Raw genomic sequence first — 55,002 nt, forward strand, 5'->3', positions numbered from 1 at the left:
ACTTGGTGAGGGCGCGGTTCGCGCCGCGCGGCTACCTGTACATGCTTGATTTGGCTTCGGCGTGGACGCATGTGTGGGCTGAACCATTTTGACCGTCCCCTGGAGCGCCGTAATGCCGAAGATCGAGATCTACTCCACTGCCGTCTGCCCTTACTGCGTGGGCGCCAAGAACCTGCTCAAGTCGAAAGGGCTGGAGTGGCAGGAAGTGCGCATCGACACCGACCCGGTGCAGCGCGACGCGATGCTCCAGCGCAGCGGCGGGCGCCGTACCGTGCCGCAGATTTTCATCAACGACCAGCACGTGGGCGGCTTCGACGACCTTGTCGCCGCCGACCGCAGCGGCAAGCTGGCGCAACTGCTCGGTGACGCCGCGTGAGCGACGATCGACTGGCCGAATTCACCGCCTTCCGCCAGCGCATGAACGAGCGCATCCTGGCCGAGGACAACCAGGTCGTGCGGCGCTTCTTCGCGCTGGACACGCAAACCTACAAGGCCGGCGCGCTGGACGTGAAGACCAAGGAGATGCTGGGCCTGGTCGCGTCGCTGGTACTGCGTTGCGATGACTGCATCAGCTACCACGTGGCCCAGTGCAAGGAAGCCGGCGTGGAGCGCGATGCGTTTTTCGAGGTGTTCAGCGTGGGCCTCGTGGTGGGCGGGTCGATCGTGATCCCGCACCTGCGCCGGGCCGTGGATCTGCTCGACCAGCTGGAGCAGGGCAGCGCCGACACGGGCGCCGCGGGTTGCCCCGACCACGCCTGACCCTGCGGGATCATGCAACGCTGCGTGCGAGTATTTTCAAGGCGCTGCGCCTGCTTCGCGCTGGTGGCGGCCACTCCTATCAGCGATAATTGATGGGTTTCGCGCGACGTCCGGTCCGGATGTCGCGTATCCCCATTCGAAGGAGTTTCCCCCATGAGCAACACAATCGCGGTGATCCCGGGCGACGGCATCGGCCCCGAGATCATGACCGCCACCTTGCGCGTGCTCGACGCGCTGGACTGCGGCCTGAAGTACGACTTCGTCGACGCCGGCATGGTGGCGCTGGACAAGCACGGTGACCTGCTGCCCAAGGCCACGCTGGACAAGATCGCCGAGCACAAGGTCGCGTTGAAAGGCCCGCTGACCACGCCGATCGGCGGTGGCTTCACCTCGGTCAACGTGACCCTGCGCCGCCATTTCGACCTGTACGCGAACGTGCGCCCGGCGGTGAGCTTCCCCGGCACCAAGTCGCGCTACGAGAACATCGACATCATCACCGTGCGCGAGAACACCGAGGGCGCGTACCGCTCCGAAGGGCAGACGCTGTCCGAAGATGGCGAAATCGCCGAGTCGGTGGCGCGCAACACCCGCAAGGGCAGCAGCCGCATCGTGCGCTACGCGTTCGAGCTGGCGGTGAAGAAGGGTCGCAAGAAAGTCACCGCGGTGCACAAGGCGAACATCCTGAAGACCAGCTCGGGCCTGTTCCTCAACGTGGCGCGCGAGATTGCCAGGGAATACCCGCAGATCGAGTTCAACGAGATGATCGTGGACAACACCTGCATGCAGCTGGTGATGCGTCCCGAGCAGTTCGACGTGATCGTCACCACCAACCTGTTCGGCGACATCCTGTCCGACCTGTGTGCCGGCCTGGTCGGCGGTTTGGGTTTGGCCCCGGGCGACAACATCGGCGAGCACGCGGCGATCTTCGAAGCCGTGCACGGCTCGGCGCCGGACATCGCCGGCAAGGGCATCGCCAACCCCTGCGCGCTGCTGCTGGCCGCCGCCGACATGCTCGATTACCTGGACATGGTGGCCAAGGGCGACCAGCTGCGCCAGGCGATCCGCGACACCATGACCAACGACCGCGACAGCGTGACGCCGGATATCGGCGGCAAGGGCAGCACCGACAGCTTCGCCGATGCCCTGGTGAAGCGCATCAAGGGCTGAGGATTTTCTGGAAATCCCGTTCTTGCTTCCCCCGCGCAGCGGGGGAAGCTGCCCGAAGGGCTGATGGGGGCGCTTTTTTTGGCGGCCTGGAAAGCCAGCGCGGCTTTGTCGCGCTCCCCCTTCCGCCCTCCGGGCACCTTGAACGAATGCCTTCCATGGCATCCGATCTTCGGGCAGCTTCGCTGCTCAAGATGGCAGTCCTGCCATCTTGTCCCCGTAAACGGGGGAAAGGAACTGCCTGGGCTTTTTTCGTGGTTGGGGCTCAGTGCTTGGGCGGCTGGTACGAGCCCGGCATGCTCTGGAACGGGATCGCGATGCGGTTCCAGGCGTTGATCAGGATCACCGCCATGTTCAGGTCGCCCAGTTCCTTCTCGCTGAACTGCGCGCGAGCCTGCTCGTAGACCTCGTCGGGTACGCCGTGGATCGGGTCGAGCCGGGTCACCGCCTCGCACCAGGCCAGTGCGGCGCGCTCGCGGTCGCTGTAGAACGGCGCTTCGCGCCACGCCTGCAACACGTACAGGCGCTGCTCGGTTTCGCCGGCGGCGCGGGCATCCTTGCTGTGCATGTCCAGGCAGTAGGCGCAGCCGTTGAGCTGCGAGGCGCGCATCAGTACCAGTTCGATCAGGGGGCGTTCGATGCTGCCGGTTTGCAGGTATTTGACCAGGGCGAGCAGCGGCTTGATGGCGTCGCCGGTGGGGGCGGAGGATTGACGCGATGACATGGGGAACTCCTTGGTGGTGGATGCGGCCGAGGTGGCCGTTCAATACAAGGACGCAGAGCCTTTCGATTTTGTGACAGCTGCCAGCCGGGCCAGTTTTCCGGGGTGGCGCAAGGCGTGGATGGCGCTGATGCCGGTGCCGTCGTCGTCGATCCAGCTGGCGCTGATCAGGTTGCCGTCGTGCCAGCTGAGCAAGGCGGGCGCACCGTTGAGCGTATGGATTTCATGACACACGCCATCGGCCTGCTGATGCAGTGCGATCTGCAGATACAGGCGAGCCAGCCGTTCGGCCCCGTGCAGCGGACGCAGCGTGGCGGTGACCAGGCCGCCGCCATCGGAGATGTGCACGGCGTCCTCGGCGAACAGCGCGCGCAAGGTGTCGATGTCCGGTGTGCGCAGGGCCTCGGCGAAACGCTCCAGCAAACGATGCTGGCGATGGTGGTCGGGTGCGCCCTGGCGCGGACGTTCATCGCGCAGGCGTTGCTTCGCCCGATGCACACGCTGGCGGCAGGCGTCCTCGCTGATGTCCAGCATGGCCGCGGTTTCGGCGTGGCTGTAATCGAAGATCTCGCGCAACAGGAACGCGGCGCGCTCGTCGGCGCTGAGCCGCTCCAGCAGCACCAGGAAGCTCAGGGTGAGGCTTTCGGCGCGCTCCAGCCGCGCCTCGGGCTGGTCGGCGTCGGCCAGCAGCGGTTCGGGCAGCCACGGGCCGGGGTAGTGCGCGCGCTCGGTCTTGGCCCGACGCAGGCGATCCAGCGCCAACCGGGTCGTCACGGTCACCAGCCAGGCTTCGGGGTCATTCAGCGCATCGATGTCCTGCGCATCCCAGCGCAGCCAGGCATCGTGCAGCACGTCCTCGGCATCGGCCGGCGTGCCGAGCATGCGGTAGGCCAGCCCGAACAGGCGGGATCGATGTTGCTGGAACAGCGCGGTTTGCGTGTCCAAAGGTTTTCTCCGTCAAAACATCGAGGACGCGCGACGGCCGCGTCGTGTGACGGGATCAGTGAAACAGCGGCCACGGCGCCAGGAAGATCAGCCACATCAGGAACAGGATGCCGACGTACTTGGCGGCCTTGTACAGTTTCCGGTGGCGGCGTTTGAACTCCGTCTTCCAGCGGTGGGTGGCGCCCTTGCGCTGGCTGAGCGCATACAGGCGGTTCACGAAGCCGGTTTTCTCGGCGCCCGTGTCGCTGTTGGGTGAGGCGGTGATCTTGCCCATGAACGCTCCGACGCGATGGTTGATTGCGCTCATCCAGCGCGTGCGCAGCGGGCGCTCGACATCGGCAAACAGGATGACGCGGGTCTGGTCGGTCTTATTTTCCACCCAGTGCACGAAGGTCTCGTCGAACACCACGTCCTTGCCGTCGCCCCAGGCGTGCTCCTCGCCGTCGACGAAGATGCGGCAGTCGCGCGAGTTGGGCGTGATCAGGCCCAGGTGATAGCGCAGCGAGCCGGCGAACGGATCGCGGTGCGGGTTGAGTTTGCTGTTGGGCGCCAGCGTGGCGAACATCGCCGCCTTGATGCCGGGGATGGCGTTGAGCAGTTCCACCGTCTTGGGGCACAGCGCCTGCGCCGACGCCAGCGGCTCGCCGTACCACTTCAGGTAGAAACGCTTCCAGCCCTGCTTGATGAAGCTGTTGAAGCTGGCGTCGTTGTTGGCCGTGGTGCCGCGGATATGGCCGGCGTCGGTCAGATGCAGCGCCTCGTCACGGATGGTCTGCCAGTTGGCCTGCAGCAGATCCAGCTCCGGAAAGCCGCGGCGATCCAGGATGGGTTTCGCCGGCACCGCGGAGAACGCGTACATCAGCAGGTTGTATGGCGCGAACACCGCCGAATGGTCCACCAGCTGACGATCGAAGCGTAGCCGCACGCGCCCGCGCAGGTGCACCAGCAGCACGCACAGCGCAAAGAAAACGAAGATGGCGAGCAGAATGAGACGGGGCGTAAGGATCATGGCAACGCGAGCAGCCGTGGCAGGGATTTCGGAGCCTGCCATTCTACGCGTTTGCCGGGCCCCGGCTCGACGCCACCCGATTCCCCATGCGGTGTTCAGCCGCGCGAGTCAACCGCAGGATTCAGGGACGAAGCGTGGCTTTCATGCGCCGCGCAGCGAGCAGATCGTCCGGCTAAACTCCGACCACCCGAATGCGGAGCAGGCCGATGGCGACACCGAAAGAATCCAAAAGCTCTCCGATCGACCCGGCATCCACCTCGGAAAGCCGGTCGAGCTCACACCCGCAGCTTCTCTGCCTGACGCCCTTTCTCGAGCGCTGGATCAACTCGGGCGAGTCTTCGGCGGGCGTCCCGTCGTCTTCGAGAATCGAACCTCCGAGGTCTTCGACTTCCAAGGCGTAACGCTCCGCGACGGGACGCTCACGCTCAGCGCGGAATCCGATGCACTGCTGATGGCGATTGCTGCCCATGGGACCTTGCACCAGGTGCGCAAGATCCGCCCCGATCTTTACCGGGACCTGGCGGGTGAAGTGCGCCAGCAGGGGCGCCTGCCTACACGGCCACCCTGAAAGAGTGCGTCAAGGCTAATGGCGAAGAGGCGCTGACTGCCGACTCCATGGGCGACGCGATCGCCGACCCGGACTTCCTTTTCCGGATCCCCGATCCCCAATCCCGGCTTACAGCGTCTCCGCCGCGAAATCCGCCAACCGCGAACGCTCGCCACGCCGCAAGGTGATGTGTGCCGAATGCTCCCATTGCTTGAAGCGGTCCACCGCGTACGTGAGGCCGGAGGTGGTTTCGGTGAGGTAGGGCGTGTCGATCTGCTCGACGTTGCCCAGGCAGACGATCTTGGTGCCGGGGCCGGCGCGGGTGATCAGGGTTTTCATCTGCTTCGGGGTGAGGTTTTGTGCCTCGTCGATGATCAGGTAGCGCGACAGGAAGGTGCGACCGCGCATGAAGTTGAGCGAGCGGATCTTGATGCGCGAGGCGAGCAGGTCGTTGGTGGCCTGACGACCCCAACTGCCGCCGTCCTCCGGGTTGGCCAGCACTTCCAGGTTGTCGGTGAGCGCGCCCATCCAGGGCGTCATCTTTTCCTCTTCGGTGCCGGGCAGGAAGCCGATGTCCTCGCCCACCGAGACGGTGGCGCGGGTCATGATGATCTCGCGGTAGCGCTGCTGGTCCATCACCTGGGCCAGGCCGGCGGCCAGCGCCAGCAAGGTCTTGCCGGTGCCGGCGTTGCCCAGCAGGGTGACGAAATCGATGTCCGGGTCCATCAGCGCGTTGAGCGCGAAGTTCTGCTCGCGGTTGCGCGCGCCAATGCCCCATACGTGGTGGTTGGCATGCGAGTGGTCATCCAGCAACACCAGCGTGGCGGTATCTTCGCCGACTTCCAGTACGCGTAGCTCGATGCCGCCTTCGCCCGGCATGTACAGGCATTCGTTGGGGTACCACTCCTCGCTTTCGTGGCGGTCGAGGCGGTAGTAGGTGCGTCCGCGCTCGGTCCACGATTCCACTTCCGGATGCTGCTCCCAGAAGTATTCCGGCAACGCCTCCACACCGTTGTAGAGCAGCGAGAAATCGTCCAGCGCGCGATCGTTCTCGTAATCCTCCGCGGTGATGCCCTGGATGCTGGCCTTGATCCGCAGGTTGATGTCCTTGGTCACCAGGATCACGGTGCGGTCGGGGTGCTGCTCGTGCAGCTCGATCACCGCGGCCAGGATCTGGTTGTCGGCCTTGCCGTGGCCGTTGCTGACGCGCTGCTGGAAATACAGCCGGCCCACCGCCGATCCGCGCTTGAGCTTGATGCCGGCAGGGTTGGTCAGTTCCAGCCCATCTGACAGGTCATGCTGCTTGCCGCGCTCGATCAGCTCATTGAGGAAACGGCTGACCTGGCGGCCGTTGCGCGACACTTCCGACGCGCCCTTCTTCTTCTCGTCCAGTTCCTCCAGCACGGTCATCGGGATGAAGACGTCGTGTTCCTCGAAATGGAACAGCGAGGTCGGGTCATGCAGCAGAACGTTGGTGTCCAGAGCGTAGATGCGCTTGCTTCCGGTCATGCGGAAGAATCCTCGCGGGTGGTGGGGGAGGGATCGCGATGCTGCGGTCGCGGGCGGAGAGGCGTGGCGTGCCACGCCCGAAAAAGCGATGCGGGGTGCGCGCTCACGCGGCCGGGATGGCGTCGAGCACTTCCTGCGCGTGGCCGGCGACTTTCACCTTGCGCCATTCCCGTGACAGTTTGCCGTCGGGGTCGATCAGGAACGTGCTGCGTACCACGCCCATGTGGCGCTTGCCGTACAGCACCTTCTCGTGGATCACGTCGAACGCCTTGCACCAGGTTTCGTCGGGGTCGGATACCAGCGGGAACGGCAGCGCCTGCTTTTCCGCAAACCGGGCGTGCGAGGCGACGGCATCACGCGACACGCCGACGATCTGCGCGCCGCGCTGGCGGAATTGCGGGTGGAGGTCGCGGAAATCCTGCGCCTCGGTGGTACAGCCGGGGGTGCTGTCCTTGGGGTAGAAGTAGAGGACGACCCACTGGCCCTTGAGGCTGGCCAGTTTCAGTGGCTCGCCGGTGCCGGTAGGCCCGGTGAGCGGTGGGACTTTCTTGCCGATTTCGGGCATGGACGCTCCATCGCGGCGGAGGCCGCATGGCCCAAGACTAGCGCTTGCCGTACGGCGGATGACAGACCTTGCCAGCGTGGATGGTTCGCGCGATGCTCGGCGCTTGTCCGGCCATCGGGCAACCGCTCCTGCGTTGCCTCAACTCGGGCATAGGGCAACTGCTCCATGCATTGCCTCAACTCGGGCATCCATGCCCTCGCCATGCCCTCGCCATGGCCGGGCTGAGAGGTTGAAAAATCACAACCTCTCAGAATTTCACCGGGTCCATGATCGCGTCCAGGTTCAGCCCGTCGCACAGTTCGAGAAAGTCGTCGCGCAGCGCGGCGATGTGGATTTCCGAAGGGATGCCGATGGTGAACTGGGCCTGGAACATTTCCGCGCCGGTTTGCATGGCCTGGTAGTGGGTGGAGTTCAGCTGCTCCACGCTGATCTCATGCTGGCTGAAAAATTCCACGATGCGCGCCACGATGCCGGGGCGGTCGGCCGCCACCACTTCGACCAGATACGGCAGCAGATGCGAGCTGTTTTCGCGAGGTCGGGTGCGGTAGTGCACCAGCCGCAGGCTTTCGTCACGTGCCAGCTTGGTCAGCGCCGATTCCAGCTTGGCCAGCGCATCCCAGGCGCCGGTGGCAAGCAGCATCAGCGAGATTTCCGTGCCGATCGTGGCGACCCGCGCCTCGGCCAGGTTGCAGCCGGCATCGGCGATGCGTCGTGCCAGCGTCAGCAGCGGCGATTGCAGTGCCGGCGTCAGTACCTGGATCAGCAGTTGCTCGTCGGCGCCCGCGCGGACGGAAGAAGCGGAAGAAGATTTCAAGAGGTTTGCCCGTGGGAAGTCCGCATGGTGCGGAATGACTCCGTTCGAGCTTACTTGCCCGTCTGGCGAGCCCGCAAGTAACATAGACGGCTGATTGCCGGGCGGGACGTGTCTTGAACATTCGTGGAAGCATCTGTGCGTTGGTCACCCCGTTTACTGCTGATGGCGGGCTCGATCTGCCGGCGTTCGGCCGCCTGCTCGACTATCAACTCGAGGGTGGCACGCGGGGCGTGGTGGTGGCCGGTTCCACCGGCGAAGCGCACATGCTGGAGCCCGAAGAGTTCGACCGCCTGCTGACGTTCGCCGTTCGTCATGTGAACGGCCGGGTGCCGGTGATCGCCGGCACCGGTGAGGCGGGCACGGCCAAGACGGTGGAAGCAACCCGACGCGCGCAGGCACTTGGCGCCGATGCGGCGCTGGTGGTGGTGCCTTACTACGTGCGTCCAACCCAGGAAGGCATGCGCCGCCATTTCCTGGAAGTGGCCGACCACGGCGGCCTGCCGCTGCTGCTGTACAACGTGTCCATCCGCACGGCCTGCGACATGTTGCCGGAAACCGTTGCCCGTCTGCGCGACCATCCGTCCATCATCGGTATCAAGGAAGCCCGCGGCGATGCGGAGCGCATTCGCGCGCTTGCGGAACTTGCGGGCGAGAATTTCGTCTACCTGTCCGGTGACGACGCTACCGCCACCGACGCCATGCTCGCCGGGGCAAACGGTACCGTCTCGGTGGTGGCCAACCTGGTGCCCAAGGCGTTCCGTGCACTTTGCGACGCGGCGGTCGGCGGCGACAGGGAGGCGACGGCGCGTTGCTTTGCCGTGTTGGAGCCGTTGTTGAAGGCGCTCAATTGCGCGCCGAATCCGATCGCGGTGAAGGCGGGGTTGCCCGAGCTGGGGCTTGGTCTGGCGTTGCCGCGGTTGCCGCTTGTTGAATTGAATGAAGGCCCGGAACGTGTCCGACTGCGCCAAGCACTGTCCAGTCTGGCATCCTTGGCCACTGCTGCCTGAAGCGCTGCGGCGTTGCGGCGGCCCGATCCTTCCACGGAATCCCATTACATGAAGAAAACCTCGCTCCTCGTCACCGTGCCCGCGCTTGCCCTCTGCGGTTTGCTGCTTGCCGGTTGCGGCATGTTCCGCTCGCACAAGGCATGGGAGACCGCCGTGCAGGAATCGCCGCTGGAGATTCCGCCGAACCTGGACACGCCATCGGCTACCGCGGCGCTGAACATTCCGCCGCCCGGTGCCAACCAGCCGACCGCCAATGGCGCCAGGGCCTCCGTCGGACCCACCGCCGGCGAGATTTCCGACGGCTTCATCACGTCCGGCCCGATCGATACGGTCTATCAACGGGTCGGGCAGGCACTGCAGGACGGCAAGGTGGGCAAGGTGCTCAGCCACGATGATGCCGCGCACAGCTACACGGTTGCCGTTGCCGGTGCCGCGAAGAAGCGGGGCTTCTTCGGCCGCATGTTCCACCGCGAAAAGCGCAGCGATGCCACCGCATCGGGCGGCGCGGCGCAGCAGGTCGTGGTCACCGTGGGTGACAGCGGTACCTATGGCAGCGAGGTTCGCGCCAAGGGTGGCGTCAACGCCGTGGGCAAGGTCATCGATTCGCTGAAAGCGAAGCTGACGGACTAAACCCGGCCAGGCACCACAAAAAAAGCCGCCCTCGGGCGGCTTTTTTCATGGATGAGGTTTGCTCAGCGCTGCAGCAGCGGGAGCTTGCCCGGCTTGCCGTCCCACTCGCTGGCGTCGGCGGGGGCGTCCTTGCGCTCGGTGATCACTGGCCAGTCGCGGGCCAGTTCGGCGTTGAGCGCCACGAACGCTTCCTGGCCGGCGGGCACGTCGTCTTCGGGATAGATCGCGTTGGCCGGGCACTCGGGTTCGCACAACGTGCAGTCGATGCAGTCGTCGGGATCGATGGCGAGAAAATTGGGGCCTTCGCGGAAGGCATCGACCGGGCAGACTTCAACGCAATCGGTGTACTTGCACTTGATGCAGTTGTCGACGACGACGAAAGTCATGAACGCGGGTCTGCTTTGAATGGAACGGCGCTCGAACGAGTGTGTCGATCGAGCGCTCTTGTGAAGAGTGCGGTCATGGATGACCGCTTCTGGTCCAGCCAACGTCACGTTGGTCCAGTTGTCGGAATCCTCTCCAGACAACAGCAATCACGGAGGATTGCAAAAGCGAAGTGGTGCTCCCTACGAGGTTCGAACTCGTGTTCCCGCCTTGAGAGGGCAGTGTCCTGGGCCACTAGACGAAGGGAGCGTTCTCTTGCGAGGCGCGCTAGTATAGCGAAATTGTTTCGGGCGGCAATGCCTCGCAACCGGTCATTCGTCCACGCCGCCGCAAACTCGCTGGTTGCCGTGGGCAATCGGGCGTCCAATGCATCGGCGGCGCATCGGCGGTATCGAGCGCCCTGATTGTTATAGTCATGGGTGCCATGCACCTGGAAGGATTCTGACCGCTTGAACCTCGACTCAAGAACCAACGCCCCATCCGCGCTGAAGATCATCCCGCGCGATCAGCACATCATCTCGCGCAAGAACATCAGCAAGGCGGCGCTGCGCGTGCTGTATCGCCTGAATGAAGCCGGCTACACCGCCTACCTGGTCGGCGGTGCCGTGCGCGATCTGCTGCTGGGCCTGGCGCCGAAGGACTTCGACGTGGCCACCAGCGCCACCCCGGACGAGGTGAAGCACCTGTTCCGCAACTGCCGCCTGATCGGCCGTCGCTTCCGCCTGGCGCATGTGGTGTTCGGCCCGGAAATCATCGAGGTTGCGACTTTTCGGGGCCTGGGCGAGGAGGGTTGCGAAGGCGACCGCAGCATCGTCGACGGGCGCATCGTGCGCGACAACATCTGGGGCACGATCGAGGAGGACGCGATCCGACGCGACTTCCGCGTCAACGCGATGTATTACGACATCAGCGATTTCTCCGTCCGCGATTACGTGGGTGGCATGCAGGACCTGCACGACCGCGTGCTGCGCCTGATCGGCGATCCGGAAACACGCTATCGCGAAGACCCGGTACGCATGCTGCGCGCGGCACGACTGGCGGCCAAGCTGGACATGCACATCGACGCGGCAGCGATGGCGCCGTTCGAGGCACTGGGGCCGCTGCTGGGCGATGCCGCGCCAGCGCGCCTGTTCGATGAATCGCTGAAGATGTTCCTGAGCGGAAACGGGCTGAAGAGTTTCCACATGCTGGAACAGTGCGGCCTGCTGAAGTTCCTGTTTCCCGCCACCGCGCGCGCGCTCAAGCGCGGCGATGCCGCATTGCGCGCGCTGGTCGAGCACGGCCTGGCCAACACCGATGCGCGGGTGCGCGAAGGCAAATCGGTAACGCCCGCGTTCCTGTTTGCGGTGCTGTTGTGGGGCGAGGTGCGCGACGTGGCGCAGCAACTGATCGGCCGCGGCATCGAGCGCACCGATGCCTGGGCGCGCGCGGCGGCACAGGTAGTTGGCGAGCAGTGCCAGCGCGTGGCCATCCCGCGCCGGTTCACCTTCACGATGGAGGAGATCTGGTCGCTGCAGCCGCGGTTCGAACAGGTGCAGCGCAAGCGCGTGTTCCGCCTGATGGCGCACCCGCGCTTCCGTGCCGCGTTCGATTTCCTGCTGCTGCGCGCGGACGAATCGCCGGCGACGCTGCAACTGGGCCAGTGGTGGGCGCACGCCCAGCAGTTGCCGCCCGATGTGCTCTCCGCGGCCTTGCCGGTCGGCGGTGGCAATGCGGCCAGCGACCCGGTCGCCGCTCCCGCCGGCAAACCACCGCGTCCGCGGCGGCGTCGGCGCAAATCGGGTAACGCGGGATCGGCGTGACCCGCGCCTTCATTGCCCTGGGCAGCAACCTGGGCGATCCGCGCCAGCAGGTGCTCGATGCGATGGATGCGCTGCAGCGGCTGCCGGACAGCCGGGTGCTGCAGCGCTCGCGGCTGTATCGCACGCCGCCGTGGGGTGTTCTCGACCAGCCGGATTTCATCAACGCCGTAGTTGCCATCGATACCGGCTTGTCGCCCCATGTCTTGCTCGATGCCCTGCATGCGATCGAACAGCAGGCCGGCCGCGTTCGACTTGAGCGCAACGGCCCGCGCACGCTGGACCTCGATCTGCTGTACATGGATGGCGTCCGCATCAACGACGCACAGCTGACCGTGCCCCATCCACGCATCGCCGAACGCGCCTTCGTGCTGCTGCCATTGGCCGACGTGGCGCCCGAGCTGCAACTGCCAGCCGGGACGGTGGCGGAGCTGTTGGCGCGGATCGATATTCACGGTTGCGTAGCGCTGGCTTGAGGCAAGATCGCGATCCGCCGGATAATTGCCGTTTGACCGCCGCAGGAAGTGCCGTGTACGTACAGAATGCCGAAGCCCCGCCGCGCAAGCCGGTCACCGTGCCGGGTCTGCATGCCATGAAGGCGGCTGGCCAGCGCATCGTGATGCTTACCGCCTACGACACCAGTTTCGCCTGGCACCTGGAAAACGCCGGCGTCGATATCGCGCTGGTGGGCGATTCGCTGGGCATGGTGGTGCAAGGCCACAGCAGCACCTTGCCGGTAACGCTGGACCAGATGGTCTACCACACGAGCGCCGTGGCGCGCGGGCTGTCCGCCACCATGCTGGTGGCCGACCTGCCGTTCATGGCCGACCGCGACACTGTGCACGCCATGGAGGCCGCCGCGCGCCTGGTGGGCGAGGCGGGTGCCGCGATGGTGAAGATCGAGGGCGCCGCGCCGCATGTGCTGGAGATCATCGAAGCCCTGACCGCGCGCGCGATTCCCGTATGTGCACACCTGGGCCTGACCCCGCAGTCGGTGCACAAATTCGGCGGCTTCCGCATCCAGGGCCGCGACGAGGCCGCCGCCGACCGCATCCTCGCCGAGGCGCTGGCCGTGCAGGCCGCCGGCGCCGCCTTGCTGGTGCTCGAAGGCGTGCCTACCGCGCTGGGCGAGCGGGTGACCGGCGCGCTGCAGATTCCGGTCGTCGGCATCGGCGCCGGCCCGCATTGCGACGGGCAGGTGCTGGTGATCCACGACATGCTGGGCATCACGCCGGGCAAGCGACCGAAATTCAGCAAGGATTTCCTGGCCGGCAGCGGTTCCGTGGGCGCCGCCATCAGTGCCTACGCCGCCGACGTGCGCAGCGGTGCCTTTCCCGGCCCTGAGCATTGCTTCAGCTGACTGACGGAACCGACCCATGCAAACCGTCCAGGACGCCGCTGCACTCCGTGCCACCATCCGTGGTTGGCGTTCACAAGGCCAGACGGTGGGCTTCGTGCCCACCATGGGCAACCTGCACGCCGGGCATCAATCGCTGATCCGGCTGGCACGTGCCCGCGCCGACAAGGTGGTGGCCAGTGTGTTCGTCAACCCGACCCAGTTCGGGCCGAACGAGGATTTCGAGCGCTATCCGCGCACCCTGGCGCAGGACAGCGCCGCGCTGACCGAGCAGGAATGCGACCTGCTGTTTGCGCCGGAAGTGGCCACGCTGTATCCGTTCGGCCCCGCCAGCACCGTGCTGCTGCGCGTTCCCGAGATCACCACGATGCTGGAAGGCGCGCATCGCCCCGGCCATTTCGATGGCATGGCCACGGTGGTGTGCAAACTGTTCAACCTGGTGCAGCCGGATCTGGCGGTGTTCGGCCAGAAGGATTTCCAGCAGCTGAGGGTGATCGAGCGCATGGTGCGCGATCTTTCGCTGCCGATAAAAGTGGTCTCTGCGCCGATCCTGCGCGCCGACGACGGCCTGGCGCTGAGTTCACGCAACCAGTACCTGTCGCCGGAGGAGCGGAGCCGCGCGCCGTACATCCACTCCACCCTGCTGCAGATGCGCGAGCTGCTGGACGCGGGCCACGCATGGCAAGCGGTGGAGCAGGCGGCGCATGCACGCCTGGTACGTGCCGGTTTTGCGCCGGATTATGTGGTGATCCGTGATGTGGAAAATCTGGCTGAACCCAGCGGCCAGGTCGGCGAGCGGCTGGTGGCGCTGGTGGCCGCACGGCTGGGCAGCACGCGCCTGATCGACAACCTGCTGCTCGACTGATACCCGAAACACGCCCCGTGCCAGACGTCGTGTTGCGACGCAGCGACGCGCGGGCCGTATAATGCCGCTTTACGCAGCTCCTGCTGGAACAGAACGTCATGCAACTGAACATGCTCAAGGCCAAGATCCATCGCGCCACCGTGACCCACGCCGAGTTGCACTACGAGGGTTCGATCGCGATCGATGGCGTGCTGCTGGATGCCTCGGGCATCCGCGAGTACGAGCAGATCCACGCCTGGAACGTCAACAGCGGCCAGCGCTTTGTCACCTATGCGCTGCGGGCAGAAGAGGGCTCGGGCATCATCTCGGTCAACGGCAGCGCCGCGCGTAGCGCGCAGGCGGGCGATCTGGTGATCATCGCGGCCTTCGTGCAATTGAGCGAGGCCGAGCTGGAAACGTACCAGCCGACCCTGGTCTACGTGGGTGCGCACAACCGCATCAGTCACACCAATCGCGCCATTCCCAAGCAGATGGCCGAGGTTTCCTGAACCAGCGCGTGACTTTACCCGCGCTGCCGCGCCAGCGCCCAGGCCACATGCTCGCGCACGACCGGCGAAGGATGATCGGCCCGCGCATTCAGCGCCTCCACAACCTCGGTTGAGCGGGGCGCGTTGCCCAGCGCCACCGCGATATTGCGCAGCCAGCCGTCGTAACCGGTGCGGCGGATCGCCATGCCCTCGGTGCGCTTGAGAAATTCCTGTTCGGTCCAGCCGAACAGCTCCACCAGCTTCGCACCGTCCAGGCTGTGCCGCGGCGCGAAATCCGGTTCGCTGGTTTCCTGCGCAAACTTGTTCCACGGGCAGACCAACTGGCAGTCGTCGCAGCCGAAGATGCGGTTGCCCATCGGCGCGCGCAGATCCTCGGGGATGCTGCCCTTGAGCTCGATCGTGAGGTAGGAAATGCAGCGCTTCGCATCGAGCTGGTACGGCCCCAGGATCGCCTGGGTCGGACAAACGTCGATGCAGCGGGTGCAGCTGCCGCAATGGGCGCTGGCCGGCGGGTCGACCGGCAACGGCAGGTCGGTGAACAGCTCACCCAGGAAGAAATACGAGCCGGCGCGGCGATTGATCAGCACCGTGTGCTTGCCGATCCAGCCCAGCCCCGCGTTGCGTGCCAGTGCCTTCTCCATCACCGGCGCGGAATCCACGTACGCCCGGTAGCCGAAATCGCCGACAACGCCCTGGATGCGCTCGGCCAGCTTCTGCAGCCGCCCGCGCATCAGCTTGTGGTAATCGCGGCCCAGTGCGTAACGCGAGACGTAGCCCGCCTGCGCATCGCCCAGCACATCCCACGCATTGGCGGTGCCGGGCGGGATGTAATCCATGCGCACCGAGATCACCCGCTGCGTGCCCGGCTCCAACTCCGCCGGTCGCGTGCGCTTGCTGCCGTGGCGGGCCATGTACTCCATCTCGCCGTGATGGCCCTCGTCGAGCCAACGCTGCAGGTGTTGTTCGTCCTCGTCGAGGTTGACGCCGCTGATGCCGGTGTTGGCGAACCCGAGCTCCCGCGCCCAGCGCTTGATGTCGCGGGCCAGCGCGGCAAAGTCGGTGGTGGAAGGGACATCGGCGGCGGACATCCGGTCATTGTAAATCGTGCGCAGGCTTATAATTCGCCGATGCCTACCTCACCGCACCGTGCCCTCTATACCGTCGACCAGGTGCGCGCGCTGGAGCGTGGCGCACTGGACGCCATGCCCGTCAGCAACCACGAGCTGATGTTGCGGGCGGCCCATGCCGCGCTCGACAGCCTGCGCCGGCACTGGCCGCAGGCGGCACGGATCGCCATCCATTGCGGCCCCGGCAACAACGGCGGCGATGGTTTCCTGCTGGGCGTGCTGGCGCGCGAGGCGGGGTTGCAGGTCGATGTGGTGGTGCTCACCGAAAGCTCGCGTGGCGAGGCGGCGCAGGCACGCGCTGCGTGGGAGGCCGCCGGCGGAAGCGTGCGGCTTTGGGATGACAGCGAGGCGCTGCCTGAGGTCGATGTGCATGTGGATGCGATGTACGGCATCGGTTTCAACCGTGCACCGGCTGCGGCGGAGGCGGCGCTCATCGAAGCGATCAACGGCAGTGTCACGCCCGTGCTGGCACTCGACCTGCCGTCCGGTCTGTCCGCCGACAGCGGCGATTGTCCCGGCGCGGTGATCCGCGCGGATGTCACCGTCACCTTCATCGCGCACAAGCGCGGGCTGCATACCGGGCGTGCCGTCGATCAGGTCGGCACGCTGGAGCTGGCCACGTTGGGCGTGCCGGCCAGCGTTTATTCGTCGCTTCAGCCGGATGCCTTGCTGCTGGTCGCCGAGGCGCTGCCACCGCGCGCCCGTCATGCGAACAAGGGCGACAACGGCCATGTGCTGATTATCGGTGGCGATCACGGCATGGCCGGTGCCGCGCGGCTGGCAGGCGAGGCCGCCTTGCGCGCTGGCGCTGGCCTGGTCAGCGTCGCCACGCGCGCCGAGCACGTGTTTGCGCTGAACGCGGCGCGGCCGGAACTGATGGTGCATGCCGTCGACGGCCCGCAAACGCTGGAACCGCTGCTGGAACGCGCCAGCGTGCTGGCACTGGGGCCGGGGCTGGGCAAGAGCGCGTGGGGCCACGCGTTGTGGCTGACCGCGCTGGATGCCGGCAAACCGACCGTGCTCGATGCCGACGGCCTGAACCTGTTGGCCCGCGAACCACGCGTGTTCACTACGCCCACGGTGATGACGCCGCATCCCGGCGAGGCGGCGCGGTTGCTTGGCGTAACCGTCGACGCCATCGAACGCGACCGTTTTTCCGCCGTGTGCGAGCTTGCCCGCCGCTATGGCGCGGTGGTGGTTTTGAAGGGTGCGGGCAGCTTGATCGCCGATGCAAATGGACGTCTGGACGTCTGTCCGTGGGGCAACCCCGGCATGGCGTCGGGCGGCATGGGCGACCTGCTCACCGGTGTCGTCGCCGCCATGCTGGCGCAAGGGTGTGAGCCGTGGGAAGCGGCCTGCCTGGCCGTGGGCTTGCACGCGCGCGCCGGCGATCTCGCAGCGCGGCAGGGCCAGCGTGGCCTGTTGGCGGGCGACCTACTCGATCCGTTGCGCACCTTGGGCAACGCGCTGCCTGATGGGGTTTCCTCTCATGGTTGATTCGCCGGAGAGCGCCTGGAACCTGCCCGACGAAGCCGCCACCATCGCTTTTGCCACGCGTGTGGCAAAAGCGATCCACGAAGGCGTGGTGGTCTACCTGCACGGTCCGCTGGGTGCCGGCAAGACCAGTTTCGCGCGGGCGCTGTTGACGGCCCTGGGTGTGGGTGAGCGGATCAAGAGTCCCACCTACAGCCTGATCGAGGGTTACCACGCGCAGGCGATGCCGGCGTGGCATCTGGATCTTTATCGCATTGCCGATCCGGGCGAGCTGGAATGGCTGGGCCTGGACGCGCTGGCCGACCCTTCCGCGCTGGTGCTGGTGGAATGGCCCGAGCGCGGTGCCGGCGCGTTGCCGGCAGCGGATGTGGCCCTGCACTTGGATTACGCCGGCGATGGGCGCCGCGCCGCGTTGCAGGTTTTCACCGCCCGCGGCGAGCGTCTGCGGCGCCGTTTACGTTAAGTCCGCGTTTTCGTTCGAAATTATGCAGGGCGGCCACGGTGGTCGATCCGTGCGAAATGCGCCACTTGCGTCCGATAGCTGGACATTCCCTGACAAAGCAACCGCAGGTTATGGATATTCAAGGGAAAACCTCTTGCAATCCGCAGGCGCGTGCGTTTCAATGCGGGCCATGGCCGGTTACCTGAACAGCATCGTTTTTCGTGGCGCGATGGTTGTCGCGGCGCTCGCCGTGGCGCCGACAGGTGCCGTTCACGCGGCCAATCTCGAAGGTGTTCGCGTCTGGGCCGGCCCGGAATATACCCGCGTGGTGATCGATGCGACCGGGCCGCTGCACTACAAGATCCGCCAGAAGGGTGGCGAAGTCCTGGTCGATTTGCCCGACAGCGGCTTCAGCCGCAGCTTTTCCGATCCGGCCGCGCAAGGTTTGCTGCGCGGCATGAGCCATGCCCGCATCGGCAAGAACCTGCAGCTCACGGCCAAGGTTCATCCGGACAGCCACCTGAAGAGCTTCGTGCTGGAACCGCGCAAGGGCGACAATTACCGCCTGGTGCTCGACCTTTATCCCGACAGCGCCACGGCTGATCGCGTCGTCACTACGGCGGCTGCGCCCAAGGCCGCATCGGAGCACAGCAGCCGCGCATCGACCCAGCAGGCCGCCGCGTTGCTGAACGGCCAGCGCGCGGTGGTGGTGGCGATCGACGCCGGCCATGGTGGCAAGGATTCCGGCGCCCACGGCCCCGGTGGCACCCAGGAAAAGAACGTCACCCTCGCGGTGGCCCGTGACCTGGCTGCGATGATCAACCGCCAGCCCGGCATGAAGGCCGTGCTGACCCGCAACAGCGATTTCTACATCCCGCTGAAGCAGCGTTACAAGATCGCGCGCGAGAACAACGCAGACCTGTTCGTCTCCATCCACGCCGATTCGTTTACCAGTGACGACGCCAAGGGCTCGTCGGTGTGGGTGTTGTCGCCGCGAGGCAAGACCAGCGAGGCTGCGCGCTGGCTGGCCGATCGCGAGAACCGCGCCGACCTGATCGGCGGCACCACGCTGGATGACAAGGACGACGGCCTGGCCAAGGTGCTGCTCGACCTGCAACAGGGCTGGGCGATGCAGGCCAGCGATGTGGTGGCCGGCAATGTGTTGAAGGCGCTGGCTCAGCTCGGCCCGACCCATCGCGGCTATGTGGAAAAGGCGAATTTCGTGGTGCTGCGCTCGCCCGACGTACCGTCGATCCTGGTCGAGACGGCGTTCATCAGCAATCCGAAGGAAGAGCGCAAGCTGCGCGACCCGGCACACCAGAAGCGGCTGGCGGCCGCCGTGATGGGCGGGGTAAAGAACTATTTCGAATCCACGCCGCCGCCGGGCACCTGGTTTGCGGCGCAGGCTGCGCAGCGCAGTGGCGTGCAGTTGGCGTCGACCGGCAAGTCGACCACGTCATCGTCCACGCGCGCCGACGCGGGTGTGCGCGATCTGCACAAGGTCAATCGTGGCGAAAGCCTGGGCAGCATCGCGCGCCAGTACGGTGTGAGTGTCAGCGCGCTCAAGAACGCCAACCAGATGAGCAGCGACACCGTGCGCGCCGGCGTGATGCTGGCCATTCCCACCAGCTGAAACACGACAGCAAGGCCGAACGGTCGGGCAGTGACGTTGTTCGCTGCTAAAGTTGGTGGATGACTGCCATTCGCCTGCTACCCCCCGCACTCATCAATCAGATCGCCGCTGGCGAGGTCATCGAGCGGCCGTCGTCGGTGGTCAAGGAACTGGTGGAAAACAGCCTTGATGCCGGCGCTCGCCGCATCGAGGTGGACATCGAAGCCGGCGGTGCGCGATTGATTCGCGTACGCGACGATGGTGGCGGCATCCCCGTGGATGAATTGCCGCTGGCGGTGGCATCGCACGCCACCAGCAAGATCGGCAGCTTCGACGATCTGGAACACGTGGCCAGCATGGGCTTCCGCGGTGAGGCGCTGGCGTCGGTGTCGTCGGTATCGCGCTTTGCGCTGACCTCGCGCGCCAGCGGTGAAGATGCGGCGTTCCGTATCGAGGTCGATGGCGGCAAGTTGCAGGCGGCGCGCCCGGCGCAACACCCGCAGGGCACCAGCGTCGAAATCCGCGACCTGTTCTACAACGTGCCGGCGCGGCGCAAGTTCATGCGTGCCGAGCGTACCGAATTCGCCCATATCGACGACTTGCTGAAATCGCTGGCGCTGGCCCGCGATGGCGTGGAATTTCGCCTCAGTCACAACGGCAAGCCCGTGCGCATCTGGAAAGCTGCCAGCGACGAACGCGCGGCGCTGCAGCGCGTGGCCGAGGTGCTGGGCGAGGAGTTTCCCGCGCAAAGCCTGCGCATCGACCATGCGGCGGCGGGGCTGCATCTGTCTGGCTGGGTCGGCCTGCCCACGGCGTCGCGCGCCCAGGCCGATTCGCAATATTTCTACGTCAACGGGCGGCTGGTGCGCGATCGCATCGTGGCCCACGCGGTGCGTCAGGCGTATGCCGACGTGCTGTTCCACGGCCGGCATGCCGCGTTCGTGCTGTACCTGCAGCTCGACCCCGCCGGCGTGGATGTGAACGTGCACCCGGCCAAGCACGAAGTGCGTTTTCGCGAGCAGCGGCTGGTGCACGATTTCCTGTTCCGCACGCTGCACGAGGCGCTGGCGCAAACCCGTGCCGGGCTGGGGACGTTGCCCGCGGCCGAACCCGAGCTGGCCACCGCGACGGGGTACGCCAGCCCGGTCACGCCATCCACCGGCAGCGCGCCAGCGTGGCCGGGCCAGTTCAGCCAGAGCCGTTTGAGCCTGGGCGTGCGCGATGCACCGCTGGCCGGCTACGCCGCCTTGCTGGGTGAAAGCCCCTCAATGCCCGCAGCCCCGTCGATGCCCGCTGCCGATGACAGCGAGACGCCGCCGCTGGGTTTCGCCATCGCCCAGCTGAAAAGCATCTTCGTGCTGGCCGAGAATGCGCACGGCCTGGTGCTGGTCGACATGCACGCGGCGCACGAGCGCATCACCTACGAGAAGCTGAAATCCGGCCGCGCCAGCAGCAACCTGCGCTCGCAGATGCTGCTGGTGCCGCTGTCCATCGCGGTCAGCGCGAAGGAAGCGGCGGCAGCCGAGGAACATGCCGACGCGCTGGCCGAGTGGGGGCTTGAGCTGTCGCGCAGCGGTCCGTCCACCGTCGTGGTGCGGCGCATCCCCGCCTTGCTGGAAGGTGCCGACGTGGGCCAGCTCAGCCGCGATGTGCTGTCGGAGCTGGCCCAGCACGGCAGTTCGCGTCGCCTGCAGGAGCTGGAGAACGAGCTGCTTTCGACCATGGCCTGCCACGGCTCCGTACGGGCCGGGCGTCGGCTGACGCTTCCCGAAATGAATGCGCTGCTGCGCGAGATGGAAGCCACCGAGCGCTCCGGCCAATGCAACCACGGCCGCCCGACCTGGACCCAGCTGAGCCTGGCGGAGCTGGACAAACTATTCATGCGCGGGCGCTGAGCCTGACATCTGGATCAATGATGAAACGTTTCATGCTTTTCGCCGCCACCGCCATCCTGGGAGTCACCGCCGTGCACGCCAACAGCACCGATCACCACCGCGACGTGGAGCAATGGCGCGCCGACCGCGTGGCGCGGCTGACCGCGCCGGCCGGTTGGCTGAGCCTGATCGGGCTGGAGTGGCTGCAGCCGGGCGACAACCGTATCGGCAGCGCCGCCGACAACGACATCGTGGTCAGCGCGATGCCCGCGTATCTAGGTGTCGTCAACCTGCGCGCGGATGGCAGCGTGCATCTGGCGCTTGCCGCCGACAGCGGCGCGTTGATCGATGGCAAGCCGCTGCGCGAGGCCACCCTGGTCGACGACGTGCAGGCAGGCGAGGGCGCGCCCACCCTGGTGAGCATGGGCACCGTCAGCTTCCTGGTGATCGATCGCGAGGGCCGCAAGGGTCTGCGGATCAAGGACACCGAGGCGCCGACGCGGCGCGACTTTGTCGGCATCGATTATTTTCCGATCGACTCCGCGTGGCGCATCGAAGCCGACTGGGTGCCGGCGAGCGCAGGCCAGACGCTGGAGATGGGTACCGTGATCGGCACCACCGAGAAATACCCGGTGCCAGGCACGGCGCGCTTCAGCCGCGACGGCAAGACATTCGAGATCCTGCCGGTGATCGAAGTGCCGGGCGACGCGCAGTATTTCGTGGTGTTCGCCGACCGCACCAGTGGCCGCGAAACCTACGGGGCGGCGCGATTCATGTACATCGACCCGCCGAAGGACGGCAAGGTCACGCTCGATTTCAACAAGGCCTACAACCCGCCCTGCGCCTTCACCGCGTTCGCCACCTGTCCGCTGGCGCCGCCGGAAAACCGGCTCGATCTGCGCGTTACCGCCGGCGAGAAAAACTACCGCGGCGGGCACGCCGATTAGTTGTTGTTGTCCGCCGGCGGGCCCAGTCGGTCCAGCTGCGGGCTGGCGGTGAAATCGCGCTTGCTGCGCTGGCTGTCCAGCGTCTCGCCGGTGACCTGGAACCAGGTGTTCTCGGCAATATTGGTGGCGTGGTCGCCGATGCGCTCGATGTTCTTGGCCATGAACAACAGGTGCGTGCACGGCGTGATGTTGCGCGGGTCTTCCATCATGTAGGTGAGCAATTCGCGGAAGTAGCCGGTGTAGGCGTCATCCAGCACCACGTCGTTTTTCCACACCCGATGGGCGCTCTCCACGTTGCCATCGCGATAGGCTGCCAGCACGTCACGGGTGGCGGTGGCCGCCATTTCGGCCAGGTGGCGCAGACCGCGGGTAGGAGCGACGGGCGGGGCCATCGACAGCGGGATGGATCGCTTCGCCACGTTCGCCGCGTAGTCGCCGATGCGCTCGATGTCGGAGGCGATACGCAGCGCCGCGAACACATTGCGCAGGTCGCCGGCCATCGGTGCGCGCAGTGCCAGCAGGCGCACCACGTCGTGGCTGATGGCCTGTTCGAGCTGGTCGATCGCCTCGTCGTTGGCAACCACGTGTTGCGCGGCGCGTTCGTCGCGCCGTTCCAGTACGTCGATCGCCGCTTCCAGCTGCGTCACCGACAGTTCGCCCATGCGCACGATCTCGCCGGTGAGGCGACCCAGTTCCGCGTCGTAGCTCTTGATGATGTGGTCTTTGCCGGTGTTCATGGGTTGCCTCGTATGTTTTTTTCCCTCTCCCGCTTGCGGGAGAGGGTGCCCGAAGGGCGGGAGAGGGAGCGGGCGGAGCGCGGGGCTGCAGGTTGCGCTGGCCCTCTCCCCAGCCCCTCTCCCGCAAAGCGGGAGAGGGGCTTTATCAGCCGAACCTGCCGGTGATGTAATCCTCGGTCTGCTTCTTGCCCGGCTTGGTGAAGATCCTTTCCGTCGGCCCGAATTCCACCAGCTCGCCCAAGTACATGAACGCGGTGAGGTCGGAGCAACGCGCCGCCTGCTGCATGTTGTGGGTGACGATGACGATGGTGAATTCGCCTTTCAGCTCCTCCACCAATTGTTCGATGCGGCCGGTGGCGATCGGATCGAGCGCGGAGGTCGGCTCGTCCAGCAACAGCACTTCAGGCTTCAGTGCGATCGCACGGGCGATGCACAGGCGTTGTTGCTGGCCGCCGGAAAGCCCCAGCGCGTTCTGCTTCAGCTTGTCCTTCACCTCGTCCCACAGCGCGGCGCTGCGCAGCGCCTGCTCCACGCGGTTTTCCATGTCCGGCCTGGACAGCTTCTCGTGGTGGCGGATGCCGTAGGCCACGTTCTCGAAGATCGTCATCGGGAACGGCACCGGCTTCTGGAACACCATGCCGACCTTGCTGCGCAACCGGTTCAGCGAGTAGCCGGGCGCGAGGATGTTTTCGCCGTCCAGTTCGATCGAGCCTTCCGCGCGCAGCTTCGGATAGATCGCGTAGATGCGGTTGAAAATGCGCAGCAACGTGGACTTGCCGCAACCGGAAGGCCCGATGATCGAGGTGACCTGCTTCTCCGGCACGTCCATGTCGATGCCTTTCAGCGCATGGAAATCGCCGTAGTGAAAGTGCAGGTCGCGCACCGTGATCTTGGTCGCGGCGGCTGACGCGGCGGGCGCGGAATCAGTCATGGGATACCTTGGTACGGGAAAGGATCAGGCGGGAAACGAGGCTCAGCAGCAGTACGAACATGGTGATCACGAACGCGCCAGCCCACGCCAACGCGTGCATGGATTCGCCCGGGTCGTTGGCGTACTGGTAGATGATCTGCGGCAGGCTGGACATCTTCTCCATCGGGTTGATGGCCATGAAGTTGTTGCCGAACGCGGTGAACAGCAGCGGTGCGGTCTCGCCGCTGATTCGCGCCAGCGCCAGCAGCACGCCGGTGACGATGCCTGAGCGCGCAGCGCGGATCAGCACCTGCACGGTCAGTTTCCATTGCGGCACGCCCAGCGACAGCGCGGCCTCACGCAGCGTGGCGGGCACCAGCCGCAGCATTTCGTCGGTAGTGCGCACGATCACCGGCAGGGCGATCAGCGCCAGCGCCACGCCGCCGGCGAAACCGGAGAACGTGGTCGAGCCGTTGGTCAGCGCCGTGCTGGGCAGCACGATGATGGTGTAGACGAACAGGCCCATCACGATCGACGGCGCCGACAGCAGGATGTCGTTGAGGAAGCGGATGGATTCGCCGAGCTTGGTGCGGTTGGCGTATTCGGCCAGCCAGGTACCGGCCAGCACGCCGATCGGCGTGGCGATGGCGATGCCCACGAAGTTGATGATCAGGCTGCCGACCATCGCGTTGGCAAGGCCGCCGTCCTCGCCGTAGGCGGTGATTTTCGTGAACAGTTTCAGATCCAGCGCGCTGATGCCCTGGCGCAGGGTTTCCCACAGGATCCATGCCAGGAAAGCCAGCCCGACCAGGGTGGCCAGCGTACTCAGCAACATCGCCAGCGCATTGGTGATGCGGCGGCGCAGGTACAAGGCGTTCATGCGGCGTCCCCCCAATCCTTGCAGGAGTCAGCTCGCAGGCGATGCTTCCGCGAATCCCCCATCTCGAATCCCGAATCCCGGCTATCCATCATCGCCCCTCCTTGCTGGCCAGCCGTCGCAACATCAGCCGCGCGATCAGCAGCACGATGAAGGTGACCACGAACAGCAGGAACGCCAGCGCCATCAGCGCCGACTTCTGCAGGCCCACCGCTTCACTGAACTGGTTGGCGATGGCGGAGGCGATGGACGTGCCCGGATCCAGCAGCGACGACGACAGGCGCATCGAGTTGCCCAGCACGAAGGTCACCGCCATGGTCTCGCCCAGCGCGCGGCCCAGGCCCAGGAAGATGCCGCCGATCACCGCCGAACGCGTGTACGGCAGCACGATGTTCCATGCCACTTCCCACGTGCTGGAACCCAGCGCATAGGCCGACTCCTTCAGCGGCGTGGGCACGGTCTGGAAGACCTCGCGCATCACCGACGAAATGAACGGGATGACCATGATCGCCAGCACGATGCCGGCCACCAGGATGCTGGCGCCAAAGGGGTAATCGCTGCCGAACAGCTTGCCGACGACGGGCACGTGTTCGGCCACCCATGACAGCTGGCCATCATCGGGTTTGTTGCCGAGGTTGTTGGTCAGCCAAGGCTTGAGGTGTTCGGCGAAGAACGGGGCGAAGATGAAAAGCCCCCACATGCCGTAGATGATCGAGGGGATGCCGGCCAGCAGCTCGATCGCCGATGCCACCGGCGTGCGCAACCATGCCGGCGCCACTTCGGAAAGATAGAGCGCGATGCCGAAGCTGATCGGCACGGCGATCAGCAGCGCGATGAACGAGGTGGCCAGCGTGCCGTACACCGGCACCAGTGCGCCGTAGACGTCGTTGCCCGGGTCCCACTCCGAACTGATCAGGAAGTGCCAGCCGAACGTGGCGAACGCCTCGCGCCCACCCCACAACGTGGCACTGGCGGCGCCCAGCAGCGCGGCCAGTACGATCAGCGCACAGCCCTTCAACAGCCAGCGGAACAGCCGCTCGTGGCGGGCATCGCGGCGGGTGCGCTGTTCGAGGATGTCGGTGGATGACGCGATGGACATGGACGGACTCGGTTGATGCGTGGTTGGGCAGTACTGCCACACCGTTCGCCCTGAGCGCAGGCGCGGAGGGAGCGAAGCCGAGGGGAGGACGACTTCGCAACGCTACGCTCAGGGCGAACGATGCGGCGTGAAGCTGACAGCACGGTGGGGCGCATCGTTTGCAGCGATACGCCCCACCGCGCCGCGGAACCTCAGTGCTTGAACTCGGCCGCCCAGTACGCCTCGATCTGCTTCACCAGGGCCGCGGGAAGCGGCACGTAGTCGAGATCACTGGCGGCCTTCTGGCCGTTTTCCAGCGCGTACTTGAAGAAGTCGAAGGCCGTCTTGCTGTTGCCGGCATTCTTCGGCGTCTTGTACATGATCATCCAGGTGGTGGCGGTGATCGGCCACGCCTTGGCGCCGGGGGCGTTGGTCATGATCAGGTTGAAATCCTGGGTGCTGGCCCAGTCGGCCGTGGCCGCGGCGGCGGCGAAGCTGTCCGCGTCAGGTGCCACCACGTTGCCGGCGGCGTTCTTCAGGTCGGTCCAGCTGAGCTTGTTCTTCACCGCGTAGGCATATTCGACGTAGCCGATCGAACCCTTGATCTGCTTCACGTACTGCGACACGCCCTCGTTGCCCTTGCCGCCCACGCCGGTCGGCCATTCCACCGCCGTGCCGAATTTCACCTGGCTGGCCCAGGTCGGGCTGACCTTGGACAGGAAGTTGGTGAAGTTGAACGAGGTGCCCGAACCATCCGAGCGGTGCACCACCGTGATCTTGCCGGCGGGCAGCTTCAGGCCGGCATTCAGCGCGGCGATCTTCGGGTCGTTCCAGTTGTTGATCTTGCCCAGGAAGATGTCGGCAAGGGTGGTGCCGTCCAGCTTGATCTGGCCCGCCTGCACACCGGCGATGTTGACCACCGGCACGATGCCGCCGACCACGATCGGGAACTGGCCCAAGCCGAATTTCTTCAGGTCTTCCGCCTTCATCGGCGCATCGGACGCGCCGAAATCGATGGTGCCTTCCTTGATCTGCGCGATGCCGGCGCCGGAACCGACCGACTGGTAGTTGAGGCGGTTGCCGGTCTGCTCCGCGTACGCGGCCGACCACTTGGACATCACCGGGTAGACGAAGCTGGAGCCGGCACCGGTGATGTCGGTGGCCTGGGCGGCCATGCCGAATGTCGAGGCGACGGCCAGCGTCGCCACGGCGGCGAAGCGGATGGGAGTTTTGCGAAGGGTCAACACGGTTAGCTCCTTGGAAGGACGTCAAAGGTGACGGCGTCATTTCAGGTCTTTCGTGTTGCCATTGGATGATGCGAATGTTGCAGGAGGATGACAGTGGGGTTTGGGGCAGGGAAGACGACGCAGGGAATCGGGAGCGAAAAGGGCGCCGCACCGCCCCTCAAGCCACATTCAGACCGCTGTGTGCCTGCTCGAACAACTCCATCTGCCGCCAGCGGTTGACCACGCTGCAGAACAGTTCGGCCGTGCGCTCGGCGTCATAAACGGCCGAATGGGCTTCGCGGCTGTCGAATGGATGGCCGGCGGCCAGTACTGCCTTGCTCAATACGGTCTGGCCATAGGCGAGTCCGCCAAAGCTCACCGTGTCGAAACAACTGAAGGGATGGAACGGGTTGCGCTTGTGTCCGCAGCGGCGCACCGCCTGGTTGAGAAAGCCCAGGTCGAACGCGGCGTTGTGGCCCACCAGGATCGCCCGCTGGCATTCGGCGCCGCGCACCGCATCGCGTACGGCTTGAAAGATGAAGTCCAGCGCCAGCCGCTCGGCCAGTGCGCCGCGCAGCGGGTTGTACGGGTCGATGCCGGTGATTTCCAGCGAACGCGGATCGAGATTCGCGCCGGGAAACGGCTCCACATGTGTCGATACGGTCGGCTGCAGCCGCAGGTAACCCTCGGCGTCCATTGATAACGGAACCGCCGCTATTTCCAGCAAGGCATCGTGCTGCGCATCGAAGCCGCCGGTTTCGACGTCCACCACCACGGGCAGGAAACCGCGGAACCGCTCGGCCATGCGCGGTGTTTTGCTGTTCGGGATTTGCATCGGCGAAGCATATCAGCCGAGTGCTTCAACGCGGGTTGCGCCGCCTGTCGCCGTACTGTCATCAAAACGGCATCGCGCTGTAAAACGCGCACGTCAATCTGTCATGGCTGCTTGTCGCGCACCCCGCAATGACGCGGGCGTACGGCGAAAACTTTCCCACCTATGACGGAGTACACCATGCGTTGCAGATTGATCGCGGTAGCCATTGCGGCCGGCTTGGGCCTCGCCAGTTTCAGTTCCATCGCGGCACCGCAGGCGACCAACAGCGGCGATGTGGCGTTGCTCAGGGCACAACTGGCCGACTTGCAGGCGAAGGTCGATGCGCTGGAACAGCGTACCGATGCGCAGTCCGACATCAACGTCAGCACCGGCCAGGCGGTGGAGAAGGCGACCAACCTGACCAGCGCCAGCGACAAGAAGCTTGCGGCGCTGGAAAAGGTGGTCAACAACACCAAACTGTCCGGCAAGATGTACTTCGACTTCACCAACATCGACCAGAAAAACAGCGACACCGGCAAGACCGACGCCTCCGGCATCGGCCTGGATGTGAAGCGCTTCTACCTCGGCGTCGATCACAAATTCAGTGACATCTGGTCGGCCAGCCTCACCACCGACTTCAATTACGCCAGCAGCGACGGCCAGACCAGCGTCTTCGTCAAGAAGGCGTATGCGCAGGGCAAGTTCAGCGATGCGGCGGTGCTGCGCATCGGTTCGACCGACATGCCGTGGATTCCGTTCGCCGAGAAGTTCTACGGCTTCCGCTATGTCGAGAACACGCTCACCGATCGCCTGAAGTATGGCAACTCGGCTGACTGGGGCCTGCACATGGGTGGCGACCTGGCCGGCAAGACGGTCAACTACGCGGTGTCGATGGTCAACGGCCGTGGCTACAAGAATCCCGGCCGCAGCAAGGGCGTGGACGTCGAGGCGCGCGTGGGTTTCGTGCCGTTCGACAACATGGTCGTGGCCGTCGGTGGCTACAGCGGCCATCGCGGTCAGGAAACCGAAAACATCAACGCGACCAACACCGCCAGCCGCGGCGACCTGATGGTGGCGTATGCCAGCGACGCGTTCCGCGTTGGCGCCGAGTACTTCACCGCGAAGAACTGGAACAACGTGCTGAACCCGATCTCCGACAAGGCCGATGGTTACTCGCTGTGGGCCAGCGTGGCGGTGGCCGACGGCGTGAACCTGTTCGCACGCTACGACAACGCGAAGCTCAGCAAGGATCTGGACAAGGGCAACAAGGACGTTTACTACAACGCCGGCGTCGAATTCCAGGTCACCAAGGGCTTCAAGCTGGCAGGCGTGTGGAAGCACGAAAATGCCAAGAAGACGGTCACCGCGCCGGTGCCGCTGCACGTGCAGAGCGTGAAGACCAACGAGATCGGCGTGTTCGGCGAACTGTCATTCTGATGCAACACGTCCCGGGCAAGTTGTTGCCCGGGCGTGGTGGCTGACAACGGACGGCTATCGGAAAGGAGTTCGACCCAGGGAAGGAAAAACGGCGGGCATTGCCCGCCGTTTGCTTTTGGGAATGCCGTGCGCAAAAGCTCTCGCGAATCCCGAATCCCGAATCGCGAATCCCGAATCCCGAATCCCGAATCCCGAATCCCGAATCCCGAATCCCGAATCCCGAATCCCGAATCCCGGCCCTAAACCGTCTTGTCTTTGTACCGGCACAAATCGCGTATCACGCAATTCGGGCAATCGGGTTTGCGTGCCTTGCATACGTAGCGGCCGTGCAGGATAAGCCAGTGATGCGCGTCGAGCTTGAACTCGGTCGGCACCACTTTCTCCAGCTTGTCCTCGACCGCGCGCACGTCCTTGCCTGGCGCCAGGCCGGTGCGGTTGGCGACGCGGAAGATGTGCGTGTCGACCGCGATGGTCGGCTCGCCAAAGGCCGTATTCAGCACCACGTTGGCGGTCTTGCGGCCCACGCCAGGCAGCGCTTCCAGTTCGGCACGGCTGCGCGGCACCTCGCCGTGATGCTGCTCGATCAGCAGGCGGCACAGCGCGATGACGTTTTTTGCCTTGGCGTTGAACAGGCCGATCGTGCTGATGTACTTCTTGAGCCCGTCCTCGCCCAGCGCCAGGATCGCCTGCGGTGTATTGGCCACCGGGTACAGCTTCTTCGTGGCCTTGTTCACGCCCACGTCGGTGGCCTGCGCCGACAGCACCACCGCCACCAGCAACTCGAACGGCGTGGTATAGACCAGCTCGGTTTTCGGATGCGGGTTGAGTTCGCGCAGGCGCGAGAACAGTTCGATGATGTCGGCGCGCTTCATTGGCGGGATGGCCCCTGTTTTGCGCGGGCGCGGGCCAACGCCGCCAATACCGGGTTGGTCTCGACCGCGACCTTGCGCGCCGCCAGCTCGGCCTCGCGCTGTGCCTGTTCGCGCGCCAGTCGTGCCTCGCGCCGCTGGAAATGCTCGCGTGCGGTATCGGCATGGGCCACGTCGCCGGCCTGCGCCAGCGGCATCGGTTCCAGCACGATGCAGTCGACCGGGCAGGCGGCCACGCACAGTTCGCAGCCGGTGCAATCGTCGGCGATGACGGTATGCATCAACTTGGCCGCACCCACGATGGCGTCGACCGGGCAGGCCTGGATGCATTTGGTGCAGCCGATGCAGTCGGCCTCCACGATGCGGGCCAGCGTGCGCGGCTTATCGATGCCGTGGTCGGGATTCAACGGCAGCACGGGCTGATCGAGCAATGCGGCCAGCTTCGCGATACCGGCCGCGCCACCGGGCGGACACTGGTTGATCGGCGCCTCGCCACGGGCGATCGCCTCGGCGTACGGCCGGCAACCGTGGTAGCCACATTGCTCGCACTGGGTTTGCGGCAGCAAGGCGTCGATGCGGTCAGCCAGGGTGTCGATGGGCGCACTCATGCGAAAGGGTTGGAGCGGGAATAATGGGTGGTCACTGCGGTATTGTCCCGCAACTTTCATCCAACGGAGCGTGCCATGAAATCGTCGTATCTCGCGTCCCTGCTGCTCGCTGCCGTGCTCGGCGCCGGCGGCTCGATCCTGCTCACCCATTCGACATCCGCGCAGGCGGCAACGCCAACGGGCGACACGATCACGGTATTCGTCGATGCGACCTTCGGCTTCCGCAAGACGCACATGGCCGACAAGCTGACCAAGTCGCATGCGGAATACGCCGCCCGCGGCTATCGCTTCGTGGCCATGTCGCCGTACAGCGAGAACGGCGATCTGGTGGGTTTCTTCGTGACGTACGCGAGGTGACAGCCCTGCAGGAGCGCACCCTGTGCGCGATGCTCTTCGGCACGTACAAAAAAGCATCGCGCACAGGTGCGCTCCTGCAACGCTCGATTCAGCGGACGGTGGCGCCGGGCTGGGCGCCCTGGTCCGCGTCCAGCAGGAACAGGTCGCTGCCGCCGTTGCCGGCGGACAGGATCATGCCCTCGGACAGGCCGAAACGCATCTTGCGCGGCGCCAGGTTGGCGATGAACACCACGTTGCGACCGACCAGCTTTTCCGGTTCGCCATAGGCGGCGCGGATGCCGGAGAAAATCTGCCGCGTGCCCAGTTCGCCGGCGTCCAGTTCGAAGCGCAGCAGCTTGTCCGAGCCTTCCACGAATTCGCAGGCCCGCACCTTGCCGATGCGCAGGTCGAGTTTGGCGAAGTCGTCGATGGAGACGGTGGCGGAATCCTGGGCTTCGGGATTTGCGGCAGGCTTGGGGCTGTCGTTCATGGGCTTCTTCTTTTTATCGGCAACGGGTGCTTCGGCAGGCGTGGTGCCCAGTGATTCCTTCGACGCTTCCACCATCGCCTCGATGCGCTTGGGATCGAGCCGGCCCAGCAGCGGTTCGAAGGCGTTGATGGTGTGGCCGAACAGGGTGCGGCGGGCATCGTCGAAATCGGCGATCGGCGCGGCCAGGAAGGCTTCCGCCGCGGCCACGGTGGTCGGCAGGATCGGTTTCAGCAAGCCGGAAAGCAGGCGAAAGCCGTGCAGCGCCAGCGTGCAGACTTGCTGCAATTCCTCGCGTCGCGCGGCGTCCTTGGCGATCACCCACGGCGCCTTGGCCGCGATGTAGCCGTTGACCAGATCCGCGATGGCGACGAAGCGGCGGGTGACGTCGGCGAACTCGCCGGTCTCGTACAGCGCGTCGATGCCGTCGTAGTGCGACAGCAGCTCCTGCCACAGCGCGGCTTCCTCGGCGCCAAAGTGATCGGCCAGCTTGCCGTCGAAGAACTTTTGCGTGAAACCCGCGGTGCGGCTGGCGATGTTTACCCACTTGCCGATCAGGTGCGAGTTGATCCGTTCCTCGAACGCCTTCAGGTCCAGGTCCACGTCGACCGGCGCGTCGTTGAGCATGGTGGCGAAGTAGTAGCGCAGGCATTCCGGATGCAGGCCCGCGTCCAGGTAGGTGCGAGCCTGGATGAAGGTGCCGCGCGACTTGGACATCTTGGCGCCGTTGACGGTGAGGTAGCCGTTGACGTGCAGCGCGGTCGGCGTGCGGAAGCCGGCGCCGTGCAGCATCGCCGGCCAGAACAGGCCGTGGAAATTGATGATGTCCTTGCCGATGAAGTGGTGCATCTCGGCGGTGCTGTCGGCGGCCAGGAAGTCGTCGAACTTCAGGCCGGTACGGTCGCACAACGCCTTGAAGCTGGCCAGGTAGCCGACCGGCGCATCCAGCCACACGTAGAAGAACTTGCCCGGCGCATCGGGGATGGGAAAGCCGAAGTAGGGCGCGTCGCGCGAGATGTCCCAATCCTTCAGACCGCCATCCAGCCATTCGCGCAGCTTGGCGCTGACGCCGCTGTTGGCCACCGGCTTGCCGTCGGTGAATTTGCCCGCGAACCAGTCGCGCAACAGCGTCTCGAACTTGCCCAGCTCGAAGAAGTAATGCTCCGAATCGCGCAGCACGGGCGTGGCGCCGGACATCACCGAATACGGGTTGATCAGGTCGGTGGGCGCGTAGGTGGCGCCGCAGTTTTCGCAGTTGTCGCCGTACTGGTCGGGCGTGCCGCATTTCGGGCAGGTGCCCTTGATGTAGCGGTCGGGCAGGAACATCTGTTTTTCGGGATCGAACAGCTGCTGGATCGAGCGGCGCGCAATGGAGCCGCCATCGCGCAGGCGCGTGTAGATCAGCGTGGCCAGCTCGCGATTCTCGTCCGAATGCGTGGTGTGGTAATGGTCGAACGCCACGCCGAACGCGGCGAAATCCGCCTCGTGACCCTGGCGGATGCCGTCGATGAAAACCTCCGGCGTCACACCGGCTTTTTCGGCGGCCAGCATGATCGGCGTGCCGTGCGCGTCGTCGGCGCAGACGTAGATCGCTTCGTTGCCGCTCATTCGCTGCGCCCGCACCCAGATATCGGCCTGGATGTAGCCCAGCAGATGGCCCATGTGCAGCGGGCCATTGGCGTAGGGCAGGGCGTTGGTGACGAGGAGGCGGCGACTCATGGTGTGCGGTTTCCGGTGATGACTGCACATTATGGCATGGCGTTTCCACCGTTCCGAACGCGTATGCCGCGGTCAACGATGGGCGCGGATTGCGTGTCGATGCGCAGCTGTCTACATTGTGCCGCTTCGCTGTTGATGGAAATCTCGCAATGCAGACAAGGGTGCCCATGGTCACCGACGGGCCACCCCTCGCAGCGGCGACTCGCGCCACGCGACTCACGTTTCTGGTGTCGGGCATCGGCATGGCGGCCTGGGCGCCGATGGTGCCGTATGCCAAGGCGCGCCTGGCGCTGGACGATGCGACGCTGGGCCTGGTGCTGCTGGCGTTTGGCGGCGGCTCGATGGTGGCGATGCCGCTGGTCGGCATGCTCACCGAGCGCTTCGGCAGTCGACGGGTGATCGGCATCGGCGGCTTGATGTTGTGCACGGCGTTGCCGTTGCTGGCGCTCGCCCCCGGCATCGTGTCGCTGGCGTTGGCGCTGCTGTATTTCGGCATGGCGCTGGGTGCCGTGGATGTGGCGATGAATGCGCATGCGGTGGAAGTGGAGCGGCGTGCGCAACGGCCGTTGATGTCCGGCTTCCACGGCTTGTTCAGCGTGGGCGGCTTGAGTGGCGCCGCGGGCATGAGCGCGCTGCTGGCGCTGGGTTTGCCGCTACTGGCTGGCGCGCTGGTGATCGCGGGCTTGATGGCGTTGATCGTGATCACCCAATGGCGCCACCTGATCGGCCTGATCGCCGCCGCGGCCGGGCACAGTGCGGCGTTCCGCTGGCCGCGTGGCCTGGTGCTTTTGCTGGGCCTGGTTTGCTTCGTCAGCTTTATGGCCGAGGGCGCGATGCTGGACTGGAGCGCGGTGTTCCTGCGTGATTTCCGCGGCGTGTCGGTGGCGTCGGCAGGCTTGGGCTATGCCGGTTTTTCGGTGGCAATGGCGTTGGGTCGGTTGACCGGCGATCGCACGATCGCGCGCTTCGGCCCGGTGGCCAGCGTGCGTGTCGGCGCGGCCACGGCGGCGGCAGGTTTGCTGGTCGCGGCGGCGGTGCCGTGGCCGGCTGCCGCCATGCTCGGCTTCGTGCTGGTGGGGCTGGGTGCGGCGAATATCGTGCCGGTGATGTTTGGCGCGGCGGGCCGGTTGCCCGGCGTATCGCCGGCGGTCTCCATCGCCACGGTGACCACGCTGGGTTATGCCGGCTTGCTCAGTGGCCCGGCGCTGATCGGCTTTCTGGCCCACGCCAGCAGCCTGCCGATCGCGCTGGCGGCGGTGGGCGGTCTTTTGATCATGGTTTCAATATCGGCGCGGGTGGTGCGGTGATGAACAGGGAAAACAGTTTCGACACGGTGGTATTCGACCTGGGCGGGGTGCTGATCGACTGGGACCCGCGCTATCTGTACCGGCGCCTGTTCGATGACGAGGCGGCGATGGAGCGTTTCCTGGCCGAAATCTGCACGCCGCTGTGGAACCACCAGCAGGACGCCGGCCGTTCCTGGCACGAGGCCGTGGCCATGTTGAGCGCGCAACATCCGCAGCACGCGGAGCTGATCGGTGCGTTCCACACCCGCTGGCCGGAAATGCTGGGCGGTGCCATCGCGCCGAGTGTGGCCATACTGGATGAACTGCGCGGTCGCGGCCTGCGGTTGTACGCGCTGACCAACTGGTCGCGGGAAACATTTCCGATGGCGCGCGAGCGCTACGAGTTCCTGCGCTGGTTCGACGGCATCGTGGTGTCGGGCGAGGAAGGCCTGGCCAAGCCCGACCCGGTGATTTTCCAGCGCACGATCGAGCGCTTCTCGCTGGTTCCGCGGCAGACGATCTACATCGACGATGCGCCGCGCAATGTGGCGGCGGCGTTCCAGGCCGGCATGCACAGTTTGCGGTTCCAGGATGCGGAAACGCTGCGCGCACAGCTTTGCCGCCTCGGCGTGCTGGCGCCAGCGGCGGCCTGAGACTCGTGGCAAAAAAAAGCCCCGGACCGGCCGGGGCTTTTCATTCGTGCGGGCAAGGTTTCAGTCCTGCCGTTCCCAGGTCTGCGTGCGGCCCAGCAGCGAGAAACCGATATAGCCGTGCACGTCGAGTTTCTGGCCGTCGTCGCTGACGGTCAGCTTCACCTTGTACGTCTTGCCGTTTTTCGGATCGAGGATCTTGCCGCCGTCCCATACGTCGCCATCCTTGCTGACGCCCCACATGATGTTCATGCCTTCGATCGGCTGGTTCTTGCGCTCGCCGCTGCACTTGTCGCACACCGGATTCGGGCCGTCATCCGACTGCAGGATCTTGATCACCTTCGCCTGCAATTCGCCGTTGGTTTCGGTGATCTGCACCAGCGACTTCGGCTTCTGGGTGTTGTCGTCGATGGTTTTCCAGGTGCCGACGGGCGAGGTGTTGGCGGCGAAGACGCTGCCGGCGGCCAGCAGCAGGCCGGTTGCGAGGGTGAGACGAAAAGCGTGTTTCATGGCGTTTTTCTCCCGTACGAAAGCGTATGGAAGCGAGACTGGCGTTGATCCGTGGGGGCGTCAAGCTGCATTGCGCAAAGCACCGGCCGGCATCCGCAGCCGGCATGGCACCAGTGATCTGCATCAACGGGTGCGCGCGGGGGCGCTGGCATAATGGGCTGTCCCCATCATCACTTCGAGTTCCCATGACCCAAGCTACCGACGCGCTGGTGCGCCAACTTCTCGGCGACCTGATCGACTCCCACACCGGCGCGCCGCTGGCCGACAACGTGCGGGCGGTAGGTGTCGACGGAGCGAGGGTCTCGGTGGATATCCAGCTGGGCTACCCGGCCGCTACAGCGATCGACGACCTTGCTGCGCGCGTGCGGCAGGCGCTGGAAGCGAACCCGGCGATCGAGTCGGCGGCGGTGTCGATCACCAGCCGCGTCCACGTGCACAAGGTGCAAGGCACGCTGGGCCCGCTGCCCAACGTGAAGAACATCATCGTGGTGGCCTCGGGCAAGGGCGGCGTGGGCAAGTCCACCGTGTCGGCCAACCTGGCGCTGGCGCTGCAGGCCGAGGGCGCGAAGGTCGGCGTGATGGACGCCGACATCTACGGCCCCAGCCAGCCGACCATGCTGGGCGTGCACGGCAAGCCGGCGTCGCCGGACGGCAAAAGCATTATCCCGATGCAGGCGCACGGCATGCCGGTGATGTCGATCGGTTTCCTGGTGGAAGAGGACACGCCGATGATCTGGCGTGGCCCGATGGTGACCCAGGCGATGATGCAACTGATCACCGACACCCGCTGGGAACAGCTCGACTACCTCATCATCGACCTGCCGCCCGGTACTGGCGACATCCAGCTGACGTTGTCGCAGAAGGTGCCGGTGGCCGGCGCGGTGATCGTCACCACACCGCAGGACATCGCCCTGCTGGATGCCCGCAAGGCGCTGAAGATGTTCGAGAAGGTGGAAGTGCCGGTGCTGGGCGTGGTGGAGAACATGGCTACCCACGTGTGCTCCAACTGCGGCAACGAGGAGAACATCTTCGGCGAAGGCGGCGGCGAGCGCATGGCCACGCAATACGGCGCGGCCTATCTTGGCTCGCTGCCGCTGGATATCCGCATCCGCGAGCAGGCCGACGGCGGCAACCCCACCGTGGTGGCGATGCCCGAGTCCGACCTTGCCGCGCGCTACCGCGAGATCGCCCGCAACGCGGCCGGCCGGCTGTCGCGCCAGCCGCGCAACAAGTCGTTGGGCCTGGGCAAGATCGTGGTGCAGGGCGCGCCCGCTGCATGACGGCGCCACGGCGCGTGTTGTGCCTCTGCGGCAGCCTGCGCCGGCTATCGTCGAACCGCGCCGCGCTGCAAGCGGCGCAGCAACTGGCGCCACCGACGCTGCAGCTTGTGTTGTACGACGGCCTCGGCGCGCTGCCGTTGTTCAATCCGGACGATGAAGTCGATCCGCTGCCGCCTTCGGTGCTGGCGCTGCGTGCAGCCGTCGGCACCGCTGATGCCTTGCTGGTCGCCTGCCCGGAATACGCCCACGGCGTACCTGGCGCGTTCAAGAACCTGCTGGACTGGTTGGTCGGCAGCCTGGAGTTTCCCGGCAAGCCGGTGCTGTTGCTGAATACGTCGGCGCGCGATTCGTATCATGCGCAAGCGTCGCTGGCGGAAATTCTCTCCACCATGTCGGCGCCACTGCTGACCTCGCAACCGTTGACTGTGGCGCTTCCGGGCGCTGGCTGCACAGCGGCGCAGGTACTGGGCAGCGCTGATCGCTGCGCGGAATTGCGGGCGGTGCTGGGCATTCTGGCCACGGCTATTTAGACGCGCAGTCGCGTTGGTTCTTGTGGGAGCGGCTTCAGCCGCGATGCTTCTGCCTCTGGGCTCCACAGCAAGAGCATCGCGACTGAAGTCGCTCCCACAAGCCCGCTGCGCTGGCGCAGCAGCACTCCTACCATGTATTTTTGCCGCTTTGCGCCCGGTTTGACCGGGCCGTCCCGACCGAACCGGAGACAGCGTGAGCATCAAACCCGACAAGTGGATCCGCCGCATGGCCGAGCAGCACGGCATGATCGAGCCGTTCGAACCCGGCCAGGTGAAGGTTCGCGACGAGCAGCGGCTGATCTCCTACGGCACCTCCAGCTACGGCTACGACGTGCGCTGCGCGCGCGAGTTCAAGGTGTTCACCAACATCAACTCCACCATCGTCGATCCGAAGTCGTTCGATCCGAACAGCTTCGTGGACGTGGAGGCGGATGTCTGCATCATCCCGCCCAATTCCTTCGCGCTGGCGCGCACCATCGAGTACTTCCGGATCCCGCGCAAGGTGCTCACCATCTGCCTGGGCAAAAGCACCTACGCGCGCTGCGGCATCATCGTCAACGTGACGCCGCTGGAGCCCGAGTGGGAAGGCCACGTGACGCTGGAGTTCTCCAACACCACCCCGCTGCCCGCGAAAATCTACGCCAACGAGGGCGTGGCGCAGATGCTGTTCCTCGAATCCGACGAGGAATGCGAGACCAGCTACAAGGACCGTGGCGGCAAGTATCAGGGCCAGCAGGGCGTGACCTTGCCGCGTACGTGAACGAAACACGCCCGGTGGTCCGCAGGACCGCCGCCGGCCGCTACACTTCGCCGGTGCAACGATGATTTTTCAGGAGAGTCCGATGATCCGTTTTTCCATCCTGCTGACCCGAATTGCCGCCATGGCCTTGCTGGGCAGTGTGGTATTGCTCGCCGGTTGCAGCCTGGGTGGCACCAAGGAGGACGTCAGCACCAACGCCATGCGCGGGCAGTTCGACGCCACCATCAAGGCATACAAGAACGGTCAGTTCCTGGTCGATGGCGCGGTGCTTTCCGCGCTGGATACCGGCAGCCACTTTGCCTACCTGAAAGACCAGGGCAAGCTGCCCAAGACCGTGCTGCTCGAGCGCAGCGACGACTCCAAGATCCGCAAGCAGCACCTGCAGTACATGGCGCGGATGCAGGATGACTACAAGTTCACGGTGTATTTCGATGACGACGGCACGCTGAAGCGGATCAACCCGATCGAGACCGAGGCCCGTCCGCTGCAGGAGACCCACGCGCCGGTGCAGATGAACAAGCAGCAGCGCGGCAAGGATGCGGCCGGCAAGGATTTCGATCCCAATCCGCGCCCCTGAGTCGCTCCCCGCAGCAACGAAAGCCCGCGCTCAGTCGCGGGCTTTTTCGTGCCCCCAGTGCTGGCGCAGCGCCGTCAGTCGCGCCGTCGCCTCGTCCGGCTGGTAGGGCATGGACGTGCCATGGCCCCACACCGGACCGGGCCAGGCGTCGTCGCCTTCGCGACGGGCCACCACGTGTACATGCAGCTGCCGCACCACGTTGCCCAGTGCGCCGATGTTGAGCTTGTCGCAGGGCGCCACCGAGCGCAGCGCGGCGGCGGCCTGGTCCACCTCCCGCCACAGCCTGGCGCGCTCGTCATCGGCCAGGTCGGTGACTTCGGCCAACCCCGGTTGGCGCGGCACCAGGATGAGCCAGGCGTAGCGCGCGTCGTTCATCAGGCGCACCTCGCACAACGGCAAGGTGGTGACGGCAAACGTGTCGGCGGCGAGCCGCGGGTCGAGTGTGAAGCTCATGCGGCGGCCAATTGCGTTGCGAAGAAATCCAGCGTGCGCTGCATTGCCAGCTTCGCGCTGGCCTCGTGGTAGCTTGAGTTGCCGTCGCGGTTGAACGCGTGATCGGCGCCGGGGTAGGTGAAGGTTTCCATCTGCGGCAGGGCATCGCGGTGTTTGGCAACTGCCTCGGGCGGGATGTTGGGGTCCTTCTCGCCGAAGTGGAACATCACCGGAGCCTTCGGCGTTTCATGCAGAAACGGCAGGTTGCGCGCGCCGTAGTAGCTCACCGATGGCAGGCCCAGGCGCAGCGCCGCCAGCAACGCCACCGTGCCGCCCCAGCAATAGCCGACGGTACCGATCTTTCCCGCCGAGGCGATGGATTCGGCCGCACTGGCCACATCTTCCAGCGCGCGCTCCAACCCCAGTTCGGTGACCAGCGCCTTGCCCCGGGCGGCGCCGCCACGGTCGTAGGCCAGTTCCACGCCGGACTCCAGCCGGTCGAAGAACGCCGGGGCGATCGCCACGTAACCGTGTGCGGCGAAGCGATCGACCACATCGCGAATATGCGCGGTCACCCCGAAAATCTCCTGGATCACCACCAGGCCACCCTTCGGCTGGCCCTGCGGCCGCGCCAGATAACCGCCGATGCACTGCGTGCCGGAGGTGGGAATGTTGATGGGCTGACCCATGGCTGGCTCCTGTGGGGAAAAGGGGATTCTAGGCCTCGGGCGGGGAGGGCGTGGCATGCGCGACGGGGAATGACGCATGACCCACCGAGGCTGCCCTCGGCGCCATGCCTCATTCCCGTATAATTGCCTGTTGCCCCGCAGTTCCACGGTATCGACGCCCATGTCCCAACCTTCCCACAAGATCGGTTTCGTCAGTCTCGGCTGCCCCAAGGCGCTGGTCGATTCCGAGCGCATCCTGACCCAGCTGAAGGTCGAGGGTTACGAGATCGTGCCCAGCTACAACGCGGCCGATGCGGTGGTGGTAAACACTTGCGGCTTCATCGACGCGGCGGTGCAGGAGTCGCTGGATTCCATCGGCACCGCGCTCAACGAGAACGGCAAGGTCATCGTCACCGGCTGCCTGGGCAAGCGCGAGAGCCTGATCCGCGAGGCGTACCCCGAGGTGTTGTCGGTCAGCGGCCCGCAGGACTACGCCAGCGTGATGGGCGCGGTGCATGCCGCCTTGCCGCCGCAGCGCAACCGCTTCCTGGACATCGTGCCGGACACCGGTGTGAAGCTGACGCCCAAGCATTACGCGTATCTGAAGATTTCCGAAGGCTGCAATCACCGCTGCAGCTTCTGCATCATCCCGTCGATGCGCGGCAACCTGGTCTCCCGCCCGGTCGACGAGGTGCTGATCGAGGCGGAGAAGCTGGTGAAGGGCGGCGTGAAGGAGCTGCTGGTGATTTCGCAGGACACCAGCGCCTACGGTGTCGACGTGAAGTACGCCGAGCGCGATTGGCGCGGCAAGACCTACCGCACGCGGATGACCGAGCTATGCGAGGGCCTGTCCGAACTGGGCGTGTGGACGCGGCTGCACTACGTCTACCCGTACCCGCACGTGGACGAGCTGATGCCGCTGATGGCGGCCGGCAAGATCCTGCCGTACCTGGATATCCCGTTCCAGCACGCCAGCCCGCGCATCCTGAAATTGATGAAGCGCCCCGGCAACATCGACAAGACGCTGGAGCGCATCCAGAACTGGCGCAAGGTGGTACCGGACCTGACCATCCGCAGCACGTTCATCGTGGGCTTTCCCGGCGAGACCGACGCGGAGTTCCAGGAGCTGCTGGATTTCCTGCGCGAGGCTGAACTCGACCGCGTGGGCGCCTTCACCTATTCGCCGGTCGACGGCGCGAAAGCCAACGAACTGCCCGACCCGGTTTCCGAGGAATTGAAGGAAGACCGGCTGGAACAATTCATGGCGGTGCAGGCGGAAATCTCCGCCGCGAAGCTGCAGCGCAAGATCGGCCGCACGATGAAGGTGCTGGTGGACGAGGCCGGCGCCGACGGCGCGGTGGCGCGTTCCGCCGCCGATGCGCCCGAGATCGACGGTACGGTGCTGATTGCCGACGGCCAGCAATTGAAGCCGGGCCAGTTCGTCGACGTCGTCATCGAGGATGCCGGCGAACACGACCTGCATGCGCGGCTGGCGTATCCCGCGCTGAAAGTGATGTAAGGCCGCCGCGTGCGTTACGTGGCGCCACCGCGCGGCACGGTGGATCCGGCGACGTTCGGCCGGCCGCCGCTGTCCCTGTGGCGTGACTACGCGGACCTGATCGAGGGCGCCGAATGGCCGTCCATCGATGCACTGAACCGCCGGCTGCCTCCCGGCGAAACCCATCGCTTCGTGGCGCAGACGCCCCAATTGCTGGCCGACGGCCAGCACTACGAACAACGCATCGCCGAACACGGCGCCATCGCCACCCGCGAAGGCAACTGGCACGACCTGCTCAATGCGCTGGTGTGGCTGCGCTATCCCGCGTTGAAGCAGGCGTTGAACCACCGCCAGATGGACGAGATCGCCCGCATCGGCCCCAAGCGGCGTTCGCGCGCGCAGTACGCGATGACCCATTTCGACGAAGGCGGCGTGATCGTCGGCCTGCGCGATCCGTCGCTGCTGGCGTTGTGGGACGCGCACGATTGGTATGGCCTGTTCTGGCGCCGGCGGCAAGCTTGGCTGGATGGCTCGATCCGTCTGGCGCTGTTCGGCCATGCTTTGCTGGAGCATGCCTTGAACCCCGACAAACTGCTGGTGGGCAAGGCGCTGGTGTTCGATACGTCCCGCGTTGGCGCTGACGTGGATCTCGTCGCCGCCGGTACCGACATGATCGCCAGCGGCCGCTGGTTGAACGACCCGCTGGAGCTGCGCCCGCTGCCGCTGGCCGGCCTGCCAGGCTGGCGCCAGGACAATGGCGACGAGGCTTTCCATCGCACCACGGCGTGCTACCAGTCGCGCCGTGAGGGGCGGCAATATCCGCCGGCCTGGTGCTTGTCGCGCCAGGGCCGCGGATAACGTCCGGTGGCGATGGCGGCTTGTAGTGGACTTGGCGGGGGTCGTCAGGTTCACTGTCGGTGATGAAAGCTGCGCCACCGGCTGGCTTGTCGCTGGATAGCGAACAACGCGCTGCGCTCATTTCGACCCTACCATCCAATGCCGCGCAACACGTGGGAGACGACATGGCTACCGACCAGGATTTTGCCGACTACGTGGCGGAGCAGGTGGCGCTTGGCGATCGCCTGAGCCGCAAGCCGATGTTCGGCGAGTACGCGTTCTATGTGGACGGGAAGGTGGTGGGATTTGCCTGCGACAACAGCTTCTTCGTGAAGCCGTCGGCGGCGGGCGACGCGTTCGTGCCGACGCTTCCCCGCAAGCCGCCGTATCCCGGTGCCAAGGATTACCTGGTGGCCGATGAGCTGCTGGATGATTCCGAGCAGATCCAGCGCCTGATCCTGCAAACGGCGGCGTTGATGCCGCTGCCCAAGCCGAGGAAGCCTGCGGTGGCGCGCAAGTCCGCCAGGTGACGCGATGGGCTGCGCGCTCAGGCGTTACGCGTCGTAGCCGACGTCGACCACGATGAACTGCGTGGGGCCGCCTGGCAGCGCGGCTTCGAATTCGTCGTCCAGCCGTTTCTTGAGCACCGCGCGGGCCATGGGCGAGTCGATGCTGATCCAGCCGAGTTTGGCGTCGGTTTCGTCCGGGCCCACGATGCGGTAGCGGGTTTCCTCGCCGCTGGCCGAGTTTTCCAGCGTGATATGTGCGCCGAAGAACACCGCCTCACGGTCGGCGGGAGCGCCTTCGGCGACCTTCAAGGCGGGGATGCGCTTGCTGAGGTAGCGCGCGCGGCGATCGATCTCGCCCAGTTGTTTCTTGCGGTAGGTGTACTCGGCGTTCTCCGAGCGGTCGCCTTCGGCCGCGGCCGCCGCCAGCGCCTTGACCACCTCGGGGCGCACGGTATGCCACAGGTGATCGAGCTCGGCCTTGAGCCGCTCGAAGCCCTCGCGGGTGATGATCGCGGTGGAGCTGGGTGAGGGTGGGCGCCAGCGACTCATGCGGCGCCGACCAGTTGCCGTCGCTGGGCGTCGATCTCGCCGCGCAGCGGATGCTCGGGCCATGTCGTGGCCAGCCGGTCGAGCAGTGCGGCCGCGCTGGCGTGCTGGTCGGTGTGGGCGGCCAGGGCGCGCGCCGCCAACAGGCCGTAGTGCGGTGCCTGCGGGTCGCGCGGCCAGTGCGCGAGATAACCCTGGCCGAGGTGGATCGCGAGGCGGCTCATGCCCACGCGCGCGGCCAGATCGGCCAGACCGCCGCAGGTTTGCGGGTCGTCCGGGATGAAGCCGGTATCGATGCCGATGCATTCCTGCAGCACGCCGAGCGCGCGGCGGGATTCGCCCTGGGCGATCAGCGCGGCAATCCAGATCTGGCCATGTACCAGCAGGTCGTCGCGCAGGCCTTGCCGGTGCAGCAGTTCGCGGTAGGTCTGGTGGACGGCCGGCGGCGCCGCATGTTCGCGCAGCCGGCCGGCGAGTTGCCGCAAGGCCGCCATTGGGTCATCGATGGCTTGCTGGCGCGCCGCTTCGATCAGGCTTTCGTCGGCGTCCTGACCCGATGCCCTGGCCAACGCCGGTGCTTCGGGAACCATGCCGAAGCGTTCGTGGCGCTGGTGGATCATCGCGCCCATGAGATGAAAGGCGAGCAGGATCAGGTAGGTGTAGGCGAACGCGAACAGCGGCAGCGCGAATACCCGCGGCAGCTGGGCGGTGGTGACCGAGGCGATCACGATCAGCACGCCGAGCAGCAGGTTGATCGCCACGGGAATCAGGTAGGCGGCACCGAAGGCGCCGATGACGCGCAGCCAGTTGAGCGGGTTGATGGCCAGCGCGAGGTTGCCGTCGAACGCCAGCGACATGTCGATCGCCGGCAGCACCAGTGCGGCCAGGATAAGCACCGGCCACAGCAGGCTCGGGAAGAACACGATGGACACCACGCACAAGGCCACCACCAGCAGGTGGATCGCGGTGAGGCCCCAGCCGCTGGCGCTATTGCCCTCACTACCCACGTCCGGCGGATCGGCGTAGCCGTTGGCGGTGTGCTGCATGCAGTCGGCGGCATAACGCCAGGTGGCTGCCCAGACCAGTGCGCTGGCCAGCGCGCCCACGAAGCCAGGGAGCAAGCCGACGTAATGGACCAGCGCCAGCACCACACAGGTGGCCAGCGCGGGTCCGCGCAACGGATAGCCGAAGCCGTCCTGCAAACGCTGCGCGAACGGCGTGTCGGCGGCGACGATTTCGACGCGTGGCATGGCGCTCGCCCTGCCTACCGCTTGCCACCGAAGATGCCGCCCAGCACGCCGCGCAGGATCTGCCGGCCGAGCTGGCTGCCAGCGGTGCGCACCATCTGCTTGCCCATGGTTTCGATCATGCCCTGGCGGCGTTTGGTGCCGAACAGCGCGTCGTGCACGGCGCCGCTCCAGCCGCCTTCTTCTTCCTTTGCCGCGCCCTTGGCCGGTGCGTTGGCCGCCACGACGGCGGCATCGGCGGCCTTCTCTTCGGTGCGTTTGGCCAGCATTTCCGCAGCCGATTCGCGATTGACCGTGGTGTCGTATTTCGCGCCGACGGGCGAGCGCTGGCGGATGGTGGCGCGCTCGGCCTCGGTGATCGCGCCGATGCGGCAGCACGGCGTGGTCACCAGCACCTGTTCCACCGGGGTGGGCACGCCGCCGTTGGCCAGGGTCGAGGCCAGCGCCTCGCCCACGCCGAGCCTGGTGATCGCCTCGGTGACGTCGAGCTTCGGATTGACGACGAAGGTTTCCGCCGCCGCCCTGACCGCCTTCTGGTCGCGCGGCGTGAACGCGCGCAAGGCGTGCTGGATGCGGTTGCCGAGCTGGCCCAGGATGTTGCCGGGCACGTCGTCCGGATTCTGCGAGCAGAAATACACGCCCACGCCCTTGGAGCGGATCAGCCGCACCACCTGTTCCACCCGCTGCAGCAGGCCGGGCGAGGCATCGTCGAACAGCAGGTGCGCCTCGTCGAAGAAGAACACCATCTTCGGCTGGTCGAGGTCGCCCACTTCGGGCAGCTGCTCGAACAGCTCGGACAGCAGCCACAGCAGGAAGGTGGAGTACAGCCGCGGCTTCATGATCAGCTGGTCGGCGGCGAGCACGTTGATGATGCCGCGGCCGCTCATGTCCTGGCGCATCAGGTCGGCCAGCTCCAGTGCCGGCTCGCCGAAGAACTGGTCGGCACCGTCGCTTTCCAGTTTCAGCAGCGCGCGCTGGATCGCCGCGATGCTCTGCGTGCTGATCAGGCCGTACTGGGTGGACAGCGCCTTGGCGTTCTCGGCGGCGTAGCTGAGCAGGGCGCGCAGGTCGGCCAGGTCCAGCAGCAGCCAGCCCTGGTCGTCGGCGGCCTTGAACACCACTTCCAGCACGCCTTCCTGGGTATCGTTCAACTCCAGCACGCGGCCGAGCAGGGTGGGACCCATCTCGCTGACGGTGGCGCGCACCGGGTGACCGAGCTTGCCGTAGATATCCCAGAACACCACCGGGTTCGCCAGCGGTTTCCAGTCGGCGAGCTTGAGCCTGGCCAGCCGCGCCTTGAGCTTGTCGCCCGGTTCGTTCGCGGCCATCGCCAGGCCGGCCAGATCACCCTTGGCGTCGGCCAGGAAGCAGGGCACGCCGAGCCGCGAGAAACCTTCGGCCAGCACCATCAACGAGACGGATTTACCGGTGCCGGTGGCGCCGGCGATCATGCCGTGGCGGTTGCCGTAGTGCGGGTCCAGGCTGACGCTGGCGCTATCGTTGCGGCCGATCAGGATGTTGGTCATGGATGTCGTCCGTGGGTGGTCGGTGGATTGTAACCATGAGCCCCGCGCCACCGGTGAAGGGTTTGAGTCGCGGCGCTGCGGCCGCTATGGTGGCCGTTTTGCGGATGAAGTCTGTGAGCTTGTCGTACCCTTTGTTTCGCCCGCTGCGCGCCGCACCCCTCCTCTTCATGCTCGGCCTCGCCGCCGCCTGCTCCAGTACCGGCGGCAGCAAATCCACCGCGCCGGTAAATGCGCTCTACGGCCAGCTCGACCTGGCCAGCAAGGGTTACGAAACCGCACTGCAACAGGCGCGTGCCGGCGACGATGCCGCGTCGCAGAAAACGCTTACCGCGGCGCTGGACCGGCTGAAGGAATCGGCGGCCCATTGCGGCAGCACGCCGGGCTGCGACCCGCAGCGGTTTTTCTCGGTGTTCGACCGCCTGCTGCGCTTGAAGGACGGCAGCTTCCTGGGCGACGAGACGCTCGGTGACGAACCGTCACCCACCCTGGCCGACGGGGCCGGCGGCGTTTCCGGCCTGCCCGAAGCGCAACGCAGCGTCACGCTGCTGCGCGGCCAGAAGCTCAGCGAGCTGATCGCCATGAACGGTGCGGTGAAGGCGGCGCTGGAAATGTGGCTGACCCAGTGGCGGCCCAACCTCATCGACGCCTACGTCAACTACCAATACCTGCGCTACCAGATGTGGCCGCAATACGAGAAAGCCGATCTGCCCGAGGCATTGCTGTTCGGCATCATGGCGAAGGAGTCCGGCGGCAAGGTCAATGCGATATCGCGCTCGGGCGCGGCCGGCCCGCTGCAATTCATGTACGCCACCGGTCTGCGATTTGGTCTGGGCACGGAGAACGGCTTCGACCTGCGCTTCGACCCGGCGCAGTCGGCGCGTGCCAACGCCGCGTACATCAACGAGCAACTGAAGATCTTCAACAACAATCTGGAGCTGGTGCTGGGCGCCTACAACGGTGGCGAAGGACGCATGCGCCGACTGGCGGGCGACAGACCCGACACCAGTTTTTACGACCCGACGATCTACAACAAGCTCTCGCGCGAAACACGTGAATACGTGCCCTCGGTGCTGGCGGCGGCGTGGCTGTTCCTGCATCCGGACAGCTACAACCTGCGTTTCCCGAAAATCGACGGCGCCGCTGGCGCGGTGACCTTGAAGCGCTCCGCGTCGCTGGCTGAACTCAGCGTCTGCCTGGGCTCGGCCGGTGGCATGGAGGAGGGCTGGTTTCGAACCCTGCGCAACCTCAATCCGCGCTTGAATCCGCAGGAAACCCAGCCCGCCGGCGCGCGCGTGCAACTGCCGCGGCTGCTGGAAGAGCCCTATGCATCGCGCTGTGTCGAAGGGCCGTGGCCGATTCTCGCCGCCGACCTGCACCAGGCCGTGGCGCCAGCGGTGCAGGCGCCACCGGCACCGGCCCGGGCTCCGGCGCGTGCCACCGGTACACGCAATTACAAGGTGCGTAACGGCGACACGCTGATAGGCATCGTGCACCGGCTGCATTGCTCCAGCGTGCGCGAGCTGGCCGAGCTCAACGGGTTGCGGCATCACCGCATCCGCGCGGGCGACGTGCTCAAGGTGCCGGTTTGCCGCTAGCGGAAACCGGGGCTATTGCCTGGCCTGTTCGCTGACCGCCTGGCGGTTCAGGCGGCGGCCTTCACCCGCGACTGGCCGACCGTCCTGACGGGTTCGGCCTGCGTTTCCTTCAGCTCGCGCAACAACTGCAGCAGCAGGCGATGTTGCGGCAGCAGGCGATTGCCGGGCGAATGCTTGGTTTCGTGGTACGCCACCGCCAGCCACAGGGCGATGCCGCGCAAGGCGACTTCCAGATTGCCCGAGCGCGCCCGTTCGTAACCGATGCTCGTGCCTTGGCCCCAGGGCAGGTAACGCGCCTCGGGCGAGGTGCCGTGCAGGTGCGGGAACTCGCTGCGCGAGGCCTGGCCCAGCTCGCGAAGGGTCAACAGCCCGAGACGTTGACGATGGCGACGCGAGAGCGCGCGGATGCTGCGTTCGATGTCATGCCATTGGCGGCCAAGCTGACGCGCACGCAGCAGCGTGATGAGTGGGCTGAACATGGAATGGCTCCCCTTCGGCTGAACCGGAAGGGCGAGCATAGCCAGCGAAGCTCGCCAATTGCGCCTAAAACGTCACAAATCGACGTTCTGCGTCAGCATTTCAGCCGTGAAGATGATCAGCCCGCCGCCAGAGTACCCAGCCGCTCGCCCACCTTCACCGCCTGCTGCGATGCCAGCGGATCGAGCGCCGCCGCCCCCGGCGGCAACAACACGATGACAGTGGAGCCCATGTTGAAGCGCGCCATTTCGGCGAAGCGGTCCAGCGTGATGTTCTGGCCCGCGAACGACTTGCGCCCGATCGCCGATGCGTACGGCGGGATCACCAGCCCATCCCACACCGTCGCCACCGACGACACCAGCACCGCGCCGACCATGATCACCACGAACGGCCCGTGCGCGCCCTCGAAATGGCACACCAGCCGCTCGTTGCGGGCGAACACACGGGGGATGGCTTCCACCGCGAACGGCGCCACGCTGAAGATGCGGCCAGGCACGTGCACGGTTTCCTTCAGCGTGCCCTTCAACGGCATGTGCACGCGGTGGTAATCGCGCGGCGACAGGTAGACGGTGGCGAAACTGCCCGAGCGGTAAGCCTCGGCATCCTCCGCGCTACCCAGCAGCTCGGCGACGGTGTAGTCCTGTCCTTTCGCCTGGAAGATGCGCCCGTCGACGATGGCGCCGGCCTGGCTGATGCGGCCGTCCGCCGGAGAGAGCAGGACGGAAGGGTCGGCGTCGGCGTGGCGCGCGTCGGGGCGCAGCTTGCGGGTGAAAAATGCATTGAAGTGCTGGTACGCCAGCGCATCCGGCTGCACCGCCTCGGCCATGTTGACGTTGTAGCGGCGCACGATCTGGCTGATCAGGAAATTCTTCCACGGCGCAAAGGTCCAGCGCGTGGCCCAGTAGACCACCCGCGACAGCGCGCGGTGGGGCAGGATGTACTGCACGAATACGTTGAAAGTCATCCGGGCAGTATAGATGCGAAGAAGTGAGGGTAGAGGAGTGAAGAGTGAGCAATTGGCGGCCGGATGCGCCTTTCCGAAATGTGGATGCTGCACTTCAGGTTGCGCGCTTCCGCGACGGCTTCATGGCGTCGCTGCAGGTGAGGCCGACTGATTCGGCTGGGCGGTCTGGGGCTGAGCCTGCTGCCTGGGCGTGAGTTGCTCCTGGTATAGCTGGAACTGCTGCATTGCTGAGGACCACCGAGCACCGCTTTGTTCCATGGACGTATTGACCTCGGAGGTCGATACATTGGCGTACGAGGCCAGGATTGCACCGAACTGGCCAGGCGGCATTTGCGTTGCCCAGAGGCGACTCCCATTGTTGCCAAGTGTGATCCGATCGATCCTCTCCAGCCCGCTGGCCCTGGCTGACACGGTCAGGGCCGACGCCAGGTTGTCGCTCATCTGGTCGGATGGTCGACCTAGTTGCTGATCCAGGCGATACACGTGATTGCGTGCCTGTTGAAACAGCGAATGGTCAGGGTGGGTTGGGTCATCCAGGCGGAATGGCAGTTGGGAGGGATGTGGTGTGTCTCGCACCTGCACTTGGTCGTCGAGTGTTCGCCGCGTCATCGGGCCCACGACACCGTCCGGTGTGAGCTGGTGGTCGCGCTGGAAAGATGCGACCGCAGCCTTGGTGGCTGGACCAAAGGAGCCATCTGGTTCCAGGGTGTAACCCAGGTGTGCCAACTTGCTTTGCAACTCGGTGACAGACGTGCCGCTGCTGCCGGCACGCAAAGTGTTGCTGCTGCCCGCAGCAGAAAGGTGTCCAGTACGTCCATCTCCCTGATCGGGCAACTCCCGTCCCTCGGACAAGGCGATCAGTTCGTCTTTTTCATTCGCCGCACGATCAAGGATGGACTCGCGCACCTTTGGCGACGAGCTTCTGAAGTAGACATCGTTGTGGGCGATCTTGTAGTCCTGAATGGCGACGACGATATCCTTGTCCGAAAGTTGGGACAGGCTGTAGTTATCGCCATAGGCGGCCTTGAGGCCACCCTCGAAAATCCCTTTAGTTAGCCCTCTGTATTGAACGGATGTACTGAATAAAGCCTCCTGGATAGCTGGTCCCCGGTCGGTCAAGTCGATACCGGAATCTTTTAGCCGTTGCACCTGTATGTCGTAGTGGGTTTCCTTGATGAAACGGGTTTGATCCCTGCCGAAATCCGGGTCGTTGTTGGCGAGGGTTCGCCACTTTTCGTCGAATGCCGGTGTGTTTGGCGTCAAGCCACGAAATTCATCCTTATAGGAGGAGGTGTTGAGATACTCGCTAATCGTCCCGGATTTGGTGGAAAGCTGGTACGTGCCATAGGAAACACCGCCGTGATCGCCTCTGCCTGTCGAGATGGTGGCAGGCCCAGCGCCTTCATGCCGCTCCGAGATTTCGCCCAAGTGATATTCGGCGTCGCTGGCCATGCCTTTTCCTTCTGTGGCTTCGTCTGGAAAAAAAGCGGTTCATTACTGCACAAACAATCTCGCTTCAAGGTCCGATGCCTGTTTCCCGGTTTCGTCGACTTTGCAACTCAGTCCGTCGAGTTCCGGCCTCTCGATTCCGTCAACCACTGCCGAGCAGCGATTGTCGCGATATTGAATCCATATCTTTTCTTCGGCTTTGAGTTTTGCTTGAAGCGCTGAATTGAGTTTTGCCATGAGGGCGTGGTACGCCTTGTTCAGGCGTTTGTCCTGATAGTCCAGCTCGTCGGCTAAACAGGTGCGTATGGGCGCCGTTGCCGATTGCGCTTGATCCAGGCATCGATCAAAGGAAGGGCGCAACCCGTACATGCGTGAGATCACTGCCTGGTCATCCCGTGGTTGGGATGTTGCCTCGCTCAAGCCGGGCAAAAAGAGCATCGCCAGCACAGCACCAAGCACGATTCGTTCAGTCTTCATCAAAGTCTCCCAGTAGGGCCGTCGGGTCACTTACGACACGCGCTTTCGGCTCGAGATGAGTACCTTAAAGCTCGCGGGGTGGAATGTTGTGTAGGATTTTTCCGAACTTTCGACCTACTGGCGCCTATCCCAACGGCTGGAAGGGGTGGATGGGGCGGGGCGTTTGTCGTTCGGCTACTGGCTACTGATCCAGACGGTATCCGGGTTTTAGCGGGGGTGGCAAAAACCGTTGTTCAAGACTCCCCCGTAGGGGGCGAAGGACTCGTCGCGAGATGGATGGCAGGTATGGATTTTCACTCGCCTGACTCCCTCACGACTCACCCCTCCCGTATACTTTCCGGTCCTCCCGCCGTTTGGCATGCCATCGTGACCACCGAACTCGCCTCCATCATCGACTTCATCCGTTATGGGGCCAGCCGGTTTGCCGCCGCCGAGCTCACTTTCGGCCACAGCCACGACAACCCGATCGACGAGGCCACGCATCTGGTGCTGGCGAGCCTGCATCTGCCGCCGGATATTCCGCCTGCCTATGGCGCAGGGCGGCTCACTGCGGAAGAGCGCGCGAATGTGCTGTCGCTGATCGAGCGGCGCGTCAGCGAGCGTCTGCCGGTGGCCTACCTGGTGGGCGAGACCTGGTTCGCGGGGCTGAAATTCAAGAGTGATCGTCGTGCGCTGGTGCCGCGTTCACCGATCGCCGAGTTGATCGAGTCGGGTTTTGCACCGTGGCTGGACGAGCGCCCGGTCGAGCGCGCGCTGGACCTGTGCACCGGTTCGGGCTGCATCGGCATCGCCATGGCTGAGTACAACCCGGACTGGCAGGTCGACATCGTGGACATCAGCGACGAGGCGCTGTCGCTGGCGCGCGAGAACATTGCCTTCCAGCATCTGGAAGGCCGCGTCAACGCGATCCAGTCCGATCTTTTTGCCGGCGTGGCGGATCAGCGCTACGACCTGATCGTGTCCAACCCGCCCTACGTCACCGAGGACGAATACGCCGCGTTGCCCGGCGAGTACGCGCACGAACCCAAGCTCGGCCTCACCTCCGGTGCGGACGGGCTGGACCTGTGCCTGCGCATGCTGGACGAGGCGGCCGATCACCTCACCGACGAGGGTCTGCTGATCGTCGAGGTGGGCGAGAGCGAGCAGGCGCTGGCGGCGTTGCTGCCGCAGGTGCCGTTCGTGTGGATCGAGTTCAAGGTGGGCCAGATGGGTATCTTCGCGCTGGAGCGGCGTGACCTGTTGGAGCACGCCGAGGCGATTCATGCCGTAGCCGCAGCACGACATGCGTGATGGTTATTTCCGCCCGGACGGCTCGTGTGAAATGATGGCAAGTTGATTTTCCCGGTGCACCCGCCGGTTCCCGACGGGTGGCCGACCTTTCGAGGCAGTCGCGACCGTGTCCAGCAATGCGTTTGGCAAGCTCTTTACCGTAACCACCTTTGGTGAAAGCCATGGGCCGGCGATCGGTTGCGTGGTCGATGGTTGCCCGCCCGGGCTGGCGCTGGACGCGGAGGAATTCCGCCACGACCTGGAGCGCCGTGCCACCGGCCGCAGCCGCTACACCTCGCAGCGGCGCGAGGCGGACGAAGTGGAAATCCTCTCCGGCATCTACGAGGGTCGCACCACCGGCACGCCGATCGCGCTGCTGATCCGCAACACCAACCAGCGCAGCAAGGACTACGGCGACATCGTGCAGACCTTCCGCCCGGGTCATGCCGATTACACCTACTGGCAGAAATACGGCATCCGCGATCCGCGCGGCGGCGGCCGCTCGTCGGCGCGCGAAACCACCATGCGGGTGGCGGCCGGCGTGATCGCCAAGAAATGGCTGGCCGAACATCACGGTGTGCGCGTGCGCGGCTACATGGGCCAGATCGGCGACATCACGCCCGACGCCTTCGACTGGGACGCGGTCGAGCAGAATCCGTTCTTCTGGCCGGCCGCCGACCAGGTGCCGGCGCTGGAAACCTATATCAATACGTTGCGCAAATCTGGCGACTCCGTCGGCGCGCGCGTCAACGTGGTTGCCGACGGCGTGCCGCCGGGCTGGGGCGAGCCGATCTACGGCAAGCTCGATGGCGAGCTTGCCTCGGCGCTGATGTCGATCAACGCGGTCAAGGGTGTGGAGATCGGCGACGGCTTCGCCGCGGTCAGCCAGCATGGCAGCGAGCATCGCGACGAGATGAGCATGGACGGCTTCGCGTCCAATCACGCCGGCGGCATCCTGGGCGGCATCAGCAACGGCCAGCCGGTGACGGCGTCGATCGTGCTGAAGCCCACCTCCAGCATCCTGGTTCCGGGCCGCAGCGTGAACCTGGCCGGCGAGCCGACTGAGGTGGTCACCAAGGGGCGCCACGATCCCTGCGTGGGCATCCGCGCCACGCCGATCGCCGAGGCAATGATGGCACTGGTATTGATGGATCAGGCGCTGCGCCATCGCGCGCAATGCGGCGATGTGGGCGTGGTCGAGCCGCGCATCACCTCATGACGGCGAGGCGACACACATGACGGCCAGGCCACGCGTGTGGGTTTCGCGCCCCACGTTTCCCGATATCGTCGCCCGCCTCGACCCGCATTTCGACGTTGTGGCGGAGCCGCGGGAGGTGATGTTTTCTGCGGCCGAGCTGGCCTCGAAGATCGCCGATTGCGATGCCGTCATCGTCGGCCTCAAGGAGCGCATCGGCGCCGCCGAGGTGGCCAAGGCCCCGCGTTTGCGCATCGTCGCGAACCTGGGCGTGGGCTACGACAATCTTGATCTGGCTGCGCTCACGGCCGCCGGCGTCGCCGCTTCCAACACCGCCGGCGCGCTGGACGAGAGCGTGGCCGATTTCACCTGGGCGATGCTGCTGGGTGCCGCCCGCCGCATGGGCGAGGCCGAACGCTGGCTGCGCGCCGGCCAGTGGCACGGAACCCGTTTCACCGACTGGCTGGGCATGGATGTGCGCGGTCGCACGCTGGGCATCCTGGGCATGGGCCGGATCGGCCAGGCGGTGGCGCGGCGCGCCGTCGGCTTCGGCATGCAGGTGATCTATCACAACCGCTCGCCGCTGCCGCAGGCGCTGGAAAGCGAATGCCGGGCGCGTTGGGTCGACAAGGGCGAGTTGCTGCGCAGCTCCGATTTCCTGGTGCTGGCGTTGCCGCTGACGCCGGAAAGCCGGCATGCGATCGGCGCCGCCGAACTGGCGCAGATGAAACCCACCGCGGTGCTGGCGAACATCGCCCGCGGCGGCATCGTCGACGACGCGGCCTTGGCTGATGCTCTGGCGAAACACCAGCTCGCCGCGGCGGCGCTGGACGTGTTCGAAGGCGAGCCGGTGGTGAACCCCAGGCTGCTGGAACTCGACAACGTGCTGCTCAGCCCGCACATTGCCAGTGCCAGCCCCGATGCGCGCCGCGGCATGACCACGATGGCGGTGGACAATGTGCTGGCGTTGTTCGGACACGGTCCGCACGCCGGCCATCCGCCCACGATTCTCAACCCCGAGGTGCTGGCTGCAGCCAGCCCGACCACCCACCCCTGAGCCAAGAACAGCATCCATGAGCAAGAAGAGCAGTTACAAGGTAGCAATGGTCGGCGCCACCGGCGCCGTGGGCGAAACCGTGCTGGCGATCCTCGCCGAGCGTGATTTCCCGATCAGCGAGCTGGTGCCGTTGGCAAGCGAACGCACCGCCGGCAGCGAGGTCACGTTCGCTGGCAAGAAGATCGTGGTGAAAAACCTGGCCGACTACGATTTCGAAGGCGTGGACATCGCGTTCTTCTCGGCCGGCGGCTCGGTCAGCAAGGTGCACGCGCCGCGCGCGGCTGCGGCTGGTGCGGTGGTAATCGACAATACCTCGGAGTTCCGCTACCAGGACGACATCCCGCTGGTGATCAGCGAGGTCAACCCGCACGCCATCGCCGAGTACACCAACCACGGCATCATCGCCAACCCGAACTGCTCCACCATGCAGATGCTGGTGGCGCTGGCGCCGATCCACCATGACGTGGGCATCGAGCGGATCAACGTGGCCACCTATCAATCCGTTT

The 55,002-nt window shown here is 65.4% G+C and carries 58 protein-coding genes, 1 tRNA gene and 1 pseudogene (1 of these 60 running past the window's edge); 32 read left to right on the plus strand and 28 right to left on the minus strand.

What is annotated here, in order from left to right:
• Positions 1-112: 112 nt before the first annotated feature.
• The 3 genes from grxC (at position 113) to ASD68_RS02070 (ending at position 1,926) form a co-directional block, all read left to right on the plus strand.
• A complete protein-coding gene (gene grxC / locus ASD68_RS02060) occupies positions 113-376 on the plus strand; it encodes a glutaredoxin 3 (RefSeq protein WP_007082660.1) in 264 nt (87 codons plus the stop codon).
• A 41-nt stretch (positions 377-417) separates the two neighbouring features.
• Positions 418-759, plus strand: a complete 342-nt coding sequence (locus ASD68_RS02065; RefSeq protein ID WP_235577570.1) for a carboxymuconolactone decarboxylase family protein — start codon at positions 418-420, stop codon at positions 757-759.
• A 153-nt stretch (positions 760-912) separates the two neighbouring features.
• Positions 913-1,926 carry an isocitrate dehydrogenase gene (locus ASD68_RS02070; protein ID WP_056602923.1) on the plus strand — a complete coding sequence of 338 codons (1,014 nt, stop codon included), beginning with the start codon at positions 913-915 and terminating at the stop codon, positions 1,924-1,926.
• Positions 1,927-2,188: 262 nt separating this feature from the next.
• Here the strand turns inward: ASD68_RS02070 and ASD68_RS02075 are convergent, their stop codons facing one another.
• Genes ASD68_RS02075 through ASD68_RS02085 form a run of 3 tightly spaced genes read right to left on the minus strand, consistent with a single transcriptional unit; the run spans position 2,189 to position 4,598 of the window.
• Positions 2,189-2,647, minus strand: a complete 459-nt coding sequence (locus ASD68_RS02075; protein WP_056078234.1) for a carboxymuconolactone decarboxylase family protein — start codon at positions 2,645-2,647, stop codon at positions 2,189-2,191.
• A 39-nt stretch (positions 2,648-2,686) separates the two neighbouring features.
• Entirely contained in the window at positions 2,687-3,589 is a 903-nt protein-coding gene (gene sigJ / locus ASD68_RS02080; protein ID WP_056602926.1) for an RNA polymerase sigma factor SigJ, read from the minus strand.
• Between the two features lie 55 nt (positions 3,590-3,644).
• Complete coding sequence (locus tag ASD68_RS02085; protein WP_056602928.1) at positions 3,645-4,598, minus strand: aspartyl/asparaginyl beta-hydroxylase domain-containing protein; 954 nt, start codon at positions 4,596-4,598, stop codon at positions 3,645-3,647.
• A 91-nt stretch (positions 4,599-4,689) separates the two neighbouring features.
• Between ASD68_RS02085 and ASD68_RS16735 the strand changes: the two genes are divergently transcribed.
• Positions 4,690-5,166, plus strand: coding sequence for a hypothetical protein (locus ASD68_RS16735; protein ID WP_156458308.1), 477 nt, complete (start codon positions 4,690-4,692; stop codon positions 5,164-5,166).
• Between the two features lie 108 nt (positions 5,167-5,274).
• Here ASD68_RS16735 and ASD68_RS02095 read toward each other — a convergent pair whose 3' ends face one another.
• From ASD68_RS02095 to ASD68_RS02105, 3 genes are all read right to left on the minus strand, one after another.
• Positions 5,275-6,654: a PhoH family protein gene (locus ASD68_RS02095; protein WP_056602935.1), complete on the minus strand. Its 1,380-nt coding sequence runs from the start codon at positions 6,652-6,654 to the stop codon at positions 5,275-5,277.
• A 103-nt stretch (positions 6,655-6,757) separates the two neighbouring features.
• Complete coding sequence (locus ASD68_RS02100; protein ID WP_056602938.1) at positions 6,758-7,219, minus strand: peroxiredoxin; 462 nt, start codon at positions 7,217-7,219, stop codon at positions 6,758-6,760.
• Positions 7,220-7,466: 247 nt separating this feature from the next.
• Entirely contained in the window at positions 7,467-8,033 is a 567-nt protein-coding gene (locus ASD68_RS02105) for an ACT domain-containing protein (RefSeq protein ID WP_007082669.1), read from the minus strand.
• 113 nt (positions 8,034-8,146) lie between these two features.
• Here ASD68_RS02105 and dapA point away from each other — a divergent pair, with 113 nt between their 5' ends.
• Positions 8,147-9,040 (plus strand): 4-hydroxy-tetrahydrodipicolinate synthase, encoded by an 894-nt coding sequence (gene dapA / locus ASD68_RS02110; RefSeq protein WP_056602941.1) that lies wholly within the window; start codon positions 8,147-8,149, stop codon positions 9,038-9,040.
• A 48-nt stretch (positions 9,041-9,088) separates the two neighbouring features.
• Positions 9,089-9,670 (plus strand): hypothetical protein, encoded by a 582-nt coding sequence (locus ASD68_RS02115; protein WP_056602944.1) that lies wholly within the window; start codon positions 9,089-9,091, stop codon positions 9,668-9,670.
• A gap of 62 nt (positions 9,671-9,732) precedes the next feature.
• On the opposite strand, the gene fdxA is transcribed toward ASD68_RS02115, so the two are convergent.
• Together fdxA and ASD68_RS02125 are read right to left on the minus strand one after the other, a co-directional pair.
• Entirely contained in the window at positions 9,733-10,056 is a 324-nt protein-coding gene (gene fdxA, locus ASD68_RS02120) for a ferredoxin FdxA (protein ID WP_007082672.1), read from the minus strand.
• Positions 10,057-10,227: 171 nt separating this feature from the next.
• Positions 10,228-10,303, minus strand: a tRNA-Glu gene (locus tag ASD68_RS02125).
• Between the two features lie 200 nt (positions 10,304-10,503).
• Here ASD68_RS02125 and pcnB point away from each other — a divergent pair.
• The 5 genes from pcnB to panD all read left to right on the plus strand — a co-directional run bounded on the left by pcnB (position 10,504) and on the right by panD (position 14,563).
• Positions 10,504-11,856 (plus strand): polynucleotide adenylyltransferase PcnB, encoded by a 1,353-nt coding sequence (gene pcnB, locus ASD68_RS02130; RefSeq protein ID WP_056602947.1) that lies wholly within the window; start codon positions 10,504-10,506, stop codon positions 11,854-11,856.
• Positions 11,853-12,329: a 2-amino-4-hydroxy-6-hydroxymethyldihydropteridine diphosphokinase gene (folK, locus tag ASD68_RS02135; protein ID WP_056602950.1), complete on the plus strand. Its 477-nt coding sequence runs from the start codon at positions 11,853-11,855 to the stop codon at positions 12,327-12,329. The genes pcnB and folK overlap by 4 nt, the downstream gene beginning before the upstream one ends.
• A 53-nt stretch (positions 12,330-12,382) precedes the next feature.
• Positions 12,383-13,213: a 3-methyl-2-oxobutanoate hydroxymethyltransferase gene (gene panB, locus ASD68_RS02140; protein ID WP_056602953.1), complete on the plus strand. Its 831-nt coding sequence runs from the start codon at positions 12,383-12,385 to the stop codon at positions 13,211-13,213.
• A gap of 16 nt (positions 13,214-13,229) precedes the next feature.
• Entirely contained in the window at positions 13,230-14,075 is an 846-nt protein-coding gene (gene panC, locus ASD68_RS02145; protein ID WP_056602956.1) for a pantoate--beta-alanine ligase, read from the plus strand.
• Positions 14,076-14,173: 98 nt separating this feature from the next.
• A complete protein-coding gene (gene panD, locus ASD68_RS02150) occupies positions 14,174-14,563 on the plus strand; it encodes an aspartate 1-decarboxylase (protein WP_056078266.1) in 390 nt (129 codons plus the stop codon).
• 14 nt (positions 14,564-14,577) lie between these two features.
• Here panD and queG read toward each other — a convergent pair whose 3' ends face one another.
• On the minus strand, positions 14,578-15,651 hold the full coding sequence (gene queG / locus ASD68_RS02155; protein ID WP_056602958.1) for a tRNA epoxyqueuosine(34) reductase QueG: 1,074 nt from the start codon (positions 15,649-15,651) through the stop codon (positions 14,578-14,580).
• 39 nt (positions 15,652-15,690) lie between these two features.
• Between queG and ASD68_RS02160 the strand changes: the two genes are divergently transcribed.
• The 5 genes from ASD68_RS02160 (at position 15,691) to ASD68_RS02180 (ending at position 22,059) form a co-directional block, all read left to right on the plus strand.
• Positions 15,691-17,187: a bifunctional ADP-dependent NAD(P)H-hydrate dehydratase/NAD(P)H-hydrate epimerase gene (locus ASD68_RS02160; protein ID WP_056602961.1), complete on the plus strand. Its 1,497-nt coding sequence runs from the start codon at positions 15,691-15,693 to the stop codon at positions 17,185-17,187.
• Positions 17,180-17,647, plus strand: a complete 468-nt coding sequence (tsaE, locus tag ASD68_RS02165) for a tRNA (adenosine(37)-N6)-threonylcarbamoyltransferase complex ATPase subunit type 1 TsaE (RefSeq protein ID WP_056602964.1) — start codon at positions 17,180-17,182, stop codon at positions 17,645-17,647. Before ASD68_RS02160 ends, tsaE begins: the two co-directional genes overlap by 8 nt.
• A gap of 169 nt (positions 17,648-17,816) precedes the next feature.
• Entirely contained in the window at positions 17,817-19,259 is a 1,443-nt protein-coding gene (locus ASD68_RS02170; RefSeq protein ID WP_056602966.1) for an N-acetylmuramoyl-L-alanine amidase, read from the plus strand.
• Between the two features lie 59 nt (positions 19,260-19,318).
• Positions 19,319-21,133, plus strand: coding sequence for a DNA mismatch repair endonuclease MutL (gene mutL, locus ASD68_RS02175; protein ID WP_056602969.1), 1,815 nt, complete (start codon positions 19,319-19,321; stop codon positions 21,131-21,133).
• A gap of 20 nt (positions 21,134-21,153) precedes the next feature.
• The gene (locus ASD68_RS02180; RefSeq protein ID WP_056605040.1) at positions 21,154-22,059 is read left to right on the plus strand and encodes a DUF1684 domain-containing protein; all 906 of its coding nucleotides are present in this window, start codon (positions 21,154-21,156) and stop codon (positions 22,057-22,059) included.
• Here ASD68_RS02180 and phoU read toward each other — a convergent pair.
• The 6 genes from phoU to rnt form a co-directional block, all read right to left on the minus strand.
• Positions 22,056-22,796: a phosphate signaling complex protein PhoU gene (gene phoU / locus ASD68_RS02185; RefSeq protein ID WP_056602972.1), complete on the minus strand. Its 741-nt coding sequence runs from the start codon at positions 22,794-22,796 to the stop codon at positions 22,056-22,058. The genes ASD68_RS02180 and phoU overlap by 4 nt on opposite strands.
• Positions 22,797-22,941: 145 nt before the next feature.
• On the minus strand, positions 22,942-23,727 hold the full coding sequence (gene pstB / locus ASD68_RS02190; protein ID WP_056602975.1) for a phosphate ABC transporter ATP-binding protein PstB: 786 nt from the start codon (positions 23,725-23,727) through the stop codon (positions 22,942-22,944).
• Entirely contained in the window at positions 23,720-24,586 is an 867-nt protein-coding gene (gene pstA / locus ASD68_RS02195) for a phosphate ABC transporter permease PstA (protein WP_056078291.1), read from the minus strand. The genes pstB and pstA overlap by 8 nt, the downstream gene beginning before the upstream one ends.
• A gap of 88 nt (positions 24,587-24,674) precedes the next feature.
• A complete protein-coding gene (pstC, locus tag ASD68_RS02200; protein ID WP_056602978.1) occupies positions 24,675-25,682 on the minus strand; it encodes a phosphate ABC transporter permease subunit PstC in 1,008 nt (335 codons plus the stop codon).
• 191 nt (positions 25,683-25,873) lie between these two features.
• Positions 25,874-26,905: a phosphate ABC transporter substrate-binding protein PstS gene (pstS, locus tag ASD68_RS02205; RefSeq protein ID WP_200945342.1), complete on the minus strand. Its 1,032-nt coding sequence runs from the start codon at positions 26,903-26,905 to the stop codon at positions 25,874-25,876.
• Positions 26,906-27,065: 160 nt separating this feature from the next.
• Positions 27,066-27,722 carry a ribonuclease T gene (gene rnt, locus ASD68_RS02210; protein ID WP_056078300.1) on the minus strand — a complete coding sequence of 219 codons (657 nt, stop codon included), beginning with the start codon at positions 27,720-27,722 and terminating at the stop codon, positions 27,066-27,068.
• A 177-nt stretch (positions 27,723-27,899) separates the two neighbouring features.
• On the opposite strand from rnt, the gene ASD68_RS02215 reads away from it, so the two are divergent.
• On the plus strand, positions 27,900-29,138 hold the full coding sequence (locus tag ASD68_RS02215) for a porin (RefSeq protein WP_056605043.1): 1,239 nt from the start codon (positions 27,900-27,902) through the stop codon (positions 29,136-29,138).
• Between the two features lie 239 nt (positions 29,139-29,377).
• Here ASD68_RS02215 and nth read toward each other — a convergent pair whose 3' ends face one another.
• Positions 29,378-30,010, minus strand: coding sequence for an endonuclease III (nth, locus tag ASD68_RS02220; protein WP_056602984.1), 633 nt, complete (start codon positions 30,008-30,010; stop codon positions 29,378-29,380).
• On the minus strand, positions 30,007-30,615 hold the full coding sequence (locus ASD68_RS02225; protein ID WP_056602988.1) for an RnfABCDGE type electron transport complex subunit B: 609 nt from the start codon (positions 30,613-30,615) through the stop codon (positions 30,007-30,009). Before ASD68_RS02225 ends, nth begins: the two co-directional genes overlap by 4 nt.
• A gap of 75 nt (positions 30,616-30,690) precedes the next feature.
• Here ASD68_RS02225 and ASD68_RS02230 point away from each other — a divergent pair, with 75 nt between their 5' ends.
• A complete protein-coding gene (locus ASD68_RS02230) occupies positions 30,691-30,972 on the plus strand; it encodes a hypothetical protein (protein ID WP_056602991.1) in 282 nt (93 codons plus the stop codon).
• Positions 30,973-31,060: 88 nt separating this feature from the next.
• Here the strand turns inward: ASD68_RS02230 and metG are convergent.
• Positions 31,061-33,199, minus strand: a pseudogene (gene metG, locus ASD68_RS02235) (methionine--tRNA ligase); the annotation flags it as partial.
• 107 nt (positions 33,200-33,306) lie between these two features.
• Here metG and ASD68_RS02240 point away from each other — a divergent pair.
• Both ASD68_RS02240 and ASD68_RS02245 read left to right on the plus strand, forming a co-directional pair.
• Positions 33,307-34,464 carry an MFS transporter gene (locus tag ASD68_RS02240; protein WP_056602999.1) on the plus strand — a complete coding sequence of 386 codons (1,158 nt, stop codon included), beginning with the start codon at positions 33,307-33,309 and terminating at the stop codon, positions 34,462-34,464.
• A complete protein-coding gene (locus ASD68_RS02245; RefSeq protein WP_056078317.1) occupies positions 34,464-35,096 on the plus strand; it encodes an HAD family phosphatase in 633 nt (210 codons plus the stop codon). The genes ASD68_RS02240 and ASD68_RS02245 overlap by 1 nt, the downstream gene beginning before the upstream one ends.
• 60 nt (positions 35,097-35,156) lie before the next feature.
• On the opposite strand, the gene ASD68_RS02250 is transcribed toward ASD68_RS02245, so the two are convergent.
• Complete coding sequence (locus tag ASD68_RS02250; RefSeq protein ID WP_056603002.1) at positions 35,157-35,603, minus strand: DUF2147 domain-containing protein; 447 nt, start codon at positions 35,601-35,603, stop codon at positions 35,157-35,159.
• 185 nt (positions 35,604-35,788) lie between these two features.
• Here ASD68_RS02250 and apbC point away from each other — a divergent pair, with 185 nt between their 5' ends.
• From apbC to ASD68_RS02270, 4 genes are all read left to right on the plus strand, one after another.
• Positions 35,789-36,883: an iron-sulfur cluster carrier protein ApbC gene (gene apbC / locus ASD68_RS02255; RefSeq protein ID WP_056603006.1), complete on the plus strand. Its 1,095-nt coding sequence runs from the start codon at positions 35,789-35,791 to the stop codon at positions 36,881-36,883.
• The gene (locus ASD68_RS02260) at positions 36,880-37,413 is read left to right on the plus strand and encodes an NADPH-dependent FMN reductase (RefSeq protein WP_056603010.1); all 534 of its coding nucleotides are present in this window, start codon (positions 36,880-36,882) and stop codon (positions 37,411-37,413) included. The genes apbC and ASD68_RS02260 overlap by 4 nt, the downstream gene beginning before the upstream one ends.
• A 193-nt stretch (positions 37,414-37,606) precedes the next feature.
• Positions 37,607-38,173: a dCTP deaminase gene (dcd, locus tag ASD68_RS02265; RefSeq protein WP_056078325.1), complete on the plus strand. Its 567-nt coding sequence runs from the start codon at positions 37,607-37,609 to the stop codon at positions 38,171-38,173.
• Positions 38,174-38,255: 82 nt separating this feature from the next.
• Complete coding sequence (locus ASD68_RS02270; protein WP_056603013.1) at positions 38,256-38,750, plus strand: hypothetical protein; 495 nt, start codon at positions 38,256-38,258, stop codon at positions 38,748-38,750.
• 30 nt (positions 38,751-38,780) lie between these two features.
• Here the strand turns inward: ASD68_RS02270 and ASD68_RS02275 are convergent, their stop codons facing one another.
• Positions 38,781-39,203: an HIT domain-containing protein gene (locus tag ASD68_RS02275; protein ID WP_056603016.1), complete on the minus strand. Its 423-nt coding sequence runs from the start codon at positions 39,201-39,203 to the stop codon at positions 38,781-38,783.
• Positions 39,200-39,871, minus strand: coding sequence for a dienelactone hydrolase family protein (locus ASD68_RS02280; protein WP_056603020.1), 672 nt, complete (start codon positions 39,869-39,871; stop codon positions 39,200-39,202). The genes ASD68_RS02275 and ASD68_RS02280 overlap by 4 nt, the downstream gene beginning before the upstream one ends.
• A 160-nt stretch (positions 39,872-40,031) precedes the next feature.
• On the opposite strand from ASD68_RS02280, the gene rimO reads away from it, so the two are divergent.
• The 3 genes from rimO (at position 40,032) to ASD68_RS02295 (ending at position 42,715) form a co-directional block, all read left to right on the plus strand.
• Entirely contained in the window at positions 40,032-41,369 is a 1,338-nt protein-coding gene (rimO, locus tag ASD68_RS02285; protein ID WP_056603021.1) for a 30S ribosomal protein S12 methylthiotransferase RimO, read from the plus strand.
• A gap of 9 nt (positions 41,370-41,378) precedes the next feature.
• The gene (locus tag ASD68_RS02290) at positions 41,379-42,206 is read left to right on the plus strand and encodes a DUF3025 domain-containing protein (protein WP_056603022.1); all 828 of its coding nucleotides are present in this window, start codon (positions 41,379-41,381) and stop codon (positions 42,204-42,206) included.
• 164 nt (positions 42,207-42,370) lie between these two features.
• The gene (locus ASD68_RS02295; RefSeq protein WP_056078346.1) at positions 42,371-42,715 is read left to right on the plus strand and encodes a TfoX/Sxy family protein; all 345 of its coding nucleotides are present in this window, start codon (positions 42,371-42,373) and stop codon (positions 42,713-42,715) included.
• Between the two features lie 24 nt (positions 42,716-42,739).
• Here ASD68_RS02295 and greB read toward each other — a convergent pair whose 3' ends face one another.
• Genes greB through ASD68_RS02310 form a run of 3 tightly spaced genes read right to left on the minus strand, consistent with a single transcriptional unit; the run spans position 42,740 to position 46,013 of the window.
• The gene (gene greB, locus ASD68_RS02300; protein ID WP_056603023.1) at positions 42,740-43,243 is read right to left on the minus strand and encodes a transcription elongation factor GreB; all 504 of its coding nucleotides are present in this window, start codon (positions 43,241-43,243) and stop codon (positions 42,740-42,742) included.
• A complete protein-coding gene (locus ASD68_RS02305) occupies positions 43,240-44,490 on the minus strand; it encodes a hypothetical protein (protein WP_056603025.1) in 1,251 nt (416 codons plus the stop codon). The genes greB and ASD68_RS02305 overlap by 4 nt, the downstream gene beginning before the upstream one ends.
• Positions 44,491-44,504: 14 nt before the next feature.
• Positions 44,505-46,013 (minus strand): helicase HerA-like domain-containing protein, encoded by a 1,509-nt coding sequence (locus ASD68_RS02310; RefSeq protein WP_056603026.1) that lies wholly within the window; start codon positions 46,011-46,013, stop codon positions 44,505-44,507.
• A gap of 104 nt (positions 46,014-46,117) precedes the next feature.
• On the opposite strand from ASD68_RS02310, the gene ASD68_RS02315 reads away from it, so the two are divergent.
• Positions 46,118-47,608 (plus strand): transglycosylase SLT domain-containing protein, encoded by a 1,491-nt coding sequence (locus tag ASD68_RS02315; protein ID WP_056605045.1) that lies wholly within the window; start codon positions 46,118-46,120, stop codon positions 47,606-47,608.
• Positions 47,609-47,655: 47 nt separating this feature from the next.
• On the opposite strand, the gene ASD68_RS02320 is transcribed toward ASD68_RS02315, so the two are convergent.
• From ASD68_RS02320 to ASD68_RS02335, 4 genes are all read right to left on the minus strand, one after another.
• Positions 47,656-48,087: a hypothetical protein gene (locus tag ASD68_RS02320; RefSeq protein WP_056078359.1), complete on the minus strand. Its 432-nt coding sequence runs from the start codon at positions 48,085-48,087 to the stop codon at positions 47,656-47,658.
• 116 nt (positions 48,088-48,203) lie between these two features.
• Positions 48,204-49,049 (minus strand): archaetidylserine decarboxylase, encoded by an 846-nt coding sequence (gene asd / locus ASD68_RS02325; RefSeq protein WP_056603028.1) that lies wholly within the window; start codon positions 49,047-49,049, stop codon positions 48,204-48,206.
• A gap of 120 nt (positions 49,050-49,169) precedes the next feature.
• On the minus strand, positions 49,170-50,501 hold the full coding sequence (locus ASD68_RS02330; RefSeq protein ID WP_056603029.1) for a peptidoglycan-binding domain-containing protein: 1,332 nt from the start codon (positions 50,499-50,501) through the stop codon (positions 49,170-49,172).
• Positions 50,502-50,543: 42 nt separating this feature from the next.
• Positions 50,544-50,975, minus strand: a complete 432-nt coding sequence (locus ASD68_RS02335; RefSeq protein ID WP_056603030.1) for a lysozyme inhibitor LprI family protein — start codon at positions 50,973-50,975, stop codon at positions 50,544-50,546.
• A 366-nt stretch (positions 50,976-51,341) separates the two neighbouring features.
• Between ASD68_RS02335 and prmB the strand changes: the two genes are divergently transcribed.
• The 4 genes from prmB to ASD68_RS02355 all read left to right on the plus strand — a co-directional run.
• A complete protein-coding gene (gene prmB, locus ASD68_RS02340; protein ID WP_056603031.1) occupies positions 51,342-52,265 on the plus strand; it encodes a 50S ribosomal protein L3 N(5)-glutamine methyltransferase in 924 nt (307 codons plus the stop codon).
• Between the two features lie 106 nt (positions 52,266-52,371).
• Entirely contained in the window at positions 52,372-53,463 is a 1,092-nt protein-coding gene (gene aroC / locus ASD68_RS02345) for a chorismate synthase (RefSeq protein WP_056603032.1), read from the plus strand.
• A 16-nt stretch (positions 53,464-53,479) separates the two neighbouring features.
• Positions 53,480-54,496, plus strand: coding sequence for a D-glycerate dehydrogenase (locus ASD68_RS02350; protein ID WP_056603033.1), 1,017 nt, complete (start codon positions 53,480-53,482; stop codon positions 54,494-54,496).
• 16 nt (positions 54,497-54,512) lie between these two features.
• A protein-coding gene (locus ASD68_RS02355) for an aspartate-semialdehyde dehydrogenase (protein WP_056603034.1) crosses the window boundary here: on the plus strand, positions 54,513-55,002 show its 5' portion. Its footprint extends 539 nt past the window's final position; only the first 490 of its 1,029 coding nucleotides appear in the window; it begins with the start codon at positions 54,513-54,515; its stop codon lies beyond the right edge, outside the window.

Source organism: Rhodanobacter sp. Root627, from assembly GCF_001427835.1.
Taxonomy (GTDB): domain Bacteria; phylum Pseudomonadota; class Gammaproteobacteria; order Xanthomonadales; family Rhodanobacteraceae; genus Rhodanobacter; species Rhodanobacter ginsenosidimutans.

Bases quoted from the DNA above. Each gene is read 5' to 3' on its own strand.
- phoU (WP_056602972.1), bottom strand. From the start codon at position 22,796: ATGAACACCGGCAAAGACCACATCATCAAGAGCTACGACGCGGAACTG.
- mutL (WP_056602969.1), top strand. From the start codon at position 19,319: ATGACTGCCATTCGCCTGCTACCCCCCGCACTCATCAATCAGATCGCC.
- panC (WP_056602956.1), top strand. From the start codon at position 13,230: ATGCAAACCGTCCAGGACGCCGCTGCACTCCGTGCCACCATCCGTGGT.
- ASD68_RS02065 (WP_235577570.1), top strand. From the start codon at position 418: ATGAACGAGCGCATCCTGGCCGAGGACAACCAGGTCGTGCGGCGCTTC.
- ASD68_RS02115 (WP_056602944.1), top strand. From the start codon at position 9,089: ATGAAGAAAACCTCGCTCCTCGTCACCGTGCCCGCGCTTGCCCTCTGC.
- panD (WP_056078266.1), top strand. From the start codon at position 14,174: ATGCAACTGAACATGCTCAAGGCCAAGATCCATCGCGCCACCGTGACC.
- ASD68_RS02275 (WP_056603016.1), bottom strand. From the start codon at position 39,203: ATGAGCTTCACACTCGACCCGCGGCTCGCCGCCGACACGTTTGCCGTC.
- tsaE (WP_056602964.1), top strand. From the start codon at position 17,180: ATGGTTGATTCGCCGGAGAGCGCCTGGAACCTGCCCGACGAAGCCGCC.
- pstB (WP_056602975.1), bottom strand. From the start codon at position 23,727: ATGACTGATTCCGCGCCCGCCGCGTCAGCCGCCGCGACCAAGATCACG.
- ASD68_RS02330 (WP_056603029.1), bottom strand. From the start codon at position 50,501: ATGGCCAGCGACGCCGAATATCACTTGGGCGAAATCTCGGAGCGGCAT.
- ASD68_RS02240 (WP_056602999.1), top strand. From the start codon at position 33,307: ATGCAGACAAGGGTGCCCATGGTCACCGACGGGCCACCCCTCGCAGCG.
- ASD68_RS02280 (WP_056603020.1), bottom strand. From the start codon at position 39,871: ATGGGTCAGCCCATCAACATTCCCACCTCCGGCACGCAGTGCATCGGC.
- asd (WP_056603028.1), bottom strand. From the start codon at position 49,049: ATGACTTTCAACGTATTCGTGCAGTACATCCTGCCCCACCGCGCGCTG.
- ASD68_RS02230 (WP_056602991.1), top strand. From the start codon at position 30,691: ATGAAATCGTCGTATCTCGCGTCCCTGCTGCTCGCTGCCGTGCTCGGC.
- ASD68_RS02085 (WP_056602928.1), bottom strand. From the start codon at position 4,598: ATGATCCTTACGCCCCGTCTCATTCTGCTCGCCATCTTCGTTTTCTTT.
- grxC (WP_007082660.1), top strand. From the start codon at position 113: ATGCCGAAGATCGAGATCTACTCCACTGCCGTCTGCCCTTACTGCGTG.
- pstA (WP_056078291.1), bottom strand. From the start codon at position 24,586: ATGAACGCCTTGTACCTGCGCCGCCGCATCACCAATGCGCTGGCGATG.
- fdxA (WP_007082672.1), bottom strand. From the start codon at position 10,056: ATGACTTTCGTCGTCGTCGACAACTGCATCAAGTGCAAGTACACCGAT.
- pstC (WP_056602978.1), bottom strand. From the start codon at position 25,682: ATGTCCATCGCGTCATCCACCGACATCCTCGAACAGCGCACCCGCCGC.
- rnt (WP_056078300.1), bottom strand. From the start codon at position 27,722: ATGCAAATCCCGAACAGCAAAACACCGCGCATGGCCGAGCGGTTCCGC.
- ASD68_RS02270 (WP_056603013.1), top strand. From the start codon at position 38,256: ATGATCCGTTTTTCCATCCTGCTGACCCGAATTGCCGCCATGGCCTTG.
- ASD68_RS02180 (WP_056605040.1), top strand. From the start codon at position 21,154: ATGAAACGTTTCATGCTTTTCGCCGCCACCGCCATCCTGGGAGTCACC.
- ASD68_RS02250 (WP_056603002.1), bottom strand. From the start codon at position 35,603: ATGAAACACGCTTTTCGTCTCACCCTCGCAACCGGCCTGCTGCTGGCC.
- nth (WP_056602984.1), bottom strand. From the start codon at position 30,010: ATGAAGCGCGCCGACATCATCGAACTGTTCTCGCGCCTGCGCGAACTC.
- ASD68_RS02315 (WP_056605045.1), top strand. From the start codon at position 46,118: ATGAAGTCTGTGAGCTTGTCGTACCCTTTGTTTCGCCCGCTGCGCGCC.
- ASD68_RS02295 (WP_056078346.1), top strand. From the start codon at position 42,371: ATGGCTACCGACCAGGATTTTGCCGACTACGTGGCGGAGCAGGTGGCG.
- ASD68_RS02170 (WP_056602966.1), top strand. From the start codon at position 17,817: ATGGCCGGTTACCTGAACAGCATCGTTTTTCGTGGCGCGATGGTTGTC.
- ASD68_RS02225 (WP_056602988.1), bottom strand. From the start codon at position 30,615: ATGAGTGCGCCCATCGACACCCTGGCTGACCGCATCGACGCCTTGCTG.
- ASD68_RS02335 (WP_056603030.1), bottom strand. From the start codon at position 50,975: ATGAAGACTGAACGAATCGTGCTTGGTGCTGTGCTGGCGATGCTCTTT.
- ASD68_RS02100 (WP_056602938.1), bottom strand. From the start codon at position 7,219: ATGCCCGAAATCGGCAAGAAAGTCCCACCGCTCACCGGGCCTACCGGC.
- greB (WP_056603023.1), bottom strand. From the start codon at position 43,243: ATGAGTCGCTGGCGCCCACCCTCACCCAGCTCCACCGCGATCATCACC.
- ASD68_RS02320 (WP_056078359.1), bottom strand. From the start codon at position 48,087: ATGTTCAGCCCACTCATCACGCTGCTGCGTGCGCGTCAGCTTGGCCGC.
- ASD68_RS02350 (WP_056603033.1), top strand. From the start codon at position 53,480: ATGACGGCCAGGCCACGCGTGTGGGTTTCGCGCCCCACGTTTCCCGAT.
- ASD68_RS02245 (WP_056078317.1), top strand. From the start codon at position 34,464: ATGAACAGGGAAAACAGTTTCGACACGGTGGTATTCGACCTGGGCGGG.
- ASD68_RS02070 (WP_056602923.1), top strand. From the start codon at position 913: ATGAGCAACACAATCGCGGTGATCCCGGGCGACGGCATCGGCCCCGAG.
- ASD68_RS02305 (WP_056603025.1), bottom strand. From the start codon at position 44,490: ATGCCACGCGTCGAAATCGTCGCCGCCGACACGCCGTTCGCGCAGCGT.
- ASD68_RS02095 (WP_056602935.1), bottom strand. From the start codon at position 6,654: ATGACCGGAAGCAAGCGCATCTACGCTCTGGACACCAACGTTCTGCTG.
- apbC (WP_056603006.1), top strand. From the start codon at position 35,789: ATGACCCAAGCTACCGACGCGCTGGTGCGCCAACTTCTCGGCGACCTG.
- ASD68_RS02160 (WP_056602961.1), top strand. From the start codon at position 15,691: ATGCCTACCTCACCGCACCGTGCCCTCTATACCGTCGACCAGGTGCGC.
- ASD68_RS02075 (WP_056078234.1), bottom strand. From the start codon at position 2,647: ATGTCATCGCGTCAATCCTCCGCCCCCACCGGCGACGCCATCAAGCCG.
- queG (WP_056602958.1), bottom strand. From the start codon at position 15,651: ATGTCCGCCGCCGATGTCCCTTCCACCACCGACTTTGCCGCGCTGGCC.
- ASD68_RS02260 (WP_056603010.1), top strand. From the start codon at position 36,880: ATGACGGCGCCACGGCGCGTGTTGTGCCTCTGCGGCAGCCTGCGCCGG.
- ASD68_RS02310 (WP_056603026.1), bottom strand. From the start codon at position 46,013: ATGACCAACATCCTGATCGGCCGCAACGATAGCGCCAGCGTCAGCCTG.
- ASD68_RS02215 (WP_056605043.1), top strand. From the start codon at position 27,900: ATGCGTTGCAGATTGATCGCGGTAGCCATTGCGGCCGGCTTGGGCCTC.
- rimO (WP_056603021.1), top strand. From the start codon at position 40,032: ATGTCCCAACCTTCCCACAAGATCGGTTTCGTCAGTCTCGGCTGCCCC.